Annotated in this window: 45 protein-coding genes (2 of these 45 only partly in view); 22 read left to right on the forward strand and 23 right to left on the reverse strand. The window is 62.0% G+C overall.

Annotated elements, in window-relative coordinates:
- Nucleotides 1–1,045, reverse strand: the 5' portion of a protein-coding gene (locus VLA65_RS04750; RefSeq protein WP_332601918.1) for a CpaF family protein. Its footprint begins 179 nt before the window's first position; only the first 1,045 of its 1,224 coding nucleotides appear in the window; the start codon lies at nt 1,043–1,045; the stop codon falls past the left edge of the window.
- Between the two features lie 561 nt (nt 1,046–1,606).
- Between VLA65_RS04750 and VLA65_RS04755 the strand changes: the two genes are divergently transcribed.
- Nucleotides 1,607–4,057 (forward strand): polysaccharide deacetylase family protein, encoded by a 2,451-nt coding sequence (locus tag VLA65_RS04755; RefSeq protein ID WP_332601919.1) that lies wholly within the window; start codon nt 1,607–1,609, stop codon nt 4,055–4,057.
- A 341-nt stretch (nt 4,058–4,398) separates the two neighbouring features.
- Here the strand turns inward: VLA65_RS04755 and VLA65_RS04760 are convergent, their stop codons facing one another.
- Complete coding sequence (locus VLA65_RS04760) at nt 4,399–4,647, reverse strand: hypothetical protein (RefSeq protein ID WP_059387573.1); 249 nt, start codon at nt 4,645–4,647, stop codon at nt 4,399–4,401.
- A 16-nt stretch (nt 4,648–4,663) separates the two neighbouring features.
- Between VLA65_RS04760 and VLA65_RS04765 the strand changes: the two genes are divergently transcribed.
- From VLA65_RS04765 to VLA65_RS04775, 3 genes are all read left to right on the forward strand, one after another.
- Nucleotides 4,664–6,793, forward strand: coding sequence for a lysozyme (locus tag VLA65_RS04765; protein WP_332601920.1), 2,130 nt, complete (start codon nt 4,664–4,666; stop codon nt 6,791–6,793).
- A 140-nt stretch (nt 6,794–6,933) separates the two neighbouring features.
- Nucleotides 6,934–7,998, forward strand: coding sequence for a substrate-binding domain-containing protein (locus VLA65_RS04770; protein WP_332601921.1), 1,065 nt, complete (start codon nt 6,934–6,936; stop codon nt 7,996–7,998).
- A gap of 92 nt (nt 7,999–8,090) precedes the next feature.
- Nucleotides 8,091–9,713 (forward strand): DUF2142 domain-containing protein, encoded by a 1,623-nt coding sequence (locus tag VLA65_RS04775; RefSeq protein WP_307053574.1) that lies wholly within the window; start codon nt 8,091–8,093, stop codon nt 9,711–9,713.
- A gap of 83 nt (nt 9,714–9,796) precedes the next feature.
- Here the strand turns inward: VLA65_RS04775 and VLA65_RS04780 are convergent, their stop codons facing one another.
- The 3 genes from VLA65_RS04780 to VLA65_RS04790 are packed head-to-tail and all read right to left on the reverse strand — an operon-like array spanning nt 9,797 to nt 12,999.
- Entirely contained in the window at nt 9,797–11,206 is a 1,410-nt protein-coding gene (locus VLA65_RS04780; RefSeq protein WP_284988461.1) for a bifunctional dTDP-4-dehydrorhamnose 3,5-epimerase family protein/NAD(P)-dependent oxidoreductase, read from the reverse strand.
- 4 nt (nt 11,207–11,210) lie between these two features.
- A complete protein-coding gene (gene rfbB / locus VLA65_RS04785) occupies nt 11,211–12,209 on the reverse strand; it encodes a dTDP-glucose 4,6-dehydratase (protein WP_332601922.1) in 999 nt (332 codons plus the stop codon).
- A gap of 34 nt (nt 12,210–12,243) precedes the next feature.
- Complete coding sequence (locus tag VLA65_RS04790; RefSeq protein ID WP_059387564.1) at nt 12,244–12,999, reverse strand: glycosyltransferase; 756 nt, start codon at nt 12,997–12,999, stop codon at nt 12,244–12,246.
- 96 nt (nt 13,000–13,095) lie between these two features.
- Here VLA65_RS04790 and VLA65_RS04795 point away from each other — a divergent pair, with 96 nt between their 5' ends.
- The 8 genes from VLA65_RS04795 to VLA65_RS04830 all read left to right on the forward strand — a co-directional run bounded on the left by VLA65_RS04795 (nt 13,096) and on the right by VLA65_RS04830 (nt 21,151).
- Nucleotides 13,096–14,334 carry a polysaccharide biosynthesis protein gene (locus VLA65_RS04795; protein WP_306961023.1) on the forward strand — a complete coding sequence of 413 codons (1,239 nt, stop codon included), beginning with the start codon at nt 13,096–13,098 and terminating at the stop codon, nt 14,332–14,334.
- A gap of 10 nt (nt 14,335–14,344) precedes the next feature.
- Nucleotides 14,345–15,277 carry a glycosyltransferase gene (locus VLA65_RS04800; RefSeq protein WP_284988464.1) on the forward strand — a complete coding sequence of 311 codons (933 nt, stop codon included), beginning with the start codon at nt 14,345–14,347 and terminating at the stop codon, nt 15,275–15,277.
- Between the two features lie 14 nt (nt 15,278–15,291).
- Nucleotides 15,292–16,047, forward strand: coding sequence for a glycosyltransferase family 2 protein (locus tag VLA65_RS04805; RefSeq protein WP_307053569.1), 756 nt, complete (start codon nt 15,292–15,294; stop codon nt 16,045–16,047).
- Entirely contained in the window at nt 16,047–16,430 is a 384-nt protein-coding gene (locus VLA65_RS04810) for a DUF2304 domain-containing protein (protein WP_059387560.1), read from the forward strand. The genes VLA65_RS04805 and VLA65_RS04810 overlap by 1 nt, the downstream gene beginning before the upstream one ends.
- Before the next feature lie 8 nt (nt 16,431–16,438).
- On the forward strand, nt 16,439–17,326 hold the full coding sequence (locus VLA65_RS04815; RefSeq protein WP_059387559.1) for a glycosyltransferase: 888 nt from the start codon (nt 16,439–16,441) through the stop codon (nt 17,324–17,326).
- Nucleotides 17,327–17,336: 10 nt separating this feature from the next.
- Entirely contained in the window at nt 17,337–18,251 is a 915-nt protein-coding gene (locus VLA65_RS04820) for a glycosyltransferase (RefSeq protein ID WP_306961026.1), read from the forward strand.
- A gap of 71 nt (nt 18,252–18,322) precedes the next feature.
- Nucleotides 18,323–19,186, forward strand: coding sequence for a glucose-1-phosphate thymidylyltransferase RfbA (rfbA, locus tag VLA65_RS04825; RefSeq protein ID WP_059387568.1), 864 nt, complete (start codon nt 18,323–18,325; stop codon nt 19,184–19,186).
- Nucleotides 19,187–19,195: 9 nt separating this feature from the next.
- On the forward strand, nt 19,196–21,151 hold the full coding sequence (locus VLA65_RS04830; RefSeq protein ID WP_332601923.1) for a DUF6541 family protein: 1,956 nt from the start codon (nt 19,196–19,198) through the stop codon (nt 21,149–21,151).
- Between the two features lie 108 nt (nt 21,152–21,259).
- Here the strand turns inward: VLA65_RS04830 and VLA65_RS04835 are convergent, their stop codons facing one another.
- From VLA65_RS04835 to glf, 4 genes are read right to left on the reverse strand one after another with little or no spacing between them, the layout of a single operon-like run.
- A complete protein-coding gene (locus VLA65_RS04835) occupies nt 21,260–22,021 on the reverse strand; it encodes an ABC transporter ATP-binding protein (protein WP_059387557.1) in 762 nt (253 codons plus the stop codon).
- Nucleotide 22,022: 1 nt separating this feature from the next.
- A complete protein-coding gene (locus tag VLA65_RS04840; protein ID WP_059387556.1) occupies nt 22,023–22,892 on the reverse strand; it encodes an ABC transporter permease in 870 nt (289 codons plus the stop codon).
- Complete coding sequence (locus VLA65_RS04845; RefSeq protein WP_059387567.1) at nt 22,893–24,857, reverse strand: glycosyltransferase; 1,965 nt, start codon at nt 24,855–24,857, stop codon at nt 22,893–22,895.
- 14 nt (nt 24,858–24,871) lie between these two features.
- Nucleotides 24,872–26,059, reverse strand: a complete 1,188-nt coding sequence (glf, locus tag VLA65_RS04850; protein ID WP_059387555.1) for a UDP-galactopyranose mutase — start codon at nt 26,057–26,059, stop codon at nt 24,872–24,874.
- 212 nt (nt 26,060–26,271) lie between these two features.
- Here glf and VLA65_RS04855 point away from each other — a divergent pair, with 212 nt between their 5' ends.
- Nucleotides 26,272–30,390, forward strand: a complete 4,119-nt coding sequence (locus VLA65_RS04855; protein WP_332601924.1) for an FtsK/SpoIIIE domain-containing protein — start codon at nt 26,272–26,274, stop codon at nt 30,388–30,390.
- Nucleotides 30,391–30,414: 24 nt separating this feature from the next.
- On the opposite strand, the gene VLA65_RS04860 is transcribed toward VLA65_RS04855, so the two are convergent.
- Nucleotides 30,415–30,822, reverse strand: a complete 408-nt coding sequence (locus VLA65_RS04860; protein ID WP_253257159.1) for a hypothetical protein — start codon at nt 30,820–30,822, stop codon at nt 30,415–30,417.
- 318 nt (nt 30,823–31,140) lie between these two features.
- On the opposite strand from VLA65_RS04860, the gene VLA65_RS04865 reads away from it, so the two are divergent.
- Nucleotides 31,141–31,389: a WhiB family transcriptional regulator gene (locus VLA65_RS04865; RefSeq protein WP_003804966.1), complete on the forward strand. Its 249-nt coding sequence runs from the start codon at nt 31,141–31,143 to the stop codon at nt 31,387–31,389.
- Between the two features lie 130 nt (nt 31,390–31,519).
- Here VLA65_RS04865 and VLA65_RS04870 read toward each other — a convergent pair whose 3' ends face one another.
- Genes VLA65_RS04870 through VLA65_RS04885 form a run of 4 tightly spaced genes read right to left on the reverse strand, consistent with a single transcriptional unit; the run spans nt 31,520 to nt 39,885 of the window.
- Complete coding sequence (locus VLA65_RS04870; RefSeq protein WP_332601925.1) at nt 31,520–32,989, reverse strand: sensor histidine kinase; 1,470 nt, start codon at nt 32,987–32,989, stop codon at nt 31,520–31,522.
- Nucleotides 32,990–33,019: 30 nt separating this feature from the next.
- Nucleotides 33,020–37,873 (reverse strand): NAD-glutamate dehydrogenase, encoded by a 4,854-nt coding sequence (locus VLA65_RS04875; RefSeq protein WP_332601926.1) that lies wholly within the window; start codon nt 37,871–37,873, stop codon nt 33,020–33,022.
- 57 nt (nt 37,874–37,930) lie between these two features.
- On the reverse strand, nt 37,931–39,244 hold the full coding sequence (locus VLA65_RS04880; protein ID WP_332601927.1) for an AAA family ATPase: 1,314 nt from the start codon (nt 39,242–39,244) through the stop codon (nt 37,931–37,933).
- Nucleotides 39,241–39,885, reverse strand: a complete 645-nt coding sequence (locus VLA65_RS04885) for an SAF domain-containing protein (RefSeq protein ID WP_059387547.1) — start codon at nt 39,883–39,885, stop codon at nt 39,241–39,243. The genes VLA65_RS04880 and VLA65_RS04885 overlap by 4 nt, the downstream gene beginning before the upstream one ends.
- A 152-nt stretch (nt 39,886–40,037) precedes the next feature.
- Here VLA65_RS04885 and VLA65_RS04890 point away from each other — a divergent pair, with 152 nt between their 5' ends.
- Nucleotides 40,038–40,253, forward strand: coding sequence for a helix-turn-helix domain-containing protein (locus VLA65_RS04890; RefSeq protein ID WP_059387549.1), 216 nt, complete (start codon nt 40,038–40,040; stop codon nt 40,251–40,253).
- A 46-nt stretch (nt 40,254–40,299) separates the two neighbouring features.
- Here the strand turns inward: VLA65_RS04890 and VLA65_RS04895 are convergent, their stop codons facing one another.
- On the reverse strand, nt 40,300–40,872 hold the full coding sequence (locus tag VLA65_RS04895) for a hypothetical protein (RefSeq protein ID WP_059387548.1): 573 nt from the start codon (nt 40,870–40,872) through the stop codon (nt 40,300–40,302).
- 154 nt (nt 40,873–41,026) lie between these two features.
- On the opposite strand from VLA65_RS04895, the gene VLA65_RS04900 reads away from it, so the two are divergent.
- Together VLA65_RS04900 and VLA65_RS04905 are read left to right on the forward strand one after the other, a co-directional pair.
- Nucleotides 41,027–41,815: a LysM peptidoglycan-binding domain-containing protein gene (locus VLA65_RS04900; protein WP_059387546.1), complete on the forward strand. Its 789-nt coding sequence runs from the start codon at nt 41,027–41,029 to the stop codon at nt 41,813–41,815.
- A gap of 46 nt (nt 41,816–41,861) precedes the next feature.
- Nucleotides 41,862–42,377, forward strand: coding sequence for an Rv3235 family protein (locus tag VLA65_RS04905; RefSeq protein WP_307053561.1), 516 nt, complete (start codon nt 41,862–41,864; stop codon nt 42,375–42,377).
- Between the two features lie 88 nt (nt 42,378–42,465).
- Here the strand turns inward: VLA65_RS04905 and VLA65_RS04910 are convergent, their stop codons facing one another.
- The 8 genes from VLA65_RS04910 to mtrA form a co-directional block, all read right to left on the reverse strand.
- Complete coding sequence (locus tag VLA65_RS04910) at nt 42,466–42,576, reverse strand: Rv3235 family protein (protein ID WP_332601928.1); 111 nt, start codon at nt 42,574–42,576, stop codon at nt 42,466–42,468.
- 91 nt (nt 42,577–42,667) lie between these two features.
- On the reverse strand, nt 42,668–45,412 hold the full coding sequence (gene secA / locus VLA65_RS04915) for a preprotein translocase subunit SecA (protein ID WP_059387545.1): 2,745 nt from the start codon (nt 45,410–45,412) through the stop codon (nt 42,668–42,670).
- Nucleotides 45,413–45,546: 134 nt separating this feature from the next.
- Nucleotides 45,547–46,788, reverse strand: a complete 1,242-nt coding sequence (locus VLA65_RS04920) for a winged helix-turn-helix domain-containing protein (RefSeq protein ID WP_306961046.1) — start codon at nt 46,786–46,788, stop codon at nt 45,547–45,549.
- Between the two features lie 32 nt (nt 46,789–46,820).
- Nucleotides 46,821–47,546, reverse strand: a complete 726-nt coding sequence (gene hpf / locus VLA65_RS04925) for a ribosome hibernation-promoting factor, HPF/YfiA family (RefSeq protein WP_234748144.1) — start codon at nt 47,544–47,546, stop codon at nt 46,821–46,823.
- 158 nt (nt 47,547–47,704) lie between these two features.
- Nucleotides 47,705–48,616: a ComF family protein gene (locus VLA65_RS04930; RefSeq protein ID WP_332601929.1), complete on the reverse strand. Its 912-nt coding sequence runs from the start codon at nt 48,614–48,616 to the stop codon at nt 47,705–47,707.
- Nucleotides 48,617–48,784: 168 nt separating this feature from the next.
- Nucleotides 48,785–50,521, reverse strand: a complete 1,737-nt coding sequence (locus VLA65_RS04935) for an LpqB family beta-propeller domain-containing protein (RefSeq protein WP_370872694.1) — start codon at nt 50,519–50,521, stop codon at nt 48,785–48,787.
- Nucleotides 50,518–52,530 carry an MtrAB system histidine kinase MtrB gene (gene mtrB / locus VLA65_RS04940; RefSeq protein ID WP_332601930.1) on the reverse strand — a complete coding sequence of 671 codons (2,013 nt, stop codon included), beginning with the start codon at nt 52,528–52,530 and terminating at the stop codon, nt 50,518–50,520. The genes VLA65_RS04935 and mtrB overlap by 4 nt, the downstream gene beginning before the upstream one ends.
- Entirely contained in the window at nt 52,502–53,176 is a 675-nt protein-coding gene (gene mtrA, locus VLA65_RS04945) for an MtrAB system response regulator MtrA (protein WP_059387541.1), read from the reverse strand. The genes mtrB and mtrA overlap by 29 nt, the downstream gene beginning before the upstream one ends.
- 176 nt (nt 53,177–53,352) lie before the next feature.
- Between mtrA and VLA65_RS04950 the strand changes: the two genes are divergently transcribed.
- The 5 genes in view from VLA65_RS04950 to VLA65_RS04970 are tightly spaced (at most 40 nt apart) and all read left to right on the forward strand, a layout consistent with a single transcriptional unit that may run on beyond the window.
- On the forward strand, nt 53,353–54,651 hold the full coding sequence (locus VLA65_RS04950; protein WP_306961054.1) for a hypothetical protein: 1,299 nt from the start codon (nt 53,353–53,355) through the stop codon (nt 54,649–54,651).
- Entirely contained in the window at nt 54,648–55,334 is a 687-nt protein-coding gene (locus tag VLA65_RS04955; protein WP_284991554.1) for a DUF4129 domain-containing protein, read from the forward strand. The genes VLA65_RS04950 and VLA65_RS04955 overlap by 4 nt, the downstream gene beginning before the upstream one ends.
- Nucleotides 55,331–56,500: a DUF4350 domain-containing protein gene (locus tag VLA65_RS04960; protein WP_306961057.1), complete on the forward strand. Its 1,170-nt coding sequence runs from the start codon at nt 55,331–55,333 to the stop codon at nt 56,498–56,500. The genes VLA65_RS04955 and VLA65_RS04960 overlap by 4 nt, the downstream gene beginning before the upstream one ends.
- 11 nt (nt 56,501–56,511) lie before the next feature.
- Nucleotides 56,512–57,555, forward strand: coding sequence for an AAA family ATPase (locus tag VLA65_RS04965; protein WP_332601931.1), 1,044 nt, complete (start codon nt 56,512–56,514; stop codon nt 57,553–57,555).
- 40 nt (nt 57,556–57,595) lie between these two features.
- Nucleotides 57,596–57,671: the beginning of a DUF58 domain-containing protein gene (locus VLA65_RS04970; protein WP_284991551.1), read on the forward strand. It continues 1,217 nt past the right edge of the window; only the first 76 of its 1,293 coding nucleotides appear in the window; the start codon lies at nt 57,596–57,598; its stop codon lies off the right edge, out of view.

Below are 57,671 nucleotides of genomic sequence, written 5' to 3' on the forward strand. Positions count from 1 at the left end.
GACCGTCCGCGTGGCGGCTGCAATGAACCACGAGATCGATGCATGAGGCCACGGTTGGAACGACGAACGCACTTGAGATGTTCCCGCCGGCCAGCAGCGGCAAGGTGCAAATCTTGGTCACGGCGTCATGGGCCGAGTTTGCATGGACGGTGCACATGCCCGGCAAGCCAGAATTCAACGCAATCAGCATGTCCAGGCTTTCGGCTTCCCGGACCTCGCCCACCACGAGACGATCCGGCCGCATACGAAGAGCCTCTTTGACGAGCCGGCGGAGGGGAATTTCGCCTTGCCCCTCAAGGTTTGGCTGGCGACACTGAAGGCCAACGACGTCGCGTAGCGGGAAGTGAAGTTCAAAGATCTCTTCGACGGTGATGACCCGCTCGCGGGAGCCGATATTGGCTGCCAAGCAGTTGAGCATTGTGGTCTTTCCGGCCTGGGTGGCTCCTGAGACGAGAATGTTCAATCCACTGGCGACCGCGGCTCCCAGGAACCGGGCTGACTCGGGCGTCAACGTCCCCAACTCCACGAGATGCTCGAGCCGGGTTGCCTTGACCACAAATTTGCGGATATTCACGGCCCAATGGCGGCGGGTGACGTCGGGAATGACGACGTGGAGCCGAGAGCCATCGGGCAGGGCCGCGTCCACAAAAGGTGAGGAGAGGTCGAGCCTCCGCCCGGAACTCTTGAGCATCCGCTCGACGAGGTCGCGAACCTGCTGCTCGGTGAGGCTGATCGAGGTAAGTTCTGATTCGCCGTTCCTGGCAACGTAAACCTCGTTGGGCGCGTTGAGCCAGACCTCTTCGATGGTGGGATCATCCAGAAGTGGCTGGATCGGCCCGAAGCCGGCAACGGCGTCGAACACGTACTTGCGCGCAGTGTCCAAGTGTCCCAAAGGAGGCAAGGGGCCCAGAAGAGCCCGCTCATCGTAATCATTCACGGCGGCCTCGACGAGCCGGTGAATTTCGACTGCTTGACTCGAAGGATCCAGTCCACGCCGACGAATCAGCTCTCGCACTTCATCCTCGACGATGCGCAATGCCTCCATGTTCCCCCCAATGCAGCATGCGCCCAGGCGCTGCGGAAACCTTCAACCAAGTTAAGGCTAGGGGAGGTTGCGACTCCCTGCCAAGTAAATTTGGGCCGTTGTGGATAACCACGAACAGCACGGCGATTGACTAGGAAGTCCCCGGATTCAACTGAACCTGCCGCGGCTGGATTTTGCGGGGACTATCCGCGGCACGGCATGCACGAAACCGGGATGGATTTGAGGCACTACTCGAGTGTTGACGGTGACTAAATACGAGTGTTGACACCCTGATTGGCCGCTCGTAGCGTCAAGTAATCAGGCGCGCGCCATTGGCCAAAAGGCCAAGCGCCTTTTGCTGTTAAGCCATCGACGCGCAACCGGGTTAATAATAATTGAATGCCCACGATGAGTACTGGCGACCCCGAATTGTGCTGAGGGTAAAACTGCACAGAAGGTCGCACCGGTCAGGTTGCAGGCGCGACGAACGGACTTGAGATGCAAGACGGGTGCATGGTGGCCTCCCGCATTGGGCGGAGGCCCTCCTTTGAAGCTCAAAAAAACCACCGAAAAGCGTTTGCCATGGCCGCAGCCGCGCTTCTTTTGGCGACGCTCTTCAATGCGGCGCTTTTGACCCGGCCGGCCCAGGCCGCGGGTCCTCTTGTCGTCACGTTGACATTTGACGACGCCAACGCTGATCAGGTGGCTGCGGCGAACTATTTGAATTCCAAAGGAATGTTTGGGACGTTCTTCCTTCCCTCCGGTTACCTGAACGCGACCGATCCTAATGGTGGCCCGCCTCCCTACATGACGACCGCCCAGGCACTCGCACTTCAATCGGCAGGCAACGAAATTGCCGGGCACACGGTCACGCACCCCGACCTTGCCCAGATGGACGCGAACGAGGTGGCACGCCAGATATGCAATGACCGCGTCAACCTGACCACTATGGGCTTCCGGGTCACGAATTTCGCCTACCCGTTCGCCTCCGCCACTCCGGCCGTCGAGCAACAAGTCGCCAACTGCGGCTACAACAGCGCACGTGGCCTGGGCGATCTGAAAAGCAAAGCCGCCCCAACGCTGACCGAAGTTGCTGAACCGCTGCCCGTTCCTACCGCGGACCTCTTTTTCACCAAGGCGCCCGATGAGGTAGACAACACGTGGGCAGTTGCCGACATGCAGGCCGTCGTGACCCAGGCGGAGGCCGGCGGCGGATGGGTTCAATTGACTTTCCACCACTTCGACTCGGCTACAGACCCTCTAACTGTCACAACCACCAATTTCCAGGCGTACGTGAATTGGCTGGTGACGGAGCAAACGGCAGGCAGGATCGTCGTCAAGACGGTGCGCCAGGTGATGGCCGCCCAATTCCCGGATCCCGCAAATCCGGCGCTCGACCTGGATAAGCCACTCGTCAATGGGCCGGCCGCCCCGCCACCCATCACGGTCGGAAACCTGATCCAGAACCCGAGTTTGGAAACAGCAGGCCCGGTGGCCACCGGACTCCCCTATTGCTGGGCAATCGGAGCATATGGCACCAACACCCACACCTTCACCAGCGTGTCCCCGGGCCACACGGGGTCCGTTGCAGAACAGATGGTCATTTCCGGCTACGTTGACGGCGATGCCAAGCTACTGCCGACTTTGGACCTGGGCCAATGTGCGCCGAGCGCTACGCCCGGCCATATCTATCAAATGTCCGATTGGTACACGGCGACGGCTCCGACGCAATTCGAGCTCTACTACCGAACGGGCCTTGGCACGTGGAATTACTGGACCGCAAGTCCGAACTTTGCCGCGGCAACAGCGTGGACCCAGGCCACCTGGACCTCCCCACCGGTTCCGGCAGGTGCGAGCGCAATCAGCATGGGCTTGAACCTGCTGAGCAATGGAACCCTGATAACTGATGACTACGCGCTGTACGACTCGGTTGCCGTGGCCAGCGTGTTCAAATCGATGACACCAAGCAGGCTGCTCGACACCCGTAACAGCACCCCGGTGGCGCCAGGGGGCACGGTGTCCTTCCAAGTCGGCGGCGTCAATGGCATCCCCGCGAATGTCTCGGCAGTGACCTTCAACCTCACGGTGGCCAATCCGACGTCGTTCGGCTTCGTCACGGCCTACCCATCGGGAACCGCACGGCCGAACGCCTCCAACCTGAACTACGCCACGGGGCAGATCGTCCCCAACTTGGTCACGGTCCCGGTGGGTTCGGACGGGAAGGTCACCCTGTACAACCAGTCCTCGGGAACCGCGCAACTGATCGCTGACGTCTCCGGGTACTACGTCCCGGCTGCCACATCGGCTCCTGGTGAGTTCCAAGCGCTGGCGCCCAGCCGGTTCCTGGACACCCGCAACAGCACCCCGGTGGCACCGAACGGAACGGTGTCCTTCCAAGTCGGCGGGGTCAGCGGCATCCCGGCAACAGTCTCGGCCGTCACTTTCAACCTCACGGTGGCCAATCCGACGTCGTTCGGCTTCGTCACGGCGTACGCGTCCGGAACCGCCCGGCCGAACGCTTCCAACCTGAACTACGCCACGGGACAGATCGTCCCCAATAGTGTCACCGTTCCAGTGGGCGCGGACGGAAAAGTCACGCTCTACAACCAGTCCTCGGGAACCACGCAACTCATCGCGGACGTTTCCGGTTACTACCTGGCCGGCACCGCAACGGCGTCGGGAACCTTCCAACCCATCGCGCCAAACAGGTTCCTCGATACGCGGAACAGCACTGCGGTGGCACCGAACGGCACGGTGTCCTTCCAGGTCGGCGGGATCAGCGGCATCCCGGCGACAGTCTCGGCCGTCACTTTCAACCTCACGGTGGCCAATCCGACGTCGTTCGGCTTCGTCACGGCGTACGCGTCCGGAACCGCCCGGCCGAATACCTCCAATTTGAACTACGCCACTAACCAAATTGTCCCCAACTTGGTCACGGTCCCCGTGGGTGCCGACGGAAAGGTCACGCTCTACAGCCAATCCTCGGGTACGGCGCAGCTCATCGCGGACGTCTCCGGGTATTTCCTGCCATGAACTACTGAATACACAACACCCAAGTAAAAAAACACCGCCGCTCCGGCCTGCACCGCGCAGGCCGGAGCGGCGGTGTTTGGCTGTTGGCGGCCGTGCAGACAGTATCCGAACTGCATTGAACCACTCACTCAAATCCCATTGGCCACATTAGCACCACCTTGCACATCAGTGTTATGGTTGCCTTCGAATTAGAAGTGCCAACAGCCATTTACCGTCGCGGGTTTGAAACGGCGGAATGAATCAAGTGCCGCCCCATCGGGAGCCGGCAATCTCGTGTGGAGCCAAGAGATGAAGACCATTCAATTTAAAGCCCCTGTCTCCACTTCCCGGGTGCGCCGCGTTCAAGACCTTGCGCTAACAGCGATGTGCGGCGCGGCGGTCTTGCTTCTCTCTGCAACGACGGCCGTTGCAGCACCGGCTCCTTCACCGACGCCCTCCCCGGCGAGCTCCCCGACGTCGTCTCCCGCTAACTCCCCACAAACGACGGCGACCCAGTTGCCGAGCGCAAGCTCAACGCCTTCACCGACGCAGCCGGCAGCAAAAAGCCAGACAGCAACGCCGTCACCAACCGCGACGGCCCAAAGCAGCACAGATCGCCAAGCCGCAATGCGCGCAGCTGCCGGACCAGGGGGCGCGCAGATGGGCCAACGCTCCCCACGAGTCCAGGGCGCGGTAACCGCCCAGGGCAGCTGGACACCCACCTTCGGCATCCAGGGTCTCGATGTCAGCTACTACCAGGCCGGCGTCGATTGGCAGCAGCAGTGGAACATGGGGGCGCGATTCGCCTACGTCAAGGCCAGCGAGGGAAACTACTACACCAGCCCCTCGTACAGTTCGCAGTACCAAGGCTCGCGGGCAGTCGGAATGATCCGCGGCGCCTACCACTTCGCGATTCCCAACTGGTCCTCAGGCGCCGATCAAGCCAACTACTTCGTGCAAAACGGTGGCGGATGGAGCTCGGACGGCGCAACGTTGCCGCCCGTCCTGGACATTGAGTTCAATCCGTATGCAGGGCAGACCATCAACGGCGTCTACATGGGCAACACCTGCTACGACATGTCGCCCGCCCAGCTCACGTCGTGGGTACAGAATTTCGGCAACACCATGCGTTCCCTGACGGGACGGCTCCCGATGATCTACACCAACACGAGTTGGTGGAAACAGTGCACCGGAGATCCTGCCGGATTCGGGGACTACCCCCTCTGGGTCGCCTCGTATCCAGGCGGGCCGTCGAACGACGCTGGAATTCTTCCTTCCAGTTGGGCCAACTACAGCATGTGGCAGTACAGCAGTACGGGTCCCTTCAGCGGCGACTCGGACGTCTGGAACGGGGACTACGCTTCCCTCCAAAGGTTTGCCGGCAATCCAGCCAGGGGTTCGTTCGATTCACTGTCGCTCGTCCGGGACACCACCTCGGCATACCTGAGGGTCACGGGCTGGTCTGTAGACCTTTCCAGACCTTGGGTATCGACTCCCGTCAATATTTCAGTTACCGATCCGGGCAACGCGACCACCGGGTACTCGTTCCTGGCGAACGCATATCGCCCGGACGTTGATCAAGCCTTCGGTTACGGCCCTGCACACGGCTTTGACAACAACATCCAGATCACCGCATCCGGCACGTACAAGGTTTGCGCCACCGCCGTCAGCGTCAACGGCACTGTAGACCTTGGCTGCAAGAGTTTTCAGGCAAACGGTGTTGAACCTCCCATCGGATCGTTCGACACGCTCGGACAGGTTCGTGCTCCCGACGACGTTTCCCTTCGCCTGACGGGCTGGGCCATTGACCGTGCCAACCCGCAAACGGCCTCGTTCGCCGACGCCTACGTCACCGACCCCAGCGGACAGACCACGGGCTACCGCATCACGGCCAACACTTCCAGGCCGGATGTGGGAAGCGCTACCGGCTACGGTTCGAACCATGGCTTCGACAAGTCGATCAGCCTGAGCAAAGCCGGTACATATCACGTGTGTACCTATGCCATCGGGCAGTACTACAACACCGCGCTTGGCTGCAAAGACATCACTGTCGGATCCAACCCGCCGCCGAAGGGATATTACGACTCCATTCGAATCTCGCAGGCGCCCGGCGCGGCCAACCTCGTTGCGACGGGCTGGGCATTCGACCCCACCAACACCGCGGCCAGCATTCCTGTCCATGTCTACGTCCAGGCACCGGATGGAAGCAACGTCGGCACGGCATTCACGGCAAATCAATCCCGTCCCGATCTGAACAACGCCTTCGGCATTACCGGTAATCACGGCTTCAGCGCCTCATTGCCAACCAAGGGCACCGGCACCTACACCGCCTGTGCCTATGCCATCCCGGTTGCCCCGCTCGCTTCGGGGAACACGGCGCTTGGATGCATGTCCATTCAGGTAAGCAATACGCCAGTCCCGGCCGGCTACCTCGACTCCGTCGGAGTTGCATCGGTGTCAGGACAAGCCAATATCAGGGCGACGGGGTGGACATACGACCCAGCCGTTCCGGGCTCGTCCAATCCAGTGCATGTCTACATTACGTATCCGGACGGGAGCCGTCAGGGGTATGCCTTCGCGGCGAACGTTTCGAGGGCTGATGTGAACAACGCTTTCGGCATTACCGGAAATCACGGCTACTCGACGCTGGTCCCCGTCACTCAACGGGGCAGATATACGGTTTGCACTTATGGGATCGGGATAGCGCAGTACAGCTCAGGCAACGCGCTTGCAGGATGTCAATCCCTGAATTACTAAGTCTCCTGCACGGAGCGGGACCTGTGTACCGCGCCTCAACCAGAGGGCATCGAGCCGAAACGGGCTACGACGCTCAGGTTGAACGGTTAGGGTTATCAAGACGCAAGTCTCAGCTATACCCGTAATCGAAAGGACCCCCGGTGCATCATCGGTCGATTCACCGAGCGGCAGGATGCCTCCTGCTTGTCGGTATCAGCTTGGCCGCCTGTGCCAGTCCCCCAGCCAAAGAGCAAAACATCCGCGGCGCGCTCACTGCGATTGGAAGTCCCATTCAGAGCGATCCGATCGGAGCATGGTCCAGCGCTTGGAAAAAGACCTTCACGGCCACGTCATTGAGCTATTCTCCGGACGGCTCTGACGTTGGGCTGACAGCCTTGGCCACGGGCCAGGCCTATTATGCAGCCCTCGACGCCCCCTTGACCGCTCAGCAACAAGACGCAACCAAGGCGGAATGCGGTCCGAACGGGGCGTTCAGCGTTCCGACCTCAGTGACCTCTATCGGCGTCGTCCTTAATATGCCAAGCATCCGGAGCCTCAAGCTCACGCCTGACCTGCTCGCCAGGATCTTCACCGGAGATATCAATCGCTGGGATGACAAGGCAATCGCAGCGATCAATCCGGGAACCACGCTCCCGGACGCGCCGATCGTCCCGGTGACCGCGAGCACAGCTTCAGCGCTGACCTCGGCCAGCACGGGCTATCTGGCGGCCTCCCCCAGTTGGTCGTCCGGGGTAAGCAACAAGTGGGCCAAGGTACCCGGCGGCCAAGAGGTCAAGAACTTCAGCGACATCGCCAAGAAAGTCGACGGCACCGCCGGCGCAATAGCCTTCATGGACTCGGCGTCCATCGGGTCCCGGTTTGACACGGCGTTGCTCTCGTTTGGCGGCAGCTTCGTCAGAATGTCCAAGGACTCGGTGGCTGCGGCCGTCCAGGACGGCACCACCAGAACGGTGGCCACGGGAGTCGAGTTTCGCCTTCCGGACAAGACCGACCACGGCTACGCATTGGGGAACGTGAACTACCAGGCATTTTGTACCAGCTATAAGAACGGGGAGGTTGCGTCCCTCGTGAAATCCTGGGCAGACTTCGTGGTCGGCCCCGACGGACAGGTCGCTTCGACCTATTTCGCAGGGGTGGCCTCCCCGAGTGAAGAGTCCTTGCGGGATGCGTCACGCCTGATTGAGAAGATCGGGAGCGACCAATGATCGACCAACCAGCTGCCCAAGGCCCCGCTCGTCCCGACGTTCGACAGGAGTCGCTCCCCCGGGCAGGCGGATTGCGGTCCCGGACTCGCAACGTGTCCCCCGCCACCAAGGCCGGATTCGGTTTCTTCATCCGCGTTTTTGCCTTGCTCTCAGCCCTGATCACACTCTGGATCCTGGCCACGCCGCTGATGGCGTATCCCGACGAACCCGCCCACACCATCAAGGCAGCAGCCGTGGCGAGGGGGCAGTTCTTCCCGGGTCCCGGCGAGTCCTATGGCAACGGGATCCACGTACAGGTCCCCTCCTACATCGCCAACGTCGATTCCCAGCGGTGTTTTGCCTTCCTCAAGGAGATGCCCGCGGGCTGTGCGCCTGCCATTCCCGTTGGCGACACCTACACCACCATCGGCGTGACCTCGGCCGGCTTGTACAACCCCTTCTACTACTGGTTCGTCGGGCTCCCTAGCCTGTTCATGTCCGGAGCCCCCGCGATCTTTGCCATGCGGATTGTCAGTGGACTCATGTCGGCCGCCTTCTATGCGGCCGGGTTCACCGCGCTGTCGAGGCTGCGGCATCCCAAGTGGCCCATGGTTGCGGCCGCGGTTGCGACAACGCCCATGGTTTTCTTCCTGGCCACGGGAATCAATCCGAACTCCTTGGAGGTCGCGGCGTCGATGGCAGCCTTCTGCGGTTTGGTCTCCGTGCTTGAGAACTCAAGGCAGCTTCACCTGGCCCGCCCGGGAATCCTGGCAGTCGGAGTATCGGCAGCGACCTTGGCCAACACCAGGAACGTGTCCTTGTTGTGGCTCCTTTGCGGGGCGATTGTGGCCTGCCTCTTCTTCCGGGGCGCCGACATCGTTGCAATCTTCCGCAATCGGCTATTGCTCATAGTTGCCGGATTGTCCGCCATCGGGGTTGCACTGGGTGTCATCTGGAACTTCATCATGTTGACCGCGCCTCCGTCGGCAGGCGAGGCGCCCGCCGGAATCTCCAATGCGGTTGAAGGCCTTCGGCCCTCCAATGCCTTCGCCACCATGCTGGACAGGTCGTTCGACTTCGTCAATCAGTACATCGGAGTCGCAGGCTGGCTTGATGCTCCGGTGCCGCAAGCTGTCCTGATGTTCTGGAACATGCTGCTCATTGCCCTGTTGCTGCTGGTCTTCCTGATGCGTCCGGCTAGATTGCAGCTGGGCTTCTGGGCCGCGATCGGAATGCTTGCGGTAGTTCCCGCCCTGGTCCAGGCCGCGCTTGTCACGAGCAGCGGATTCATCTGGCAAGGAAGGTACAGCCTCCCGTTGTTCGCGATCGCGGTCATCTCGGCCGGGTTGGCGCTTCGGTTCCGCAAGTTCCACGCAAATCTCATCAGCCGCAGGGTCGCCAAGATTCTTCTCTGGGCAACCTGCGCTGCCCATGTCTACGGCTTCGTGTACATCCTGCGACGGTACGTAGTGGGAATACCGGACTTCGCGAACTGGCTGGTGATGTTCACCAAGCCGGATTGGCAGCCGCCCCTTTCCTGGGAAGTCCTCACCCTGCTCTTCGCCGTTGCATTGGTCGTTGCGGCAGCCCAGCTGTACCGTTTCCTCTACCCCGGCCTGCCGTTCTTCCCGGTCCCGGTGATCCGGGCGCTGCGTTGGGCGGCGCGCCGTCCGGCGACTGCCGCCGTCGGGAACCAAGCAAGCAAGGAACCCGCGGAACGCCAGCGCGTCGAGTAAAGATCGCAAAACCCAACGCAAAAGGTCTGGCCAGGCACTGCCTGGCCAGACCTTTTGCATTGACGCAGTCGTTCTCCGGAGTGTTAGCCCCGAAGGTAGGCCGTCAGTCTCTCGGCACTGCTCGCCGGAACAAACCCTGCGCCCTTGATCTTGCTCAAGTCGAGGATGCTCTTCAGCGGCCGCGGGGCTGCGGATTTGCCCGCAAAATATTCTTCGGTGCTCACGCCGGTGACGTCGTCTCCCGAGGCACCGCGGAGCTCGTAGACGTCTCCTGCGATGTCCGCCCACGACTGCGGCTCACCGTCGTTGCTGAGGTTGTACGCGCCGTACGGCGCGCGGGACTCCAACAGGTGCCTGATTCCAGCAGCGATGTCTTCCGTGAAGCTGAGCCGCCCGATCTGGTCGTTGACGACACTCGGCTTGATCCCGCGATCGGCGAGCGAGGCCATGGTCCGGACAAAGTTGCTGCCTTCGCCGATCACCCAACTGGTCCGCACGATGTAGTGGCGCGGAACCACGCTGACGACGGCGTCCCCGGCGGCTTTGGTTTGACCGTACACGCCAAGCGGGGTGTACGGCTCGTTTTCGTCGTGCGATTCCCGCGACCCGTCGAAGACATAGTCCGAGGAGACATGAACGAGCGTGAGATCGTATTCGATCGCGGTCCTGGCGAGGCGCGCGACGGCCGAGACGTTGACTTGCCAGGCGGCTTCCCTGCCTTCGGGACTCTCGGCGGCGTCAACCGCGGTGTAGGCGGCCGCATTGATGATCGCGGAGTAGTTCTTCCAGTTCCGTCCATCGAACGACTCTTCCTTTGATAGGTCGAAGTCGGCTCGTGCCGCGAACTCAACCGAAGGGTCGCCGTCGTACAGTCCACGCAATGCCTTGCCAAGCTGGCCGTCTGCACCCACCACAAGGATCTTCCGGGACGGCATCGGCTCGACCTCGGCGAGGCGCGGATGCGCTTTGTCCTTGTCGGACAGCTCAGCCTGGTCCAACGGCACGGGCCAGTCGATGGCAGCGGTCTCGTCGGCGAGGTTGAGGAATGTGTACTGGCTCTGTGCGTCCGCAGACCAGTGATCGTTGACGAGGTACGTGTAGGCCGTATTGTCCTCGAGGGTCTGGAATGCGTTGCCCACCCCACGCGGAATGAAGATGGCCTGGCTCGGATCAAGCTCCGCGGTGAAGACCGCGCCGAAAGAAGGACCTTCACGCAGGTCGACCCACGCACCGAATATCCGGCCCGTCGCTACCGAAATGAACTTATCCCAGGGCTCGGCGTGAATGCCGCGCGTTGTGCCGGCCTTCTCGTTGAACGAGATGTTGTTCTGGACAGGACGGAAGTCCGGCAGCCCAAGCGCGACCATTTTCTCCCGCTGCCAGTTCTCCTTGAACCAGCCGCGGTTGTCGCCGTGAACCGGCAGCTCATAGAGAACGACGCCGGGAATCGGCGTTTCGCGGGCCGCAAGCGGCTTCGAAAACTCGATCGTCATTGGTCTACTGGCCCTGTTCCTTGTATTTGGCTTCAGTGGCTGCCTTCTGCGGACGCCACCAGGACTCGTTGTCCCGGTACCAATCGATGGTGGCTTCGATTCCTGCGTCGAAGTTGGAGTATTGCGGCTGCCAGCCGAGCTCATCGCGGAGCTTGCTCGAATCGATCGCATACCGCAGGTCGTGGCCAGGCCGGTCAACGACGTGGTCGTAAGCATCGGGCGACTGACCCATGTGCTTGAGGATGAGCTCAACAACGTCTTTGTTGTTCTTCTCGCCATCGGCACCGATCAGGTAGGTTTCACCGATCCGGCCTTTTTCGATGATTGCAAGCACGGCGGAGGAGTGGTCGTTCGCGTGGATCCAGTCGCGGACGTTTTCACCCTTGCCGTAGAGCTTGGGGCGTATGCCGTCGATCACGTTGGTGATCTGGCGTGGAATGAACTTCTCCACATGCTGGTACGGCCCATAGTTGTTTGAGCAGTTGCTGATGGTCGCCTGCAGTCCGAACGATCGCACCCATGCGCGCACCAGAAGGTCGGATCCGGCTTTGGTCGAAGAGTAGGGGCTGGACGGGTTGTACGGCGTCGCTTCGGTGAACCGCTCGGGGTCGTCCAACTCCAAGTCGCCGTACACCTCATCGGTGGAGATGTGGTGGAACCGCTTGCCGTGCTTCCGGGCAGCCTCGATGAGCGTGTACGTCCCGATGATGTTTGTATCCAGGAACGGGCGCGGGTCATGCAGCGAGTTGTCATTGTGTGATTCGGCGGCATAGTGGACCACTACGTCGCAGTCTTCAACGAGCCGATCCACAAGTTCCGCGTCCGAAATGTCACCCAGGACGAACTGGAACCGTTCCTCCGGAAGCCCCTTCAAGGAGTCCACGTTGCCGGCGTAGGTTAGTTTGTCGAGAACGGTGACACTGTCCTCAGTGCGCTCCAGGACGTAGTGGACAAAATTCGAACCGATGAAGCCGGCACCGCCGGTAACCAGAAGTTTCTGCATGGGAACAGCCTACCGAACCCCAAGGTGAAGGCCGTCAAGAACCCAGGCGTACCCGGCGTAGCGCTTCGAACATCAGGCGGGCGATCATCATCCGCGCTTTGATGATTTTGACGAGCGAACGCCACCCGGCGGGTGTCTGGTTGTCGTCGTGCAGACGTCGGAGCACGGTCGATTCGTCAAGGTGGCGGATGGACCTTGCGACGTTTCCGCAAATGGCGAGCCAGAGGTCATGCGATTCGTTCACATAAGACGGGATCGGCACGAAGTAATTGAGCGCATCCCGGCGGATGCCCATGGCGCATCCGTAGTAGGCCCGGTACCCGATCAGGATCGCGAACAGATTGGCCAGGTGCCTCGCCGAGTCGGAAGAACGAAGCCTTGGAATCCAAGGTCTCGGTCCACCGCCGAGGACGTCGAAGTTTCCTGCGACAACCTTGTGGTCGGCCAGCGCATCGAGCATGATTTCCACTCGCCCGGGAATCCATACGTCATCCTGGTCGGAAAGCATGATGAATTCGCCACGGCTCATTTCCACGGCCTGTTCAAACGTCCTGACATAGCCCTTGTTCACAGATGCACCGACAAAACGGATCCGCGGGTCCCGAATGCCCTTGACGATCTCGGCGGTGTCATCGGGCGACGCATCGTCCACGACCACCAGTTCATCGTCGGGACCAAGATCCCGAAGAATCGAGGCGATCTGCTCCTCGATGAATCGGGATCCCTTGTAGGCCGCAAGGCAGACACTCACCCGGATCGCCTGGCCGTCCGGCGTCGTCGAATCGTTCATGACCTCCACTCTAGGCGAGTTACCAGGGCGTTAGCGGGCAGGCATCATCGCGTATCATCGTAAGGTCACGCCGTCGAGCAATAGGACCTACCAGTAATGAAACCCGTGTTGCTTCGACTCGCTGGATTCACGCTGCTTCCGCTTCTCGCACTGGTACTGCCTTTCCTCCTGCTGCCCGTCATTGCCCGTGTCGCAGGGCCGGCCGGCTGGTCAAGCATCACGTCCGGCCAGGCCATCGGAGTATTTGCCGCCACGATCATTCTGTGGAGCTGGAACATTTCCGGTCCCGTGGCCATTGCCCGGAGTCCCTCACCGCAGGCTCGCGCATCACTTTATTCAAGAAGCATCCGAACGCGCATCATCATTGCGCTCGTCGTCTTTCCGCTCATGAGCATCATCGTTGCCCTCGTAGCGCACGACGGTTACCGCCTTGACGCGATTACCATGGCGTGGGCCACTGCCCTCACCGGCTTCTCCCCGGCCTGGTTTGGTATCGGCACAGGACAACCGCGGATTCTGGCCGTCTATGACACCCTTCCCCGGTTCTGCGCAGCACTGCTCAGCGTGCCATTCATTCTTGCGACCGGCCAGATTTGGATCTATGGCGTCCTTGCACTCCTTGCCACCATTGTGGCGTCGATAGCATTCCAGCTTCGATTCGGGGAAAGCGGGACGTGGTTCCCCCGGCGCCCGGGGAATGCCATCCGCGAGATCGTTCCCGAAAGTGGGACCGCGGCAATCAATTTTGCCGGAAGCGCTTACGCCTCATCCCCCGTCCCGATAGCCACGGCGACGGTGCCGTTGGCAACGGCCACTGCCGGATTCGCCTCCGCGGACAGCATCTACCGCTTTGGCCTTTTCAGCGTGGTGGCCGTCGGGAACACTTTTCAAAGCTGGACGCTTGAGGGAAACCCCGAGGACTCCCGACGGCGCCACACAGTTGCGCTGATGACGCACCTCGCGCTCGGAGCCGCCGGAGCGCTCGGCCTGGGCCTGCTGGGTCCATGGGCTTCTGCCATCCTGTTCAGCGACGCGAATAAGGCCGATACCGCGACGTCCGTCTTCTATGGGATTTCCTTCTTCTTCCTCTCGGCTTCAACGCCCCTCATCAGGAACCTCCTCATTCCCGCCGGACGCCAAAGGACTGTCCTCTTGTGGACCGGGCTGTCGGCAGCTGCGGGAGTCGCGTTCATGGTAGTGGCCGGCTTGGCGTCAAATGTTCCGGGTGTAGCACTGGGAATGGCCATCAGCGAAGCGTTGCTCTTCTTCGGCCTCCTCCTCCCCGCGTCAAGGCTGCTGCCCGCCAAGGCGCTCCCCGTAAGTGTGGACGGGTAGGATCATCTCCGTGATTGAAAGTCCACAAAGACGAACCGCAGCGGTGATCGCCGCTTTCAACCCAGACGACGAACTGCTCACCAACGCTGAATCCATCGCGACGCAAGTAGACGAACTCATAGTCGTCGATGACTGCAGTACGTCTCCGGCGTCGGAGCAGATCTTTGACCACCTTGCCGGTAACGGAACCAAGGTACTGCGCCTGGACAACAACTCCGGAATCGCAGCCGCACTGAACCGCGGACTCGAAGAGCTGGAATCGACCAGCCGCCCGGATTTCGTGCTGACTTTCGACCAAGACTCGCTGCCGGTCCCGGATTACGTCTCAAGCGCCCTCGCCACCTATGACAGGGCCACGGCCGAAGGACAAAAAGTGGGCTTCGTGAGCGCTGAGACGTTCAGCGGGCACCAGGTGCCGGTCCTCGGAGCATCCCACGGATTTCCGGAAGCCTTCGATCCCATGCAGTCCGGTTTCTTCATCCCGATGACTACCTTGGCCGACGTCGGCAACTTCGAGTCGGGCTTTTTCATCGACTGCGTGGATTCCGAGTTCACCGCGCGAGTCCGGGCAGCCGGCTACAGCATCCTCATCGGGGCAGGTTGCGAAGTCGGGCACAGGCTCGGGGCGCGCCTCCCGGCGAAGGTGCTTGGGCGGCCCTTACGGCTCCGTGGCAACGATTTGTCCTTCAACTACTACTCGCCTTTCCGGATGTACTACATCATGCGAAACGGCACCACACTCGCCCGCAGGTACTGGCGCCGCAACCCGGCCTGGGTGATTCGGCGCATGCTGGAAGACGCGAAAGCACAGCTTCTCCGCTTCGCATTCAGCCCGGATCGACGGTACTTGGCGATCGCCGCTTGGGAGGGGCTCATCGATTCATGTCGCGGACGGCAGGGTCGCATCAGCCAGGACCTCCTCAACCGCATCCAGCCACGATGACATATAGGAGAACGATGGAAAATCATGACTCAACGCGGGTCTTGGTCATCATGCCGGCGTGGAATGAAGCCGAGTCGGTGGGCGACACCGTGCGCGAAGTCCTCGGCGTCGGATGCCCTTACGACGTACTGGTCGTCAATGATGGCTCCTCCGACGCCACCGCGGAAGTTGCCGCCGAAGCCGGAGCGACAGTCTTGAACCTTCCCTTCAACCTCGGCGTCGGTGGTGCCATGCGCGCCGGCTTCAAATACGCGAAGCGCCTCGGCTACAGCCGCGTGATCCAGGTCGACGCCGACGGGCAGCATGATCCCCGGAACATCGGCGAGGTGCTCGCCGGACTGGAGCACGCCGACATCTCAATCGGCGCCCGATTCGCGGACAAAGGTGAATACAAGGTGAGCGGCCCCCGGAAATGGGCAATGCAGTTCCTCGCAAAAGTCATCTCCGGCCTTGCAAAGACGCGCCTCACTGATGTGACGTCAGGATTTCGTGCCGCCAACGACCGCGCCATCAGCCAGTATCTTGACCACTATCCCGCGGAGTACCTCGGCGACACGATTGACTCCCTGGTCGTGGCAATACGTTCCGGGTGCAAAGTGACCCAGATCCCCGTGGCCATGCGCCCGCGCCAGGGCGGAACTCCAAGCCACAATCCTGCCAAGGCAGCGGTTTATCTCGGCCGTTCCACTTTCGCACTCCTTTTCGCGCTTACACGTAAGAGATCCGCTATTCCATCCGCATCAACAACATGGGCCCAGGAGGCATCCTAATGGGAAATCTGGCGGCCTTCCTCCTCTCGTTGGCGATCGTGGGGATCGTTTTCGAAATGCTCCGGCGCAAGAAGCTCCGCGAGAAATATGCGGCACTATGGCTCGTGGTGGGCATTGGAACTTTGGTGCTTGCCGCGTTCCCGAGTTTGCTGACAATCGTTGCCGAACTCGTTGGCGTGCAGCTTCCGTCGAACTTGCTGTTCATCATCAGCATCCTGCTGCTGCTGGGCGTCTGTTTGCACCTTTCCTGGGAGATCTCGGTCGTCGAAGATGAGACCAGGACGCTGGCTGAGGAAGTTGCGATCATGCGCACCCTCCTTGAGCGCCTCCAGGCCGCCGAGACCCAGGAGGACGACACCTCCGCTCCTTCCGGACCAAAGTAAGGAACCGAATGGCCCTTGATATCTTCATCCCCTACTGGGGGGATCCTGACTACATGCGGCAGGCAGTCGACAGCGTACTGGCACAGAATTCGGACGATTGGCTCCTGACCGTTGTGGACGACGCCTATCCGGGCGATGAGGTCCGCCGATACTTGGAAGAAATCAACGATCCACGCATCACCTATGTCCGCAAGGAAACCAACGAAGGAATTACGGCAAACTTCCGCACGTGTGTCTCCCGGGCAACGCAGGACACGCTTGTGGTCATGGGTTGCGACGACATCCTGCTCCCTAACTTCGTTGATGTCGCACTTCGCGCGCACCGGGATTTCCCGGAAGCCTGGATCATCCAGCCAGGCGTGGAAGTGATCAACGAGGCCGGGGAGAACGCCCGGCCGATTGCCGATCTTGTGAAGCAGCACCTCGTCAAGCCACACGGGTCCCGGCCCAGGGTGGTCAGCGGCGAGAAACTGGCAGTCAGCCTTCTCCATGGTGACTGGCTCTACTGGCCGTCCCTGATTTTCCGCCGGGACAAAATCGGGAACTTCGATTTCAGGGATGGTCTCCACGTCATCCAGGACCTTGGCTTGATCATCGACATGGTCTTGGCTGGAGCTGAGTTACTCATCGAGCCGGAGGTATGTTTCGCATACCGCAGGCACACCGCCAGCGCTTCCTCAAGCAAATTGCTGGACGGCTCCCGTTTTGCCGGCGAACGCGGCTACTTCGAACTTGCTGCAGAGCTCTGCAGGAAGAAGGGGTGGAGAAAGGCATCACGGGCGGCTGCATTGCGCCTGACGTCCCGGGCCCATGCTTTCTTGCTCCTGCCCAATGCCGCCTTGCACGGCAGCCCCGCAGCTGTCGGGTCCCTCCTGAGGCATACCCTTGGAAACTAGGAAGTTCGACTTGCCACCCGAAATTGATCCGTCGAAGCGGCTAAACAACGTAGCCGCGGTGGTCACCGCCTATCGTCCGACGTCGCACCTGGTCCGTAACGTCTCGTCCTTGCTGGGCCAACTCACCACCGTTGTAGTAGTCGACGACGGCGGCGGGCCCGGTTTCGATCGGATCTTCGAGGACGCGGCGGACGCCGGCGCTATGGTGCTGCGGCTCGAAGAAAACTCCGGAATCGCATCCGCGTTGAACGCGGGGATCGACTTGGCGCGCAAAGCGCCGATCGACTACATCATCACCGTCGACCAGGATTCGCTCCTGACCGCCGAATATGTCCACCGGCTAGTGGAGGCCGCCCAGTCGGCCGAGGCCGCAGGCATAACCCCGGGCCTTGTTTCCCCGGCCCGCATCCATGGCAATCCCGTGAAGAAAGCCGGTTCGAAATCCGGGATCCAGCTGGGACGGGAACCGATTCAATCCGGACTGCTGATTCCGGTTTCCACCCTGGACGCTATCGGTAACTTCTGGGATGGCCTTTTCATCGACCTCGTGGACACGGAATACTACTTCCGCGCCCTCGATGCCGGGCTTCCGACTGTACTTGCGGACGCAGAATTCGACCATTCGCTAGGAACCTTGGTAGATGCGAATATTCTGGGCAGGGACATCAAACTTCAAGATCGTCCGTTGAAAGTCCGCATTGCTGCTTCCTGGCGTTATTACTACATCTTCCGAAACAGGATTCTGGTTGGCCGGCGATACGTTAAGGCACATCCAGGATGGGTTGCCTCTGGCTTGTTTCTCGACATGAGGCACCTCGTTTTCGTGTCAGTGTTGGCGCCCGGCCGCGCTGCCCGGCTCCAGTCAGCATTGAGGGGAACCATCGACGGCCTCCGCGGCCGGAGCGGAAGAGCGCACCTCGGCTAGGAGTTGAGTCGGTGGCCATTGGCCAGTCGCTGGTTTTGCCGCGGACTCGAAGGTAAGGGATGATGGGGACCATGCGTGGAATCATTCTTGCCGGTGGCACCGGCTCTCGTCTCCATCCGATTACTCACGGCATCAGCAAGCAGCTGGTCCCGGTTTACGACAAGCCGATGATCTACTACCCCCTCTCCACGCTCATTCTGGCGGGCATTCGAGACATTCTCGTCATCACCACTCCCCACGACGCAGAGCAGTTTCAACGGCTCCTTGGCGACGGTTCCCAATTCGGCGTGAACATTTCCTACGTCCAGCAGCCGTCGCCCGACGGTCTCGCCCAAGCATTTATCCTGGGTGAGGAACATATCGGAAATGAAACCGTTGCCCTCGTCCTGGGAGACAATATCTTCTACGGACAGGGCATGGGAACGCAGCTTCGGAAGCATGCGAACATCGACGGCGGTGCGGTCTTTGGTTATTGGGTGAAGGATCCCAAGGCCTACGGCGTGGTCGAATTCAATGAAGATGGCAAAGCCATTTCCTTGGAGGAAAAGCCGGAACACCCCAAATCGCACTACGCCGTTCCGGGCCTGTATTTCTATGACAACGATGTTGTGGAGATCGCCAAGAACCTCAAGCCTTCACCCCGTGGCGAGCTCGAAATCACGGACATCAACAGGACATATCTTCAGAACGAAAAGCTTCATGTCGAGATCCTTCCGCGGGGCACGGCCTGGCTCGACACCGGTACCTTCAACGACCTCAACGACGCGTCGAATTTCATTCGCACGGTAGAGAACCGCCAAGGCCTCAAGATCGGAGCTCCCGAGGAAATCGCCTGGCGCCAGGGTTTTCTTTCCGACGACGAGTTGCGGGCACGTGCCGAGCCGTTGGTCAAGAGCGGTTACGGAGCGTACCTCCACGGCCTGCTGGAAGACTAGTCCCCGCCCGTGTGGTGGTCTGTCCTTCCGCAGTTAGTCGGTGCTGCCTTATTGCTGGTTGCTCCCGGACTGCTTGTGGCACTCGGATTGCGCTATCGAGGATTTGATGCGCTAGGGCTGTCCCCTGCCCTCTCGGTAGGCGTGATTGTCCTGACTTCGACGCTGAGCCCCTTTTTGCATGTCCGGTTCACCGTGCTTCCGGTCGCTATCGTGGCGGTCGCGCTCGGCGTCATCGCGTGGTTCGTTTCCCGGTTCCGTCCTCGCGCCGGGGAAATGCCGAGGCCGGGTCTTTGGCGGCGGTCAGCACCATTTGTGGCCTGTGCGCTCGCACTCGCGGTGGTCGGCGCCAGGGTTATGCAGGCTATCGGCGGCCCCGAGCATTTTTCGCAGACCTACGATGCGGTGTTTCACCTCAACTCCGTCAAGTACGCCCTTGATACCGGGAATGCCTCGTCCCTGACGATAGGCGACATGACCGGCGGTGGTTTCTATCCCGCAGGCTGGAACGCGGTGGCGACCTTGGTCGCCTCGACCTTCGCGCTGGACGTTCCGGTCGCCGTGAACCTCACGAGCATAGTCCTCGCGGCAGTGTTTTGGCCTCTAGGCTGCGTCTTGGCGGCCAGGTGGACCATCGGCCGTTCCTCCGCGGTTGCACTGGCGGCCGGCATAGCGTCCGCCTCGCTTGGCGCATTCCCGCTCCTGATGATGGACTTCGGTGTCCTGTACCCCAATCTGCTGTCGATCAGCATCCTGCCGGGTTCCATAGCCCTGGCTGCGGCAATTTCCAGGGTTTCCCCGGCCTGGGTGCCCCGGGACCTGTCGGCGGTCCTCGCGCTCTTGTTGAGCCTTGCGGGGCTCCTTGTGGCGCATCCGACCACCTTCATGGCCTGGCTCACATGGACGGCCCCGATGGTCGGTGTCCTTGCGTGGAAGGCCTTCAAGCTCCGGAGACGGGGTTTGCTGCGTCTTGGGAGGGCCAGGTTCATGGTCCCCTTGATCGGCTATTGCGTTGTATTCCTCATCCTCTGGATCGTCCTCAGGCCACCGTCGGACGCTTCATTCTGGGGCCCGTACCATACGGTCCCGCAAGCTCTCGGCGAAGCCATTGTTTTCTCTCCGTTGGATTTGCCTGCCGCCTGGCTGGTGGCACCGGTGGCGCTCCTGGGCCTTTGGGCGGCGCTGGGGCGGATTCGGTACAAATGGCTCGCAGGAGTTTTCCTGATTTTCACGGTGCTGTTTGTGGTTGTGTCCGGCTTCCCCATTTCCAGGGTCCGTAGTATTTTGACGGGCGTCTGGTACAACGACAGCTACCGTATTGCAGCACTGTTGCCCCTTGTCGCTGTCTTGCTTGCTGCCGTGGGCGTCGAGTGGATCTGCCACAACCCATACCTTTCGCAACTGTTCAAGCGGGTTTTCCGTCGAAGCGGCCCAGGGATCCGCCGGTCCGGTCTCCGGAATGCACTTCAATACGCCTTGGCTGCCGTTCTCGTCGCCGTTGCCGTCGTCGTCGGACAAGTGGGCGGAGTGAACAAGGAAGTGGAGCAAGCGGCGTCAAAGTACGCCTTGTCGGCGGACTCCCCTTTGGTTTCGAGCGACGAGCTGGCAATCTTCCAAAGACTGCACAATGACGTCCCGCAAGACGCGATCTTGATCGGGAATCCCTACACCGGAGCGGCTCTTTCGTATGCCCTCGGTAATCGCAAGTCTGCTCAGCTCCATATCCTTAGCTATGTTTCGCCTGATCTCCAAGAGATCTACGACCACTTGGATGCAGTCTCAAAGGACCCCGCGGTGTGCAGGGCTGTTCGGAGCGAGCATTCCTATTACGTCCTTGACTTCGGATTGCTGGAAGTCCATGGAGGCAACCACACTCCGGCTGGTCTGGCCCGCTTGGACCAAAACCCCGGAGTTCAGCTCGTAGACAGCCAGGGAAATGCGAAGCTCTACAAGATAACCGCCTGCTGAGCCAGCTGAGAAGGCGCACTGTCCAGTTGGTGTCCTCAGGTGTCGGAAGCGGTATCCAGGCCGGCCTTGGCGGGTTGGCCGGCCCTTCGCTAGTCCCGCGCCCCTGGGCTAGTCCGCCGAGCGGCGCCGGAGTTCCCGGACGACGTCATGCACTTCGCCGTCCATGATGATCTCGCCGTGCTCCAGGAGCACACCACGCTTGCACACCGAGGCGACCAGATCCAAGTCGTGGCTCACTACGAACAGCGTCTTGCCGGCCGCTGCCAATTCGTTGATCTTGGTGATGCATTTGCGTTGGAACGGTTCGTCGCCCACGGCAAGGATCTCGTCGATGAGGAAGACCTCCGGGTCCGTGTGAACCGCGATCGAGAAAGCCAACTTCAGGTACATGCCCGATGAATAGAACTTGACCTCGGTGTCGATGAACTCTCCGATTTCGGAGAACTCCACAATCGAGTCGAACATTTCATCGATCTGGTTTTGGCTCATCCCAAGGATGGCCCCGTTGAGGTACACGTTGTCGCGCCCGCTGAGGTCGTGGTGGAAACCGGCTCCGACTTCGATCAGTCCAGCGACTCTTCCCCTTGTATGCACGGTACCCTCGTCCGGCTGGAGCACGCCCGAAATGAGCTTCAAGAGAGTTGACTTGCCTGAGCCATTAAGCCCGAGCAACGCCACGGTTTCGCCTTGTTCGACATCCAGCGAAACGTCCTTCAGCGCATCGAACTTCTTCGAAAGGTCCCCTTTACGCCCCGTCAGCAACCAGACAATTGCTTCTTTCATGCTGCGGGTGTGCCGGAGCACGAACTTCTTCCGCAAATTCCGGCAGGTGATCGCCACCCTGTCGGAAACTTCCGCGGGTACAGTCATTTCAGAGCTCCTGGGCAAAGTGGACAGACAACTTCATGAAGACGAGCTGGCCGATCACGAGGACGAGTGCAGCGACGCCAAAGGCAGAGGGGAACCAGACGGTGAGCAGGTCCGGCGGCATGGAAATCGACCCGGATTGCGCAGCGCTCAGCGTCGGGGACCAAAATGCCCAGTGGAAGATTTCGACGGCGACTGTGACCGGATTCAGCTGGTACAAAAAGAACCAGGGACCCATGACGCGCTGCACCATCGGCCACACGTAAAGGACCGGTGAGGCCCACGTGACGATCATGAGGATCATATCCACGATGTTCTCGGAGTCGCGGAAGTAGACGTTGGCGGCACCGAAAAGGAGGCCAAGGCCGGTGGAAAGAATCGCTGTCAGCACAAACGCCCCGACGACTGCCAGCAATTGCCAGACCGAGGGACTCCAACCGGTCAAGAGGCAGGCTCCGAGCAAGACCACTACCTGGGGAAGCAAATGGGCTGCGGAAACCCACACGGTCGAGACGGGGAACAGCTCCCGGGGCAGGTAGATCTTACGGATAAGGTCTCGGTTGTCCACAATCGAACGGGTCGCGTTGCCCAGCGACTCCGTGAAGAAATTGACCAGCACAATTCCAGCAAACAGATAGATCGCGTAGTTGGGGGTTCCGCGCTGCATGTCGAGGAAGACGCCGAGAGCGACGAAGTAGATCAAGAACTGCATCAGCGGCTTCACGTAGGACCACAGGAGTCCCAAGACGGAGCCGCGATAGCGGATCTTGATCTCCTTGCGCACCAGTAATTGCAGCAGGAACTTGTGTTTGTAGACGTCGACGATGCCGCGGCCGCGGCCCGGTTGGACCAAGTCGGTCACGGGCTGTGCCATCTAGTGGCCTTCCTCGTCGGCCAAGCCAAACGTCTTCTTCCAAGCTTCCATGGAGGTGATCTCCGGGAGGGCCTTGCGGTACTGCTCCGAGAGCTCCTCCCACTGGCGGTAGAGATTGGCGTGGAGCTTTCCTGCTTCCGCCAGCATGGACTTGAGCTTGTCAGGATCGCGTTTGTACCAGGAAGCCGCGGTGCCATCGGCGTTCGAAACCACAACGCTGTCATAGTGCGCCAAGCGGAACCATCTGTTGTCCCGGTGTGCCAGGAAGCCCTGCGGCCGCTCTGCCGATTCCGCGGCCGGCTTCTTCACCAACTGGCGGGCAACCGTGGTGACACCCCATTTAACGAGGTCCTTCTTGTTGGGAAGTCCAATGGGATTGAGACCGGAGGGACCGCGGCCCAATGCCGGGGCTGGAAAATCATCGACGTTCTCGCGCATCTCCGCGTCGGGATAGTCGGACTTCAACGCATTGATCTCGCCGAGCTTCGTGGCGAGATTGCCGTGCAGATGCGCGGGCCCGAGGAAGAGATCCTTGAGGGCATCGAGGCGTGAATGTTCGGTGAAGTACTGCATCGAAACCAAGTGCTTTACATCGGCTTGGAACGACTCCCGGATAACGCGGCCACCCTTCTTATAGGGGCTGTAGATGAGCGTGGTGATCAGGCGGTTCCGGCCATGGAAATAGGCTTGCCATCCGACCAGGTCGTCCTTGTCGATCCAGGAGACATGCCAGACGGCCGCGCCGGGCAAGGAAACCGTGGCAAAACCGGCTTCACGGGCGCGAAGTCCGTATTCGGCGTCGTCCCACTTGATAAAGACGGGAAGCGACAGCCCGATCTCGCGGATGATTTCCGTCGGGATCATGCACAGCCACCAGCCGTTGTAGTCGACGTCGACGCGCCGGTGCAGCCACGGCGTCTGCCGAAGGTTCGCAACGCTGAAGTCGTGCCTCATCTCCATGTCCGCATGGGGCATGGCCGGCACGAATCGATAGGGGTCCACCACTTCACCAAAGGTGTGGAGAACGCTGCGGCTGTAGAGGTCGAACATGTGGCCGCCGACGATAGTCGGCTTCCGGCAATGGTCCGAGAACGTCAGCAGGCGCGCGATACTCTCCGGTTCGATCACGACGTCGTCGTCCAACAGGAGCGCGTAGTCGCTGCCGTTCTCCACGGCCTCGTACATGCCGCGGGAGAAGCCACCCGAGCCGCCGAGATTGGCTTGGTTGATGATCCGCAGCTTGTCACCGAGGGCGGACTTCACTTCGGCAAAGCCTGGCTGCTCGGCAACCTTTTGGGTTCCTTGGTCCACGATGAGGATTTCCTGGACGTGTTCCAGCACCTCGGGATGCTCCGAGAGGATCCTGGCGTTGTTCAGGCAGAAGTCCGGCTTGTTCATGGTGGTGATCTCGAGGGTCACCTTGCCGGGGTTGCCCTCGCGCTCCGCGCCTTGCCATTCCGCTGAATCGAGCGTCAGTTCCTCACGGCTGGAGGCCAGATCGAACCAGTACCACCCGCCGTCGCCGAAGGGCTTGAGGGAGAGTTCGAATTCGGTGACAGCGGCGCCCTCGACCCTCGCACCATCAACACGCTGGAGAGTGCCCCGCGCGTTCGACTTGTAGACCGTGACTGTACCGTGGCCCGTTGTACGGACAACAAGGCGGACCATTTGAAGGTCCGTCCAGCGGCGCCAGTAGCTCGCGGGAAACGCGTTGAAGTACGTTCCGAAGGAAAGCTGCTCTCCCGCGCGGAGCCTTACGGAACTCCTGGAGAGGACGTCTTCAAAATGGACCTCTTCGCCGCCCGAACTGACGAAGTGAAGTTTCTCCTCGGTCGACTTGGGGTTCCTGGCGAATTCGTCGTTCTCGCGGAGGCGGATACCGTTCGCTGGTCCGGCGTCGACGTACAACGCTGTGGTGTCCAGCTGGTCATCAGCGGGCAGGATAACCCGCTGCAATACTTGCATCTTGATTTCGCTGCTCACGCGTCTACTCCTCCACTTTCAATTGCCGCGCCGCTTTCGAAGTGCGGACGAATCCTGTTTTCAAACATCGACAGCGCCGAACCGATGGCCATGTGCATATCGAGGTACTTGTAGGTGCCAAGACGCCCGCCGAAGAGTACATTCTCTTCCGCCGCCGCCAAATCCCGGTACTTGAGCAGCTTCTCCCTGTCGAGTGCCGTGTTGACCGGGTAGTACGGTTCGTCGCCCTTTTCCGCGAATCGAGAGAACTCACGCATGATCACGGTCTTCTCCGTCTGGTATTCGCGCTCGGGGTGGAAATGCCGCGGCTCGATGATCCTGGTGAACGGGACGTCGTCGTCGTTGTAGTTCACAACGGAGGTCCCCTGGAAGTCGCCCATGTCCAGGACTTCCTCTTCGAAATCGATGGTGCGCCAGGACAGGTCTCCGGCGACGAAGTCGAAGTAGCGGTCCACCGGGCCCGTGTAGACGACGGGAATCTTGCCGACAACCTTGTCCTTCGAATACTCATGGGAGTTGTCGAAGAAGTCCGTGTTCAGCCGCACTTCGATGTTCGGATGCTCGGCCATCTTCTCGACCCACGCGGTGTATCCGTTGGTCGGAAGGCCCTCGTACTTGTCGTTGAAGTAGCGGTTGTCGTAGTTGTAGCGGACGGGAAGCCGGGAAATGATCCCTGCCGGCAGGTCCTTGGGGTCCGTCTGCCACTGCTTGCCGGTGTAGTGCTTGATGAAGGCCTCGTAGAGTGGACGGCCGATCAGCTGGATGCCCTTGTCGTTGAGGTTCTGCGGATCGGTTCCCGCAAGTTCGCCAGCCTGCTCCTGAATGAGTGCCCGCGCCTCGCCGGGCTTCAGGTTGGCCCTGAAGAACTGGTTGATCGTTGCCAGGTTGATGGGCAGGGAGTAGACCTCGCCCTTGTGGACGCCGTACACCTTGTGCACGTAATTGGTGAAGGTAGTGAACCGGTTGACGTATTCCCAAACCCGTTCATTCGAGGTGTGGAACAGATGCGCACCATACCGGTGCACCTCGATGCCCGTTTGCTCTTCCATTTCGCTGTATGCGTTGCCTCCGACGTGGTGCCGGCGGTCGATGACAACAACCTTCAAGCCCAGCTCGGTGGCTGCCTGTTCTGCGATTGTCAGGCCAAAAAAGCCCGACCCGACAATGACGAGGTCAGCGGTCACAAAATCTCCTGGTTCGAATATGGGCAGCCCAATGGTGTGCATTGGCTGCAGGTCAAGCCTACCCGAGATGGCGCGCCCGGTTTTCGAGCCGGCCCCTCCCCGGGCGAACGAGTGCCACGTTTTCCACATAGGCCAACTGCCCAAGAACACCCGGTGCTCAGCACAAATATCGTGGGAGAACAGCAGACGCGCGAACCGAAGGAGCGGACACAATGACATTCCATTGCACCCTTGTCCGGGCCCCGGGGGCGTTACGGCAAAGTGAGCCCATCGAACTGACCATGGCCGCGGGAAACGGCACACCCGGCGCCGTCGTCGAGGCCGCAGTCGCGGCTGAGTTCGGAACCGGAAAACTCGCGGTCGATGGACTGCCCCTCGGCGGCCTCACCGTTGGTTCGGCGCCGCTCATCTCGGGAGCTGTGTTGGTGGACGGGGCCGGTCAGGAGGCGCGGGACACCCGTGACGGCAATCGGAGTCCGGCAGCGTTGTCCTTGCTGGTGCATGCCGGACCAGCCGCGGGCCTGGTCATACCGTTGGAACGGGGCGCTTACACGATTGGCCGGAGCAACGCTGATATCTGCCTCCCGGATCCCGATGTTTCCCGGGTTCACGCCGTCCTCACGATCTCCGAAACAGCCGTCACCATAAGCGACACGGGGAGCGCGAACGGAACAGTGGTGGATGGACGCAAAGTCCGCTCCGCCCACCTCTCAACCGCTTCCAGGATTCGATGTGGTGGCTCGGTCATGTCAATAGTCTTCGGCGACGATGAGCACGGAGCGGAGTCGCTGGGGACCGCAGGCCTGGGCGTCGCCGAGCCGATCCTGGTTCCCCGGCGCCATGATGCCGGCAACCGAACGCAACTTCTCCTCACGGCCGGGCTCCCAGTCCTGCTGGGAGTCGGAATGGCACTTGCCACCGGCATGTGGATGTTCCTCGGATTCACCGCAATTTCGGCCATTGCGATTCTTGTCCCGGCAATTTCGGGAAAACGCGAGCGCCGCCTTCTGGCTGCCGCGATCGCGGCGGCCGTCGAACAGGATCGGGCCAGACGACGGCGGTGTTCACCATCCGCCGCTGAGCTCGCCTTTGCCGTCAGCTCAGCAGCCTGCCTCCCCACGGAACACGGACGAAGGCAGTTGACACCGCCAAGAACCAGCACAACGCAAGGAACCGGCACGGTTAAGGGAGCCCGTACGAAGCAAGCCTCGGGCGCAACGCAAGGAACGGCGGGCTGCCGCGATGTCTGGCTCCGGCTCGGCACCAGTCCGCAGAATGCCCGCGTTGCGCTCGATCCCGCGGACCCGGGCTTTCAGCCACCGCATTTAGGCCCGGTTCCGGTAGTTCTGGATCCCTCCCTGCAAACCGTTTCCCTCTCGGGACCCGAAGCCAAGGTGCAAGGAATGTTCAGATTCCTACTCATGCAACTGGCCGCCTTTCCGGGCGCAAGCAACGTCCCCGTCCTCATACACGGAGCGATGACCCACTTGCCGTCAAGTGCCCGGTTCCTCCCCCGCGTCACCTTGACCACGGACTCCTCTTCAGCCGCAACTGTTCTTTCCGCGCCCACGGACAGACCGGGAGCACTGTTTCTGGTGGGGCCGGAACGTGATCCCACCCTCGGCGCACTCCGGGCGGCGGCGATCGAGTCCGGATGGAGAGTCTTCCAACGTTCCGCAGGCGGGGACGAAAGCAGTTGCGCGGTCGAACTGTGGAGCAATGGCGCAATCCTCCGCTCGTGTCTATCGGAAACGGAATTTGACCCTGACCTTGTACCGCACCTTGTCTTCGACCGCTACTGTCGGTCATTGGCGAGATTGCCCGGCTCGGCGGCAGAAGGGGCGCCGCTTGTCCCCTCTTGTTGCCAACTTGCCGAATTGCTTCCGCCAGAGCCTTCAAGCATCGCGGACCGCTGGAGCGCTTCTTCAGTACGCGGAGGGCTGTCTGCGGTCATCGGGCAAGGAACCGACGGACCCCGGTCGTTGGACCTGGTTTCAGACGGCCCGCATCTCCTCGTTGCTGGAACTACGGGATCGGGAAAGTCAGAGCTTCTGCGCACGATAGTGTCCGCAATCTCGCTGGCCCACAGCCCGGACAGGGTCAACTTCCTGTTTGTTGATTTCAAGGGAGGTTCGGGCCTCGGGCCGTTGCTCGACCTTCCGCAATGCGTCGGAATGCTGACGGACCTCAGCGAACACGAGCTCGAACGTACCCTCTCCTCCCTCCGGGCCGAGGTTCGGATGCGGGAAGCGACCCTTTCGAAGGCCGGGGTCCCTGATTTGCCAGCATATTGGGCCAAAGCCGGCGGAACCGGGGGCGGGGGCGAGTCGGGACGAAGGAGCCGGTTTCCAATACTGCCCCGTCTTGTACTTGTAATCGACGAATTCAGGATGCTCATTGAAGACGCCCCCGATGCCTTGGCCGAATTGATGCGGATCGCCACGGTAGGACGGTCTCTGGGCATTCACTTGATCATGGCTACACAACGTCCACAGGGTGCCCTGAGTGCGGACATCCGGGCCAACGTGACTACCAGCATTGCCCTTCGCGTCCAATCAGAAATGGAATCCCGGGACATCATCAACTCACCGGCGGCGGCATCGATTCCGGTGTCTCGACCTGGCCGGGCATATATGGTTCGCGGAGGGGAGGATGCCGAGCCCTTTCAGTCGGCAACTCTTGCGGGCAGCGAAAAGGCCCCGGCGCTCACAAAGGCCGTTGCATTGCCGACAACGGGGTCGCTCCGCTTCGGCGGTTGGTCTGAAACAGCCGACGCAGCGACTCAGGGGGCGATCGCGACGCCAGCAGAAGCCGCCCGTTCCATTATTAAGGCGATCAACCAGGTTTGGGACGTCCGCGGGCGTTCAGCACCCCGGAGACCCGTTGCACATCCGCTTCCCGAATCCGTTCCGTTTCACGATTCCCCCGGCATAGCGGCAATCACGGGAAAGCGCGCGGCAAGCGGATCGCCGGCAGGGCCGACAGCCTACCTTGGCTTGGCAGACTTGCCGGCGCAACAACGAGTTGCCGGCTTGTATTGGACTCCGCTCGTCCACGGGAATCTTGGACTCGTTGGTCCTCCTGGGAGTGGAGTCGACGATACCTGTAAGGCGGCAGCGGCGCAGCTTGTTGGAAGTGCCGAGGAACTCCATCTCTATATCCTCGACGGGGACGGTTCGTACACCGACGTGGCAGCCCAGGGACGAGTGGCGTCCGTCGCCTCCTCCACCGACAGCAGGAGGGGAGTCCGCATCCTGGAGAGGCTCGCGGCTGAGATGTCGTCGCGGCAATCCCCGGGAACCGCCGGGCAGGTCCCGCTTCTGCTGGTTATCTCGAACTGGGGTTCGTGGGTCTCCGAGTTGCGCGCCGGAGCGCTGGCCTGGGCAGAAGACGTTGTTCATGCGATCGTCCGCGATGGACCAAAGGCAGGAGTGGCTGTTCTTGTCACCGGCGATCGCGAACTGACAGCGTCACGCATGTTCGCGTCAATCCCCAACCGCGCCTACTTTCCCACCGGGACAACGGAAGAAGGGCGCTTGGCGTGGCCGCGTTTCGTGGCTATGAAGCCTCTGACAGGCCGGGCGGTCGTGAGTGGCAACCTGCTTGACGTCGACACGGCAGTCGCGCAGCTCGTGGCGCCCCCTCCAGGCGTGGCCTGGCCATACGGCGTGCCCCCGGAGCCCGCACGGCGCCCATTCCGGGTGGATCCCCTGCCGCAGTTCATCCGGGCTTCGGATCTCGCTGCCCATAGCCGAACCGAAACCGCTTCCCTCTCCCGCGCTCGTGCGCAGGGGTCGGTACTCCTCGGGATTGGAGGGGACGAACACGAACCTGCTTGGATCACACTGCCGCGCCCAGGCATCCTCCTCGCCCTTGGCACTCCCGGTTCCGGCAAGTCCTCGTTGCTCACCGCGTTGGCCATGCTCAATCCAGGCCATCATTGGTGGGCGCCACCCGAAGGGACCGATCCTGATGCCTCTTGGGCTGCATTCCACCGGGATGCGCGCCGCAGGCTCGTGGGAGCAGAAGTCATCCCCCTCGTGGACGACGTCGATCGCCTCAGCAGCGAAACCGCCGTCCTCCTGGCTGAACTTCCCGGCATGGGCTTCTCAGTCGTGGCGACTGCGGGAAGCCCAGCCCTCATGCAGCGGACGCCGCTTGCTTCCCTGGCCGGAAACCACGGAACCGGACTTCTCCTTGGCAATGCGCCGCCTGCCGCTGCGGATTTCTTCGGCGTGCGCATCGCCGCCGAACAAGCGCCGCCACCGGGTCGTGCTGTCCTCATTGAGAATGGACGAACACGCTCCCTCCAGATCGCCGCTCCGGGTTAGGAAGCCGTACCAAAGCGAAAACAGCTAGAGGGCGGCGCGGGATCCGCCCGCCCGGGAAGCAAAGGCAACCACCCGCTTGTCGAACAAAAAGACGATCGCGGCCAAAGCCGGCACCACCATGGCCAGGCCGGCGAGAACCAGGCCTCCGGTCATGGTGGGAAACCCGATGGTCAGGGCGAACAGCTGGGCAACCAACGCCGGTGCCCGGGTCCAACGGTAGCCACGGAACAGGAAGTGTCCCACGGCAAACAACAATGCAGAAAAGGCCAGCAGAAGGCCCAAAGTAAATACGGCTCCCCAGAATGAGGCCACCGGAGCCCCTGTCACGAGCTCGTATATATACAGCGCCCCGGCGATCAATAGTGCGAGGGCTTCCAGCACAACCACAATCGAAATAACAACGATTCCTGCAGGACGCGGTCCTCCGCCGATTGCCCGGCCTAAGTTATCGCGGCTGGTCCCCTGGCCGTCGTCGCCGGGCGCTGCTGGGTGATGGTGGGGGTTCAGAGGGGGTCTTGACACACTGGCACACTACCGGACATAGTCGAATACCTGTGAGTAGGCCGGTATCCAATGTGATGCATCGCTCACGGTTTCAAACGCTTGAACCCCTTGTTTACATGGCGTTAACATGACACGCTTGACTCAGACGACCAAGGGGGCCCAATGGGTCCCCTTTCCTATGAAGCCTCTCGTGAATATTTTCACAAAAGGCTTAACTAGTACTCACGAATGGAGTGACTGATCAGCATGGATTGGCGTAACCGCGCAGCCTGCCTTGACAAGGACCCGGAGCTTTTCTTCCCCGTAGGCAACACCGGCCCTGCGCTTCTCCAGATCGAGGAAGCGAAGAGTGTCTGCCGTCGCTGTCCCGTCGTGGACACATGCCTTCAGTGGGCCCTTGAGTCGGGTCAGGACGCTGGCGTCTGGGGCGGAATGAGCGAGGACGAGCGACGTGCACTCAAGCGCCGCGCCGCCCGCGCCCGCCGCGCTTCCTAAGCGACTCGGCCCGCAAAACACAACGCCTGAGGCAAAGAGAACACACGAAGATGGCCCGGACTGATAAGTCCGGGCCATCTTCGCATTTCTGACCGCGGTCAGAGACAGAGCGCGTCGCCAGCGGACGGCGTCAGCTCCGGACGAGGTTCACGACGATCTCGACGGCGGTGCCGCCGCCGTCGCGCGGCCGCCACTGGATGCTGCCACCCAATTCGCTCGTGACGAGCGTCCGCACAATCTGAAGGCCTAGACCTTCCGTGTATGACCCCTCGGGCAGCCCGACACCATCATCGGCGATCGTCACCGTGAGGAGTTCATCGCCGCGCTCCCCCGTGGACCGATCGGCCATGAGCCAAACCGTTCCGGCCCGTCCTTCAAGGCCGTGCTCCACCGCATTCGTCACGAGCTCATTGATGACAAGAGCAAGGGGCGTGGCAAAGTCGCTCGGCAACTCGCCGAACAGGCCCGCGCGCTCGGTCCGGACGTGCTGCGAAGGGGACGCTACTTCTGCAGAGAGCCGGAACTGGCGTCCAATGAGTTCATCGAAATCAACGCTCTGCGTGAGGCCTTGCGAAAGTGTCTCGTGAACCAAGGCAATCGTCGCCACTCGCCGCATTGCCTGCTCCAGGCCTTGCTTCGCCTCATCGCTGACCATCCGTCGCGACTGCATGCGCAGCAAAGCCGCCACCGTCTGCAGGTTATTTTTGACGCGGTGGTGGATTTCACGAATTGTCGCGTCCTTGGTCACCAGCTCGAGCTCACGGCGTCGCAGTTCGGACACGTCGCGGCACAGCACCAAGGCTCCGAAGCGATGCTTCTCGTCACGCAACGGAATCGCGCGCAACGACAAGCTGACACCGCGGGACTCGATCTCGCTCCTCCAGGGCATCCGACCCGTGACGACCAGCGGCAATGTCTCGTCCACCATCCGCCGGTCCTTGAGGAGTCCTGCGGTTACTTCCGCAAGGGACCGTCCTTCCAAGGTTTCCACCTCGCCGAGGCGACGGAAGGCGGAGACACCGTTTGGACTCGCATACTGGACGATCCCGTCGGCGTCGAGCCTTATCAGGCCGTCACCCACGCGGGGAGCGCCACGGCGGGAACCCGTCGGTGAAGCGAAATCCGGCCAGAGTCCCAGCGTTCCCATCCGGAGCAGATCGTAGGCGCATTGCCGATAGGTGAGCTCCAGGCGGGAAGGCATCCGCGAACTGGAAAGGTCCATATGCGACGTGACGACGGCAAGGGTCCGTCCGTTCCTGACCATGGGAACCGCCTCGACGCGCAGGGCCATCTCGCTGCTCCAGCTCGTTTCGCTGGAGCGTTCGATGGAACGGCTGGACCACGCTTTGTCGACTATCGGTCGCAGATCCGAGCGGATGCCTTCCCCGACGAAGTCCGCATGAAACACCGTGTGGCTCGTCGACGGCCTCACGTGAGCAAGCGCGATGTAACCGAATTCAGGATGCGGAAACCATAGGGCCAAGTCCGCGAACGCCAGGTCGGCGACCATCTGCCAGTCGCCGACCAGGAGGTGCAGCCATTCGGCATCTCCAGGCCCGAAATCAGCGTGCTCCCTGATGGGGTCTGTAAAGATTGCCACTGCACCTCCATATAACGCCCGGGCTTGTCCCTAGCGTCGAACGATTGACCTCAAGAGCCTCAATGCTACCGACAGAGAAGCCATGTCGTCGGCCTCCAGCGCGTTGACCTCGTCGAACATGCTCTTCGCGCGGCCCAATTGCTCGGCATTGATGCCTTCCCAGGCCCGCAAACGGGCCTCGGCGTCGAGGTCGGCGTCGGTCGATTCGAGCACCGATGTCGTCATGTCCGCTACGGTCGAGTAGAGGTCGTCGCGCAGGGCTGCACGGGCAAGAGCCTGCCAGCGGTCATCGCGCGGGAGCGCGGTAATTCGCTCCAGCAATGAATCGACGTGGAAGCGGTCGAATACTGTGTAGTAGACGTGGCTGACCTCTTCCACACGGGCGTCGCGGCTGTGCGTGATCTTGGCGATGTCCAGGAGCACGAAGCTCTCGAACAGCTCGGCCCAGCGATGGGCGAGCGTGTCGGGAAGTCCCCACGAGCGCGCCTTTTCGAGCCAGCCGGTAACGCGCTCTTTGTCGCTGCCGCGCAAGTAGTCGAGCACCCGGGCCCGCATCGGATCCATCATCGGCTTGAATTCCGCGACGATCTCCGAGATCGGCTTCGAGGCGTTGCCCTGGCTCAGCAACCAGCGAACGGCACGGTCCAGGAGCCTCCGGATGTCGAGGTGGACGGTGCTCCAGTGTTCCGTGGGGAACGAGGCAGGCAGGGCATTGAGCTCCCGCACCATCGACTCGAGTTCGTAGATCTCACGGAGGGCTACGAACGCCTTGGCGACGGCGACCTCGGTAGCCGAGGTCTCCTCCATGGTGCGGAAGGCGAAGGTGATCCCGCCCAGGTTGATCATATCGTTGGCCACCACGGTGGCGATGATTTCACGGCGCAAGGGATGGGTGTCCAGTTCCGCGTCGAACCGCTCTCGGAGCTGCTTCGGGAAGTAGGAGCGGATCGTCTTACGGAACCAGGGGTCGTCCGCCAGATCACTGTCCCGCAATGCCGAGCCCAATTCGATCTTGGCGTAGGCGGCGAGCACGGACAGTTCCGGGGACGTCAGGCCCTGGCCCTGTTCCAACCGTTCGCGAAGCGTCTCGGTGGTCGGCAGCGCTTCGAGGTCCCGTTTGAGGTCGGCGGACTTCTCGAGCCAGTCCATCAGGCGCTCGTAGCTCGGGCTCCATTCGGCGACGCGAGTGCGGTCGTTGAGCAAGAGGATGTTCTGATCGATATTGTCTTCGAGCACAAGGCGCCCGACCTCGTCGGTCATGTCGGCGAGGAACGAAGTGCGCTCGGAAGCATCCAGTTTTCCTGCGGCAACCATCCGGTCGACGAAGATCTTGATGTTGACTTCATGGTCGGAGCAATCGACGCCGGCAGAGTTGTCGATTGCGTCGGTGTTGAGGATGACACCCTGCAGAGCGGCCTCGATACGTCCGCGCTGCGTCATTCCGAGGTTGCCGCCTTCGCCCACGACTTTGACGCGGAGTTCGCGCCCGTTCACGCGGATGACGTCGTTTGCCTTGTCTCCCACCTCGGCGTGGGACTCGGTGCTGGCCTTGATGTACGTTCCGATTCCGCCGTTGTAGAGGAGATCGGCCGGAGCGAGGAGGATTGCACGCAGAAGTTCAGGCGGACTCAGCTGAACCGTTCCGTCCGGCAGGCCAAGGGCACGGCGGACTTCCGGCGAGATCGGGATGACCTTGGCCTGGCGGGGGTAGACCCCGCCGCCTGCGCTGATGAGCGAGCGGTCGTAGTCGTCCCAGGAGGAGCGGGGAAGCTCGAAGAGACGCTGCCGCTCGCCGAAGGACGAAGCCGCATCCGGCGTCGGGTCCAGGAAGATGTGGCGGTGGTCGAAGGCGGCCAGCAGGCGGATGTGCTTGGAAAGCAGCATTCCGTTGCCGAACACGTCGCCGGACATGTCGCCGACGCCAACCACGGTGAATTCCTCGCTCTGGGTGTCTAGGTCCAGCTCGCTGAAGTGGCGTTTGACCGACTCCCATGCGCCGCGGGCCGTAATGGCCATGGCCTTGTGGTCGTACCCCACGGAACCACCGGAAGCGAATGCGTCCCCCAGCCAGAATCCATACTCGGCGGCCAGGCCGTTCGCGGTGTCCGAGAAGGTAGCGGTGCCCTTGTCAGCTGCCACCACCAGGTACGAATCGTCGTCATCCTGACGGACAACGTCCGACGGCGGCACAATCTTCTCGCCGTCGGCTGTGGTCACGAGGTTGTCGGTGAGGTCGAGCAGGCCGCGGATGAAGGTCTTGTAGCTTTCGATGCCCTCGGCCATCCATGCGGCACGGTCAAGTGCCGGATCCGGAAGTTGCTTCGCGAAGAATCCGCCCTTGGCACCGGTCGGCACAATCACGGCGTTCTTGACGGTCTGTGCCTTGACCAGCCCGAGGATCTCGGTCCGGAAGTCTTCACGGCGGTCCGACCACCGCAAACCGCCACGGGCCACCTTGCCGAAGCGCAAGTGCACGCCTTCAACGCGAGGCGAGTACACCCAGATCTCGTACTTTGGCCGCGGGAACGGCAGTCCGTCGATCGTGGTCGGATCCAGCTTGAAGCTGACGTACGACTTGCCTTGGAAGTAGTTCGTGCGCAGCGTCGACTCGATGAGGTTGACGAAAGTCCGCAGGACCCGGTCGGCGTCGAGCGTTGCCACCTGGTCAATTGCTTCGGCCAGTGCGGCGCGGGCGCCCTCCTGGCGGGCCGGACGCGCGGCGTCAGGCGACGACGGATCGAAGCGCGCCCCAAAGAGGTCAATAAGGCCGCGGGCAACCTCCGGGTTGGCGAGGAGGGTATCCGCTATGAACTCGAAGGAGTTGGTGTTCCCCATCTGGCGCATGTACTTCGCATAGGCGCGGAGCATGACAACCTGCCGCCAGTGGATACCTTCCCGGAGGACGAGCCGGTCGAAACTGTCGGACTCCACCGCACCGGTCACGGCGGCGCTGAAGGAGTCCGCCAAGAGCTGGCCGGTAGCCACGGGATCGACACCGGCGGGGTACTTCAGGCCAAGGTCGTAGAGGAAGAAGTCCCGGTGGTCGGCAGTCTCAATCTCGAAAGGCCGCTCATCGAGAACCTCAAGGCCAAGATTGTGGAAGTAGGGCAGGATCTGGCTCAGGCTCTTCGGTTCCAAAAGGTAGAGCTTGACGCGGGCATCCTCTTCGAGCAGTTCGCCGGCGCCGTTGGGCAGGTAGACATGCACGCCGGGGACCGCCTGGACAGCGACGGCGTCGCGGTCGGTTGTGGCGGCATACTTCTCGAAACGCTCAATGTCCTTGAGGGCGTCTTCGACTTCGTAGTCGACCCGGTAGCCGGCGGGGAACGCATCTGCCCACAGGGCGGACAACCGCTCGGCATCCAAACCGCTGGTGTTCTCGCGGAGCACCTCCGCAATTCCTTCGGCCCAGGACCGCGAAGCCCGGACAAGCCGCTTTTCGAGTTCACCGGCGTCGACATCGCGAAGCTCAGCCTCCCGCGGGAGCCGGATACGGAAGAACACCCTTGAGAGTGCGGACTCCGTGATCCGGGCCTCGTAGTCGATGCTCTCGGCTTCGAAAGTCTCGCGGAGTTCCTGTTCAATTCGCTGCCGGACGTTGGTGGTGTAGCGGTCACGGGGCAGGTAGACCAATGCCGACATGAATCGCCCATAGATGTCCGGGCGCAGGAAGAGCTTCGTACGACGCCGCTCCTGCAGACGCTGAATGCCCAAAGCCGTTGCTGCCAGGTCCTCGGTCTCTATCTGGAAGAGTTCGTCACGGGGGTAGGTCTCGAGGATACCGACAAGGTCTTTGCCAGAGTGTGAGTCCTGGGGGAAACCGGCCGAGCGGAGCACGGCGTCGACCTTTTCCCGAACGATCGGGATGTTCCTTACGGAACCGGTGTACGCGCTCGTTGCGAAGAGGCCGATGAAGCGGCGCTCACCGTTGACGTTGCCGGCAACATCGAAGCTTTTGACACCGATGTAGTCCAGGTACGCAGGGCGGTGAACGGTGGACCGCGAGTTGGCTTTGGTGATGACCAAGGCACGCTTCTCGCGCGCCTTCCGGCGTCCGGCATCGGTGAGGTGCTGGATTTGGTGCGGGTGGTCCCCCGCCCTCAAGAGTCCCAAACCGCTTGCTTCACGCAACTCGAGTACGTCTTCACCGTTCTCGGTGATGAGGTCGTATTCCCGGTAACCAAGGAACGTGAAGTTGCCGTTGTCCAACCAACGCAGCAGGTCCTGCGCTTGCCTGAGTTCCGCGATGTCTTCCGGGTGGGCCACTTTGTCCAGGGACGATGCCAGCTCGAGCGCCTTTGTGCGCATTTTGGGCCAGTCTTCGACGGCGGCCCGGACGTCGTTCAGGACGCGGTGGATTCCGTCCACGAGTTCCTTCTGGAAGTCGTCGGCCACCCTGTCAACCTCGACGGCGATCCACGACTCCATGTGGGAGACATTGTCACCTTGGGCGATCAGATGGGCGATGTTCGGCATCGCCGCGGTGTCACCGCTCGAGATGCCGATGTTCGACGGCACCCGGGCAATGTCGGACAGGTCGCCGGTGAGGTGGTCACGCGAAACCACGAAGAGCGGGTGCATGACGAGCCGGATAGCGCAGTTCTGGCGAACGAGTTCGGCGTTCACCGAGTCCACGAGAAACGGCATGTCATCCGTGACGATGTACAGAATGCTGCGGTCACCCTCATTGGCGATCCTGACGTTGGCAGTGCCCGGCTTGCGGCTCTGCCCCGCTTCCCGGTGTGCCGCCGCCCTGGAGGTCAACTGCTCGGCAGCGTACCGGCGCGCGTCCTCCTCTGCGAGATGCTCGTAGTAGTCCCCGAAGAATCCCTCCCGGACTACTGCAGGTTTAGAACGATCCTCCACGCTGGATCCTGACGACATCGACAAACGCCTCCATCACATCTCAATTGCTGCGTCCTTGCAGCCCACATGGCGAGCCTAACGCTTTAGACGACGCCTTGCTCTGGAATAAATGACAGAGGATTTGCGATTTTGCTGGACAGGTGCACATACCATATTTGCGATGGCGAGCCGCAATGGAGATTCGGGCGCAGCCTCGAAGAGGACAGAGCCGGACAACAGGGCCACGTCGCAGGCTTCAGGATCGGATGGCAGCAACGCTTCGATGCCTTGATTGGGTCCGTACCGCTCCCATGCTTCACGGAGTTCACGTTCGGGTGAGCGGCCAGCGGATGCGGCCCGGACCTTGTTCAAAACCACTCGGGGAGCCGCGTGCGGGACAGCCTGTTCGAGCTCCGCGAGGCCACGCACGAGTCGCGGAACGCCAACGGCATCGGCCGCGCCGACGGCGTAAACGGTGTCCGCCAGTTCGATACTGCGGAGGGTCGCGGCATTGCGTCGAGGGGCCATGGTGTCGAAGCTGAGTTCTTCGTCCGCTTCAAGGCAGAAACCTGCGTCGACTACGACGACGTCCGCGATCTCCTTGGAGAGCTCAAGCACCGAAGAGAGCGCGGCGGCCCGGAGCTCCGTCCACCGGTCCGCGCGCGTAATGCCGGTAAGAACCCGGAAGCTGGTGGTTTTGGCGAAGACCGGCGCGGCGATCCGCTTGAGCGATTCGGTATCCAGCAATCCTTGGTCCGCCAGTCGACAAGACTGCGCCAGTCCGGCGGATTCGTCCAGCAAGCCCAGCGAAGCCGCGACGCTGGCCCCGTAGCTGTCTGCATCGAGGAGGATCACTGACTTGCCTTCCGCCGCCAACTCTGCAGCAATGTTGACCGCCACAAGAGTCCTGCCAGGCGCCCCGGTAGGCCCCCAGACCGCGATGATCCGGCCAGCCCCGGCCGGCACGTGTTCCGGTTCTTCCGGCGCATCGGTGGGACGGAGTTCTGCCGCAGTATCCGCAAACCCGGAATCCCGAGGCTCCGCGCGTCGTCTTCCTTGTCCGGGCGACTGGCCTACGGCATCGGAGATCCTCGACGCCAGCGTTGCCGAATCGACATCGAGCGACGCCGTCACGACGCCGATGCTGCGCAGGCGACCCTCCTCTCCCGGATCGTCGCTCAGGGCGACGATGGAGACTCCGACAGCCGCCAGCCGGTCGACCAGCGACGCCGTCAATTCCCCAGCGCCTTCGGCGATGACTGCGGCGCGGGCGAGACCGCTTTGGCATGCGGCCAGGAGTTCGGCGAGTTCACCACACCGACGCACCACCGTCACCGGCCCGTGGAGCCGTTCGAGTCCGCCGACCAAATCTTCCCGGGATTGCCCGACTGTGACAACCGGGATACTCACTTGCCGGCACCGCCCGGATTCCACACCACGGCAATCTTCGCTTTGTTTGCCTGCGCACCAAGAAGGTTCGGCATCTGCTCATCGGTCACCAGGACCAGAACCACCTTCTCCTTGGACGCTCCAAGGGTGGAGGCACCCTCCGTGACCTGGGCGATCTCCGCCCCGGGCAACAGCAACTGCGGCGTGCCGAAACCGTTGCGCACATCGGGGTGGGCCACCCAGACGTCGACGCGGGATCCTGCCACAGCCTGGGAAGGCAGCGATTCCTGGATCGCGATCGCCACCGGCTTGCGGTCCAAGGAGTCGGCGGCGCCCAGGCTTTCCTGCGGGACGAGTTGGTTCTTGGCAATTCGCTGGATGGCAACTCTTCCCTCCGGCAGACCGCCAGCCAGAGTGACATAGCTGGACTCAACGTCGTCGAGCCGGACCTTGACAACCGCAAGATCGTCCTTGCTGACTTTCTGGCCCACGGCAATCGACTCGCGCGCCGCATAGACCTGAATGGTGCGGTCCGCGGTTCCAACGAGGGCGATGACGCCGGCCAGCGATGCCAAGACCAGGAGAATCCCCACCAAAAGCCGCGGATCCCTCCATGACGGTTTCCTGAGCCGCGCTGCAGCGGCCGCGGTAGTTACACCCATCCTGCTCCCCCGTTTGTTTTGTTAGTCGGCGTCGACCTTCAGTGGCCTTTATTCTGACCGCATCTGGGTCCCTTCCGAAAGCCACATGCCTCAAATTACGTCAACCTGTAGATAACCGCGGCAAGTGGATCGAACAGTGGCAAAATGGATGCATGCCCCGATTCCTCACCCTCGCTGATGTCGCCGAACAACTTCAGATCAACTCGCCGCAGGCATACGCTCTGGTGCGAAGCGGTGAGCTCAAGGCCATCCAAGTGGGCGGCAGGGGCCAGTGGCGCGTCGAAGAAAAGATGCTGGAGCAGTACATCGAGGAACGCTACGCCGAGGCCAGCAGGATCATCCAAGAAGCCAAATCCAAGTCGTCCTGATCTCCGTCCAGCGCCCCAGGACAACGACGGCGGGGAGCCGGCCGGGCTAGAAGTCCTGGCCCCGCAATGAACGCAGCGCGGCAAGTGACTGGAACGGAATTGTTGCCACAGATACGACGTTCCCGGACCGGCGGACCTCGCCCGGCAACATCACCGCGAGATCAAAGTGGTCCTTGCCCACGCGGTCAATGACGCCCCGCATCGTCCGCTCCTCCTGCGCCAACTCAAGCAGATGAACCGCCAGTTCCGCCCTGTCACGGGCCAGCATTCGCAGTGCGCTGGCCAGGCCAAGCCGCTGTGATGCCTTCGATTGGCCAGCCCGGACCTGCCGGCCCAGGCCCTGATACGCCAAAGCCGCTGCGACGGGGACCAACCACTGGTGGCGACCTTCGTCCAAAACCACCGATTCGCTCCCGACATGACTAAGCGTCCCTGACACCTGCGTTCCGGATCGGAGCTTCACATCAATCTTCCGGCCGATCGCGCCACGCAGCCTGTCGGAGACGTCGATTCCGGCGATCTCCACACGTGCCCGCTCTGAAATTTCCGATTCAAGTCCCAGCAATCGCTCAGAGGCCAACTGTGCCTCCATGTCTTCAAACAGAGCATCCCAACGCATTGCGTCAGCGTAAGCGGGCATCCCTCGACGGTCAATCTTTCTTCATCGACAATCCATTCCTAGACAAATGCCACTCGTTGTGACCAAAATAATTCAAACATCATTAAATAGCATCAAATTGCACATACTTGCATCAACTGGGTAAGGGGAACCCATGGAACAGACGAACAGGCCCGTTCGGAACGATGTTGCAATGGCGGTGACCATCCTGGTGCTCGCCCTTTTGCTCGCTGTCACTGGACTGATCTTGGTTGACCGATGGAACTCCGCGGCAGGACGACTCCAGACACCCATGTTCGAAGACCTCCTGGGATTTGTCGCAACTGCCTCCGGTCTGGGGATCGGCGCCTGGTGGATCGCCACGTTCATCCTGGCAATGGCCGCCGCGCTCCTCCAGCAAATGGGAAAGAACCGCTGCGCGAGCGCCACTGCCAAACTCAGCCCTGCGTTCATGCGCAGACTGGCCGTTGCAATTCTGGGCCTGAATCTCGCGGGAATCCCCGTGGCGAATGCGGCACCGGCACAGTTTGAACCAGCGTGGAGCCCGGCGAACGGCTCAAACTCGTCGAGCGGCATCTCTGCCCAATGGAAACCCTCCCCTAGTCCTTCTCCCCATCGCCCGGCCATTCCCTCGTTTGAGTCCGGCTCGTTGGAGATCAACCCGCATTGGCAACCCCGCGCACCTGCCACTGCGCCCGGGCTCCTGGGTAACGGGCCGCAGCGTGGCGCCGAACAGCCTGCTTCGCCAAATCAACGCGAAGTGGTGGTGAAACAGGGCGATTCACTGTGGTCGATTGCCGCCCGGCAGCTGGGCCCCATGGCCAGCGACGTCGACATTGCCCACCACTGGCCGAGGTGGTACTCCACCAACCGGCATGTCATTGGAGACGACCCTGGGCTCCTCCTACCGGGTCAGGTCCTCCAACCACCGCCGAACCAGTGACCCAGCCCAACCACCACCAACCAGCGATCCGTAACCGAGGAAGTCCATGAGCGCATCACCAGCCGTCCGCAGCGTGCCGAATGAAGTCCTTCAGGCGGCTTCGCCACCCATTGCCTCCCGTTCGATCATGGCTTCCCCTCGTGCGAAAGCCCGAACGGACGGGCCGTCGGGCGGGGGGCCATCTCCTGCCCGCAAAGCGGCCCAGATCCGCAGTCTCGACGGCGAAATCCGCGCACTGGCCCGCAGCATCGCCCAAGCCGCGCTCGAGGTCCTTGCAGGCACCCGGCCGGCGCAACAGCTCTCACGGACCCTGGATCCCGGATGCCTCAGCGCCCTTCAACACCGTGCCGCATTGACGCGAGCCCATGCTGCCAACGCCCCGGGTGGGCAGTCGCGCCTTCACCGAAGTCCAATGGTCCGTTCCGTGCGTGTCTGCGCGGTGAACGACGGAGTGTACGAGGCCAGCTTGGTTGTCTCGGAAGAACTCCGCTCCCGCGCCGTAGCCATGAGGCTTGAAGGGATCAACGGCGCATGGCGGGTTACCGCCCTCGAAATCGGCTGACGGCCCGGTTCAAAGCACGCGAAAACGGAGAGGGACCAGAACGCGCGTTCTGGTCCCTCTCCGTTTTCGCGTGCTTTGAACCGGGCCGTCAGCCGATTTCGAGGGCGGTAACCCGCCATGCGCCGTTGATCCCTTCAAGCCTCATGGCTACGGCGCGGGAGCGGAGTTCTTCCGAGACAACCAAGCTGGCCTCGTACACTCNTCCCTCTCCGTTTTCGCTGCAGGCATCGGCTTATTGGAAACGTCCGGAGGCTGCGGGCGTCAGCTACATGCGTCAGGCAGTCGCAGTGTCAGCGGCGCTTCTTCCTGTTGGATCCGCGTTGCTTGTCATCAGCGGCAGCCTTGGCGGGGTTGCCTGAGCGGCCCGAGGCCCTCCCCTCGACGCGGGTCTGGCTCGCGCCGTCTTCACCAGGCGCCGTGTACTGCAGCTGAACAGGCTTTTCCGGGGCTTCGAGGCCGGCCGCGCGGATCTGCGGATCGTGATGTTCCACGTGACCGCCTTCAGGGCTGCCATCCACTACCACCACGTCTTCGGCGGGCGTTACTTCCACTTCCAGGTTGTAGAGGAAGCCCACGCTCTCTTCGCGGATGGCTTCCATCATGCTCTGGAACATCGTGAATCCTTCACGCTGGTACTCGACCAGGGGATCCCTTTGGGCCATCGCGCGCAGGCCAATGCCTTCTTTGAGGTAGTCCATCTCATAGAGGTGTTCCTGCCACTTGCGGCCAAGGACCGAGAGGACAACCCTGCGCTCAAGCTCGCGCATGTTCTCGGCGCCAATGGCTTCTTCCCGCTCCTTGTAAACGAGCTGGGCGTCCGAAAGGATCTCGTTTTTAAGGAATTCAACGGACACCCGCGCCTTCCCGCCGGCTTCGTCGATGATGTCCTGGGCCGTAACAGTTACCGGGTACAGGGTCTTGAGGTTGGTCCACAGCTGGTGGAAGTCCCAGTCATCGCCGGTTCCCTCTGCCGTCGCGGCATCGATCAAGGCATTGATGGTGTCTTCCAGGAAGAACTGGACCTTTTCGTGCAGGTCGTCGCCTTCAAGGATCCTCCGGCGGTCGCCATAGATGGCTTCACGCTGGCGGTTCAGGACGTCGTCGTACTTGAGGACGTTCTTGCGCTGCTCGGCGTTCCGCCCTTCAACCTGGCCCTGGGCCGAAGCGATCGCGCGGGACACGAGCTTGGATTCGAGTGCAACATCGTCCGGTACCGAGCTGTTCATGAGGCGCTCGGCAGCGCCGGAGTTGAAGAGCCTCATGAGGTCATCGGTCAGCGAGAGGTAGAAGCGGGACTCCCCCGGGTCGCCCTGGCGGCCCGAGCGGCCACGCAGCTGGTTGTCGATTCGACGGGATTCGTGGCGTTCCGTGCCCAGCACATACAACCCGCCAAGTTCAAGCACTTCCTCATGCTCGTCCTTGACTGCCTGCTTGGCCGCTTCGAGCGCTTCGGGCCATGCGGCCTCGTACTCCTCGGAGTTTTCCTCAGGGTCCAGGCCCCGCTTTGCCAGTTCGGCGATGGCCGTGAACTCGGCGTTTCCGCCCAGCATGATGTCAGTACCGCGGCCAGCCATGTTGGTGGCGACCGTGACGGCGCCCTTGCGTCCCGCTTGCGCGACAATCGCGGCCTCGCGTGCGTGGTTCTTTGCGTTCAGGACCTCGTGCCGGATGCCCTCTTTGGCCAGCAGCTTGGCAAGGTATTCGCTCTTCTCAACGCTGGTAGTGCCGACGAGCACGGGTTGGCCCTTCTCGTGCCGTTCCGCGATGTCCTTCACGACGGCTTCGAACTTCACGATTTCGTTCTTGTACACGAGGTCCGACTGGTCGATGCGCTGCATGTCCCGGTTGGTGGGAATGGGTACCACGCCAAGCTTGTAGGTGCTCATGAACTCGGCGGCTTCGGTTTCAGCCGTGCCGGTCATGCCCGAGAGCTTGGAGTACATGCGGAAGTAGTTCTGCAAGGTCACAGTGGCGAGAGTCTGGTTCTCAGCCTTGATCTCGACGTTTTCCTTGGCCTCGATCGCCTGGTGCATGCCTTCGTTGTAACGCCGTCCGGCGAGGATACGGCCGGTGTGTTCGTCAACAATGAGGACTTCGCCGTCGAGGATGACGTAGTCCTTGTCCCGCTTAAAGAGCTCTTTGGCTTTGATGGCGTTGTTCAGGAAGCCGATAAGCGGGGTGTTGGCGGATTCGTACAGGTTCTGGATGCCGAGGTAGTCTTCGACCTTCTCGATGCCGGCTTCGAGAACACCGACCGTCCGCTTCTTTTCGTCGACCTCGTAGTCGACTTCAGCCTGGAGGCGCTGCACGACCTTGGCGAATTCGCTGTACCAGCGGTTGGTGTCACCCTGGGCAGGACCGGAAATAATGAGCGGAGTACGGGCTTCGTCGATGAGGATGGAGTCCACTTCGTCGACAATCGCGTAGTTGTGGCCGCGCTGCACAAGCTCGGATTTGTCCCACGCCATGTTGTCGCGCAAGTAGTCGAAGCCGAATTCGTTGTTGGTGCCGTAGGTGATGTCTGCCGCGTACATCTGACGGCGCACTTCGGGATCCTGGTTCGACAGGATGCAACCGCTGCTGAGGCCAAGGAAGCGATAGACACGGCCCATGAGTTCGGACTGGTATTCGGCGAGGTAGTCGTTGACTGTAACGACGTGCACGCCCTTGCCTGTCAGGGCATTGAGGAAGGCCGGAGCGGTGGCCACAAGGGTCTTTCCTTCACCGGTCTTCATTTCGGCGATATTGCCCAGGTGGAGGGCGGCCCCACCCATGAGCTGGACATCGAAGTGGCGCATCCCCAAGGTGCGGGAGGAAGCTTCACGCACCGCTGCGAAAGCCTCCGGCAAGAGATCGTCCAGCTTCTCGCCGTCCTCGTGGCGGGCGCGCAGCCTGTCCGTCTCCTCGCGCAATTCGGCATCGGAGAAGGTCTTGAAGGAGTCTTCGAGGGCGTTGATGGAATCGGCGTAGGTCCGCAGTTGCCTCAGGGTTTTTTTGTCACCCGTGCGGAGAAGTTTTTCGATAAGTGATGCCACGTAAAGTTGCTCCCAGTCTCAAGCTGCCGAATTCTGGCGGTTTCAGTCTACGGGAGAGACCAACGCCACGCGGCCCCGTTTCCCTGAGAGCGGAGCGCAAGGCGCCCGCAGGCCACCGCCGGAGACCCATGACCTCAGCCGCGGGCCACTGCCGAGGCAAGCGGCGACGAGAGATCGCCCATCGGTGACACGACGACGTCGTCGAGCCCCAACCACTGCGCCATAAGCCGCAGCTCGGCGGCAAGCTCGACTGCGGTGTCCGCCGGAGCGTCCGGCTCGCCGTGGGCGGCACGCACCAGAAGCTGCTTGGCTGCGCGGTCGGCCTTGAGGTCTACGCGCGCGACCACTGCGTCCCGAAGGAGGAAGGGCAGCACGTAATACCCGAACTTGCGTTTCTCCGCAGGCGTGTAGATCTCGATCCGGTAATGGAAGCCGAACAACTCCTCGAGCCTTCTACGCTCAAAGACCAGTGAATCAAACGGGCTGAGCAAGGCACGGCCCGTGGCGGCCCTGGGAAGACGGGCCTCCGCGTGCCGGTACAAGGCCCGGTCCCAACCACGCACCGTGACGGGCTCCAGGCGGCCGGCGGCAACGAGCCTGTCGATCGATGCTGCAGCTGCCTTCACCGGAGTCCGGAAGTAATCGGCGAAGCAGCGGATTGATCCGATTCCATGGGCCTGGGCTGCCGCGTCGATCAGTCGGTCCATTGCCGCCGTCGACAGCTCGGAGCCGCCGTCCGGGAGGGCTCCTGCTCGGGGGATGACCGCAGGCAATCCCGGTGGCAGGACCCGCGATGTCAGCGTGTACCGGCGTTCGAACTGCTCCGTCCTCGACGCGGCCGTCACGAGCCCCTCTTCAAACAAGTGCTCCAAAACCCTCTTGACCAGGTTCCAGTTCCACCCCCAGTTATCGTGCTGCCGGTCTTCCTGGTGCCCTAGGTGGGCCGTCAATTGTGCGGCAGTCATGGGGCGCCCGGTCGCGAGCGTATCGAGGATCCGGTTGGCCATGTCCTCCCGGAGTCCATGTTCCAAGTGGGCTGCGCCCACCCATGCGCGGTTTTGCCAGAGCAGCAGATCCTGGAAGTGTTCCGGGCGGATGAAGCTCGCCTCGTGCGCCCAGTATTCCATCATGCGCCGCGGACTTCGCCCGGCCATCGCATGAAGGATGCTCCGGTCGTAGTTGCCAAGCCTTGAGAAGAAAGGAAGGTAGTGGCTGCGCGAGAGGACATTGACGGAGTCGATCTGCACCACGTGGAGGCGGGCAAAGGTGCGGCCCACCGCCCGCGAAGTCACGGGGCCGGTGGGCCGTTCCTTGTCCAGTCCTTGGGCTGCCAATGCAATCCGCCGTGCCTGCAACAGGCTCAGCGAAGCGGCCATGCCAGTCCTTTCATGGGAATTACGAATGCAAGCTAGGCTGTGGCGGCTTGGTCATTCGAACGGTAAGCGTGGATCTTTTCCTCCACGGGTTCGTCTCCTGGTTCGCATGTGGAGTCCAGAGTGATTACTCCATATGTCCAGCCACGGCGGCGGTAGACGACCGACGGCGTGTTGGTTTCCTTGTCCACGAACAGGTAGAAATTGTGGCCCACCAATTCCATGTTGTCCACCGCGTCATCAAGGGTGAGCGAAGCGGCGGGGAAAACCTTGCGACGAATCAGGACCGGGGAATCACCGGCCGGAATGTCGTTGTCGACGTCGTAGGGCGAGGTCTCCACCGGTGGCGTCGTTGGCTCCTGGTGGTTGCTTGCCTCTACGTAAATGGGTTCGCTCGCGCTGGCCGGCTCGAGCGTCGCAGTAGCCTCACGGACGGCTTTGGGGGTGTGGCGGCCGTGGTGGACCTTCTTGCGGTCCTTGGCCCTGCGGAGCCTCTCCAGCAGCTTGCTATAGGCGAGATCAAAGGCGGCAAACTTGTCAGCGGCGCTCGCTTCGGCCCGGATCACAGGGCCCCGGCCCAGAACTGTCACTTCGACCGTGAGCTGGCCCGGTGTCTGGCGCGGGTTGGTTTCCTTTGAAACCTTCGCGTCGACCCTCTGGACCTTGTCCCCAAGCGATTCAATCTTTGATATCTTCTCGCCGGCATACTCGCGGAAGCGATCCGAAACGGTCAGATTACGGCCGCTGATCATGAACTCCATGGTGCCCTCCAAACAACTCAGGTGACACGATAAGGGCGCTTCTAGGGGCTGATCTGACGGACAGTCGAGCCCCTTTCCGAGCCGCTATCGACAGGTACATCTGTTCTTGGTACCCATAACCGACGTTAGTTCATCGCCACTGGTAATTCATCCTTTCGTCACTTATTTTTTGTTTGAGTCGGCGCGGGCTGGGTGTCCAGCCCGTCCGCAGGTTGGTCGCTGCCGGCCGGCGGCCGGGTGGCGGCAAGGACCACCGCTCCACACACCACGCCTCCCGCCGACGACACGGCCCGGGCGGCTTCGGCGAGGGTCGCACCCGTAGTGAGGACGTCGTCGACGATGACGCATGCCCTGCCCTCCAATGACCTTTTGCGGGACAGGCGAACGGTCATGGAACCACGGACACGGCGCGCACGCTCTCCGCGGCCCAAGCCCTTTTGCCCGCTTCCCGGTCCGGGCGCCTTCTTCAAGGCATCCGTCATGTGCAGACCCGGCAAAGCGCCACGTTGTCCCAAGCGGCCAAGCAAGAGATGGACCGGACTGAATCCGCGGCGCCGGAAAGCCGCGTTACTGCTGGGAACAGGTATAAGGCAGACGCCTGCCGCGTCTCCAACGGCAGACCGGATGGCCTTGCCCAGTGCAGGCGCGAGCACGGAGGCGAGCCGTCCCTGGCCCAGATGCTTGAAAGAAAGCAGGGCTTGGGCCAGTTCGTCCCGGTAGTGTCCGCCCGCGATGACGGGCAGGATCACGGCCCCTTCCGCCGTGAGCAAAGCCGGTGCCTGTCCTTCGGCGCGGAACGGACGGGCGCATAGCAGCCGCAGTCGCCGTGCACAGGTGCCGCAGAGCGCCGAATCTTCGAAACCACAGCACACACATTCCACCGGGGCCAGAACAGCCAGCAGCTCGACGAAGGCCTCGCCGACGCCCTGCGCGAGCCTCGCCAATCGTGCAGGATGGACTCCCCGATGGCGTGCGTCGTGACTCGGGACCACAGTGCGGTCAGGGTCACGCACCCGGCAACGGCCCACAGTACCCATGCCCCAAGCATCCGGCTCCTCGACGGCTGACAACACTCCCCAACCGCGCTATGTGGAGAACAAGCGGCGACGTTGTCGGAACGTGGGCCCACGCCGCCAGGGTTCCCTGGCCGAGCGAAGCGAGGTTAGGGAGGCGGTGGGTGGGCCCACGCCGCCCGGGTTCCCTGGCCGAGCGAAGCGAGGTTAGGGAGGCGGTGGGGACTAGCCCGGGAAGGAGGGGTCTACCGGACCCTTGAGTTGCAATTCCCACCCATTGCCGACCCGTTGGAAGACGCCTGCGCCCGACTGTCCAAAAATCTGCTCGGGTCCGTTGCCCGCGCTGATAGTCGTCAGGTTCGGCCATGCCGGCAACAGCTGCGGCTGGCTCGATGTCAAGGACAACAGCTCGGGAACCACGTTCTCCGTTGACGAAGCTTTCATCACCGCGACCGTCGTGGAATTGACCCAGACCCCTTGATCAACAGGGGCGGAAGAGAACAAGGTTATGGGTGCAGTCAGGTCTTTGGGGGTGCCGTCAGGATTGCGGACAATTCCGGTCACCTGCACCGATGATTTCCCGTTCATCTCGGAGATCACCAGTGCGCGCGTCCCTTCGCGGGATATCCGGAAGTCCCTCACGACGCGCCCTGCCAACCAGGCCGGCGCCATCGTCACCGTGGGGACGGGCTGTCCAAGAGGAACGTTGGACGGTTTGAACGCCACCACCTCGGTGGCCCCGTTGGCTCCTGGACCTGCCGTCCAGACCCAGTCCTGCGGGCTGAAGGACGGATGGCTCAGGGTTGTCCTGGTTGTCAGTTGACGGGCGGGTAGGCCGGGAATCATCGAATACAGGCTGGTTCCGGCACTGTTGAGGAAGGCCACGGCCTGGGACGTCGGGGACTCGGCGGGAGCGCTAGGGTTCAGTCCGGCCACCGGCTGCATGTCCGGGAGGGCCGAGACCCTGTTGTTCTCGTAGCGGACGAGTTCGTTGTTACTGACGGCGATTTGGCGCGCGGGAGCATTCTTCTCAAGCACGGGCGGCAGGACCGAGCCGTTGTCCTCCACGCGGACCAGATCCTGGTCGGCACGCAACTGAACATTGACCACGTCCGGCTGGCTACGGAAAGTCAGGGTCAGCTGGTTTTGCATCCGCTGCCGGTCCTCGGCAGACGCATCCACGAGTTCCTTGGCGGAAAGGTCCACTTGGGCGGCTCCCGACACCACCGGGACCGACTCCCTGGCCAGCTTCATGCCGGAGGGAAAGGCACTGACAACCGCACCCTGGAGGTAGGGCGCAGGACCGTCGAGCAAGGCGCTGGTCATTGCCTTGACGGTGTTCTTCTTGATGAACCACCGGACGTCCGGAACCGCATAGGTGAAGGTCGGGTCGTAGAAATAGATGGGCTGGGCCGCGTAGATGACTTTGAACGTCTCTTCGGGTATCGCGGTGCCGTCGGGGACCGCCGAGATCCGCCATTCGCCGTCGACCTGTTCCAGGGTCACCGGAATTGTCTCGGTGGTTCCTTCGGGGAACTGCGTCGCAACGCCGTCGGCGTCGACCGCGTAGGCGAGGTCCAGCTGGTACTTGAATTCGTTTTCCACACCGGTCTTGACGACGGTCGCCTTCCGGAAAACGAGCGTGCGCTTGTCGGACTTCCAGCTGACGGACAGCGCCTGCGTGAGGTACTGCCTGGCCACGGCGTAGTCGCCTTCGTAACCGCTGCCTGCACCATAGAAGTCTTCGATGATGGACTCCGGAGTGGCACCGGGGTGGGGCGGCGGCGGGAAGAAAACAGGAGCGTTCGGGTTGCCCGCGCTTTCGTCCTTGCTCTTTCCCACCGGACCAGACCGTGGGATCTGGGCGCAGGAACTAAGGACCACCATGAGGACAGCAAGAACGGCGATCACGGCCCTTAACACGTACGGGCGTCGGGAGAGGTACGGGCGTCGGGAACTCAAGGTGCCGTTCCCCCTTCGGCTTGGTCGTCGTCGTCGTGTCCTGCCGGAGGCAGTACGGCGGGCAGTTCGGCGGGCAGTACGGGAGGCAGTAGTGGCGGCGCCGGCGTGTCTTCCAGCCCCGGGTCCGCGGCGGAACCGCGCTCGAGTGGCGGATCGCCGGCATCCAATACGAGCATCTGGCGCTCAGGAGCGGCGCCCGGCAAATGGATGTCTGCCGGTTCAAGCTGCAACGGTGATTTCACGATGGTGCCACCCTTCTTGAGAGGCAGCGTCAGCCGGAAGTTGGAACCGGATCCCTTGCGCCCCCAAGCTTGCAACCAACCGTTGTGGAGCTTGGTGTCCTCTGCGGCGATGGAGAGTCCCAGTCCGCTGCCACCCGTGGTCCGCGCACGCGCGGGATCGGCGCGCCAGAAACGATCAAAGACCCGCGCGGCTTCTGCCGGGGTCATCCCTATGCCGAAGTCACGCACAGAGATGGCGACTGCCTCTTGGTTGGCGGCAACGGAAACGTGGACCGGTTTCCCCTCGCCGTGTTCGACGGCGTTGAGCAGCAGGTTCCGCAGGATGCGATCGATCCTGCGGGCGTCCATCTCCACGATGATCCGCTTGTGGCGCGAGGTAAGGCGAACTTCGGAGCCATATTCGGCGGCAACGGGAGAGGCACCGTCGATGACATGGGAAACGACTTGGAAGATGTCCGTCGGCTCGGAGTCCAACACGGCGGCCCCTGCGTCGAAGCGGGAAATCTCCAGCAGATCCGAAAGCAGCGACTGGAAGCGCTCCACCTGGTTGTAAAGCAGCTCGGCGGAACGCTTGTTGATGGGGTCGAAGTCATCGCGGGCATCGAACAACACTTCGGCAGCCATCCGAACGGTCGTGAGCGGTGTCCGCAGTTCATGGGACACATCGGAAACGAACCGCTGCTGCATCTGGGACAACGTGGCCAGCTGCGTAATCTGCTCCTGCAGGCTCGCGGCCATGTGGTTGAAGGAGGCGCCCAGCCTGGCCACCTCGTCTTCGCCCTTGACCACCATCCGCTCCTGCAACTGGCCTGCGGCCAGCTTCTCGGAGACGACCGCGGCATGGCTCACCGGACTCACGACGTTCCTGGTCACGTACCAGGCAATACCGCCGATCATGAGGATGAGTGCGGCTCCGCCCGCCCACAGCACGTTCTGGATTTCGTCCAGGGTTTGTTGGGCGGTATCCAGGTCGTAGAGGAGATAGAGCTCGTAGACCGTGCCATTGAAGGTGACTTTGTTCCCGACCGCGATCCCGGGGTGGTCCTGGTTGCCGACGGGGAACTCGGTGGAAGCCCAGTACTGGTCCTTGCCCGATTCCTGCACAGACTTGCGAAGGGCCGGAGGAATGACGCGGACCGTCAACTGATCCGAGGCCCGCGATTCCACCCAGCGGTTGCGCGGCTTGGTTTGTTCGGGCATCGCTTCGAAGACGTATCTCCTCTGGATGACCGAGCCGTTGCCTTCCACCGCTTTGAGCGTGTCATAGACAAGTGTGATGACGCTTGATTGGTCGTTGGCCTGTGACCCGTCAAAGGTGTCCTGGACTTGCTTGACGTAGTAGCGGCTTTCGGACTCGGCTTGCTTCAAACGCTCCTGGAAAAGGTTGTTCGCTATTTGGTTCGAGAGATATGCGCCGACCACCGCAAACGACACCATCGACAGCACGATTGTCACCGCGACGGTCCTGAATTCGAGGGAGCGGCGCCAACGGCGCAGCAAGGCGCGCCACAAGTACCGGATTCCTGGCCGGATGTGGCGAAGTCCGGTCACCACGAGGCGGGAGACACGCAGTGCCAGGATCAGGGCGCGGCGCGTCCAAATGCGGGTGCGCTCCAGGATCCACGGGAGATTCAATGCCCGGGCGTCCGTGTGTTCCGGGACAGGATGTCCTGAAACGGGGTGTTTGACCTTGGCCTCCGGGGCCTCCTGGTCGGTGCCGGGCTCGCCGGTGGAAGACTCAGGCGCCTGCTTTATATCCGACACCACGAACCGTCAATACAACTTCGGGAGCTTCCGGGTCACGCTCGATCTTGGACCGCAGGCGCTGGACATGGACGTTGACCAGGCGGGTGTCGGCAGCGTGGCGGTAGCCCCACACCTGCTCAAGGAGCAGTTCGCGGGTGAAGACCTGCCAGGGCTTGCGCGCCAACGCGACCAACAGATCGAATTCCAGGGGTGTCAGCGAAATCCGCTCGCCGCCGCGCGTCACCAAGTGGCCCGCGACGTCGATGGTGACGTCGGCAATCCGCAGGGTCTCGGGCGCTTTCTGGTCGCCCGGACGCAACCGGGCGCGGACCCGGGCCACGAGCTCGGCTGGCTTGAAAGGCTTGGGCACGTAGTCGTCAGCACCGGATTCAAGGCCGCGGACGACGTCGGAGGTATCCGATTTGGCGGTGAGCATGACGATGGGAACGTCCGACTCCCCGCGGATCTGGCGGCACACTTCGATGCCGTCCGATCCGGGCAGCATCAGGTCAAGCAGTACCAGATCCGGTTTGGAGGAACGAAACACCTCCAGCGCTTGTCCGCCGTCCGCGCAAAAAACCGGGTCGAAGCCGTCGTTCCGCAGCACGATGCCGATCATTTCGGCCAGCGCTTCGTCGTCGTCTACTACCAGGATGCGTGCCTTCATAGTTATATATTCCCTTATGACCAAGCCTTTGTCCCGTTGAGCCCGATCACGGCATGGCGCGCTGCAGCCCGCAAGCAAATGGGCTATGAGGCGCGACGGCGGAACTATAGGCTGGTGCGAACGGCCCCTTTCGGGGTCCGTGCATTGCCGCGGACGCATCTTTTGGGGAGGAAAACGTGTCACAACCCGATCCGGGTTACCGGCCTGAACAGGGACCGCGGCCACCGTGGGGCGCCCAGCCACAATGGGGTGCGCCGCAACCGGGCGCCCAGCCACAATGGGGCGCGCCGCAACCGGGCGCCCAGCCACAATGGGGCACCCCACCGCAATGGGGCGTGCCGCAGTATCCGGGGCAATCGTGGGGCCCGCCGGTCGATCCGCGCTGGCCGGCAGGCGGTCCGCCGCCGTACGGCCAGCCCCGCTATGTGGCTCCCCCGAAACCCGGAATCGTGCCCCTCCGGCCGCTCTTCTTCGGTGAAATCATGGACGGTGCCTTCCAGACCGTCCGCCGGAACGCCAAAACCATGTTCGGCTCCGCCCTCATTGTCCAGGCCGTTGCCGGCGCATTGAACGAGGTGGCCGCGCTGGGCATGCTCGGGATGGTCGAACCTCCCGTAGGAGGATTCACGAGCCAGGACGAGGCGATGCGGTATCTTGGCCCGGCCGTTGGCGCCACTGCCGGGATCATGGGAATTTCCTTGCTCACTATGGTGCTCACAGCCGTCCTTCAAGGGGTCATGGCCATTCCCGTCGCCAGGTCCGCGTTGAACCGGCCCACGGGGTTCAAGCAAATGTGGTCCTTGGCCCGCTCGCGCATCTGGCCCTTGGTAGGACTTGCCGCCCTCCTCCTTGCTGGATCGTTGTTGTTCTTCCTGGTCCTGTTCTTGCTGGCCGTCCTCGTCCTGGCCGGATTGGGTCCGGCCGGGGTGCTCTTGCTTTTCCCGTTGGTCTTCGGCGCGGCCGTCGTATTTTTCTGGATCTATACGAAACTGTTGGTGGCCCCGGCCGCCATCACCGTAGAAGAACTCGGCGTCTTCGCCGGTCTTCGGCGCTCGTGGACGCTGACGCGCCGGAATTGGTGGCGGATCTTCGGAATCACGCTGCTGGTGGCCTTCATGGTATTTATCATCGGGTCGGTCATCCAGATTCCCCTGGGCTTGGCTTCCGGTGGAATAAACTCCGTGTTCGCCCCCCATGCCGGCGCCGCACAAGTGACCACGACGGCGATTGTCCTCGCCGTGGCCTCGCTGGTCGTAGGGGTCCTCGTAAGCGCAGTTGGCTTCGCTTTCCAAACCTCCGTAGCAGCCCTGATCTACATGGACCTGAGGATGCGACGCGACGGGCTGGACGTGGAACTCCTGCGGCTTCTGGAGACCGGGGAAGATCCCGACGGCGTTCCCGGCCGGCGCAGGGCACGTCAAGTCGGTGCGCATCCATGGCCGCCGAACACCGCCCAGGGTACCCCACAAGGATGATCCCGGTCTCCGCGTCCCTTGCTCTTCTTCTCCCTGCCATCGAGCCTCCCGTTGATCCGGACCGCGGCGAGGCCCAGCGGTGGGCGACCGAAGAACTGTCCAGGCAGCAGTACGCATCGGCCAAGCCAAGTTGGATCGGCGAGGTATGGAATCAGTTCGTCGACTGGCTCCGTTCCTTGAACGGCGATTCCATGGGTGGGGCAAATATCGGCGTGCCGCTGATCGGCGTCCTGGCCGTGGTCCTCATTGTGGTTGCCGTGATGGTCGTCAGGCCGAGGCTCAACGCGCGGAAGAAGGCGTCGGCGAAGGTTTTCGACGGCGAGCCGACGGTTGATGCCGATACGTTCCGCGCCCGCGCATCTGCAGCGGCAAGCCGTGAAGACTGGCAAACGGCCGTCGTCGAACAGTTCCGCGCCGTGGTTCGCTCTGCGGAGGACCGGGCAGTCATTGATGTCCAGGCTGGCCGGACCGCGGACGAGGCGGCTGCCCAATTGGGGCGCGCGTTCGGGGACGCCAGTTCGCGGCTTGAGGAAGCCGCCAGGATTTTCGATGGCGTGAAATACGGAAAGGCGACCGCCACCGCTTCCGACCATGCAGCCGTCCTCTCACTGGACACCGGACTATCGGCCATGAAACCTGATTTCGCCGGGCAGTCCGCCAACGGTTTGGCGGTGCCGCGATGACATCGGACACTCAAACAGTCCGGTGGTCCGCGCAACTGCGGGGTTGGTTGCGCCGCCATATGGCCTGGATCATCATCGGGGCCATCGTGGCGGTACTCGGATCTGTCACTGTGTTCCAGTCCCCGACGAACACGGACACGGCACCCCTCTCCGCCCGCAATGCCGCTCCTGATGGCGCCATGGCTGCGGCCGAAATCCTCCGGCGGCACGGAGTCACGGTCACGGAATCCGATTCATTCGCGACGACAACCTCGCTGCTGGCCGGGAAACCACGCGCCACCGTCTTGTTGTATGACCGCAACGGCTATCTCGATTCCGCCCAGTTGCACAGCCTGCTGCAATCGGCCGACCGCGTGGTGGTCATCGCTCCCGGCTTCCGAACCCTGACGGGGCTGAGCCGCGAGATCCGTCATGCCGGAGTGGTTCCCAACGGGACGTCAACGTTGGAAGCAGGGTGCGGGCAAACGGATCCACTTGTTGCGGGGCGTGTCTCCGGCAAGGGCGCGTTCCTTTACACGGGAGCCGATGTGACGTGCTACCGGCCTGGCAGCACCGACGGAGGCATGTACGCGGCCAGTGCGGACGGTCGGCTGGTGGTTCTCGGCAGCACGGCCGTTCTCAGCAACGATCTCCTGCAGGTAGAGGGCAATGCCGCACTGACTCTTCGGACCCTCGGGCCAACGCCGGATCTCGTCTGGTATCTGCCAGGCCTTGGAGACGTACCGAATAATGGCACACCGCCCACGCTGGAGGAATTGGCGCCGCCGTGGGTTGGCTTCCTGGGATTGTGGCTGGCGGTGGTCGCGTTGCTCGCTGTGCTGTGGCGGGGCAGGCGGCTTGGTCCGCTCGTGTTTGAGCCGCTGCCGGTGGTGGTCAAGGCTGTTGAGACCGCCGAAGGCCGTGCCCGTCTCTATCAGGATTCCCGCGCTGTCGGCCAGGCCGCCGACAATCTCCGGGCCGGCACTTTGACCAGGCTTGCCAAGCACTTCCGGCTCGGCCCCGAAGCCCGCGCGGAGGCCGTCCTCGATGCCGTGTCCCGAAAGGTCAACCAGCCTGCACAGGAGTTGCGCATGCTCCTGCTGGACCACCGGCCACGCACCGAATCAGAACTCGTCCACTGGGCACAAAGCATCGAAACACTCGAGCAGGAGGCAACAGCCCCATGAGTAATCACGCAATGAGCAATCAAGCAAACAGCTACACCGACGGCAGCTATGGCTACCCGGGCGGCCCGGCGTCGCAGGCGCAGCCAACGCAGGCGGCTAGGCGGTCCGACCCTGCCCGCAAAGCCCTGCTGGACGTCCGTCACGAAGTAGGCAAGGCCGTGGTCGGGCAGGATGCAACGGTGACGGGCATGCTCATCGCGCTGCTGTGCGGTGGCCACGTACTGCTTGAGGGTGTTCCGGGCGTCGCCAAAACCCTCCTGGTACGGGCCTTGTCCGCCGCGTTGAGCCTGGATACGAAGCGCGTCCAGTTCACTCCGGACCTCATGCCGGGCGACGTCACCGGCTCACTCGTCTACGACTCGCACACCTCGGAATTCACCTTCCGCGAAGGACCAGTGTTCACCAACATCATGCTGGCCGACGAAATCAACCGAACGCCGCCCAAGACCCAGGCGTCGCTGCTGGAAGCCATGGAGGAGCGCCAGGTATCCGTGGACGGACTCTCCCGGCCTTTGCCGTCGCCGTTCATTGTTGCCGCCACCCAAAACCCTGTCGAGTACGAGGGCACCTATCCCCTGCCCGAGGCGCAACTGGACCGCTTCCTGCTCAAGCTCTCCATGCCGCTGCCCGGACGTGCCGAAGAGATCGAAGTGGTCCGCAGGCACTCGGAAGGATTTGATCCGCGCAATTTGCTGGCTGCGGGAGTCAGGCCAGTAGCGGGCGTCGCCGAACTCCAGAATGCCCGCGACGCGGTGGCCGAAGTGACCGTGGCCCCCGAGATCCTCGGCTACATCGTGGACGTCGTGCGGGCGACGCGGGCAGCGCCGTCGTTCCAGCTGGGAGTCTCCCCGCGCGGCGCGACGGCGCTTCTGAACACCTCGCGTGCCTGGGCATGGTTGTCCGGGCGCAACTTCGTCACCCCCGACGACGTCAAAGCGCTCTCGTTGCCGTGTTTGAGGCACCGTGTCGGACTACGACCCGAAGCCCAAATGGACGGTGTGCATGTAGATGATGTCCTTGGCAGCATCCTGGCGTCCGTCCACGTGCCGCGCTGATTGGCCTCGCCTCATGACTCTCTACTTCGGGCAGTACTGAATGGCGATCACAGGCCGCTTTGTGCTGCTCGTTTTCGCCGCGTTGGCCCCCTTGCTGCTGTTTCCCGCGTGGAGTA

This window comes from Arthrobacter sp. S2(2024) (genome assembly GCF_036662515.1).
Taxonomy (GTDB): Bacteria; Actinomycetota; Actinomycetes; order Actinomycetales; family Micrococcaceae; genus Arthrobacter.

Excerpts from the sequence above, each read along its gene's own strand:
- VLA65_RS04955 (WP_284991554.1), top strand. The coding sequence starts at position 54,648 with ATGATCCCGGTCTCCGCGTCCCTTGCTCTTCTTCTCCCTGCCATCGAG.
- VLA65_RS04855 (WP_332601924.1), top strand. The coding sequence starts at position 26,272 with ATGACATTCCATTGCACCCTTGTCCGGGCCCCGGGGGCGTTACGGCAA.
- hpf (WP_234748144.1), bottom strand. The coding sequence starts at position 47,546 with ATGGAGTTCATGATCAGCGGCCGTAATCTGACCGTTTCGGATCGCTTC.
- VLA65_RS04885 (WP_059387547.1), bottom strand. The coding sequence starts at position 39,885 with ATGGGTGTAACTACCGCGGCCGCTGCAGCGCGGCTCAGGAAACCGTCA.
- rfbA (WP_059387568.1), top strand. The coding sequence starts at position 18,323 with ATGCGTGGAATCATTCTTGCCGGTGGCACCGGCTCTCGTCTCCATCCG.
- VLA65_RS04795 (WP_306961023.1), top strand. The coding sequence starts at position 13,096 with ATGAAACCCGTGTTGCTTCGACTCGCTGGATTCACGCTGCTTCCGCTT.
- VLA65_RS04920 (WP_306961046.1), bottom strand. The coding sequence starts at position 46,788 with ATGGCCGCTTCGCTGAGCCTGTTGCAGGCACGGCGGATTGCATTGGCA.
- VLA65_RS04900 (WP_059387546.1), top strand. The coding sequence starts at position 41,027 with ATGGAACAGACGAACAGGCCCGTTCGGAACGATGTTGCAATGGCGGTG.
- VLA65_RS04845 (WP_059387567.1), bottom strand. The coding sequence starts at position 24,857 with ATGCAAGTATTGCAGCGGGTTATCCTGCCCGCTGATGACCAGCTGGAC.
- VLA65_RS04805 (WP_307053569.1), top strand. The coding sequence starts at position 15,292 with ATGGAAAATCATGACTCAACGCGGGTCTTGGTCATCATGCCGGCGTGG.
- VLA65_RS04765 (WP_332601920.1), top strand. The coding sequence starts at position 4,664 with ATGCGCGCAGCTGCCGGACCAGGGGGCGCGCAGATGGGCCAACGCTCC.
- VLA65_RS04815 (WP_059387559.1), top strand. The coding sequence starts at position 16,439 with ATGGCCCTTGATATCTTCATCCCCTACTGGGGGGATCCTGACTACATG.
- VLA65_RS04840 (WP_059387556.1), bottom strand. The coding sequence starts at position 22,892 with ATGGCACAGCCCGTGACCGACTTGGTCCAACCGGGCCGCGGCCGCGGC.
- VLA65_RS04810 (WP_059387560.1), top strand. The coding sequence starts at position 16,047 with ATGGGAAATCTGGCGGCCTTCCTCCTCTCGTTGGCGATCGTGGGGATC.
- VLA65_RS04755 (WP_332601919.1), top strand. The coding sequence starts at position 1,607 with ATGGCCGCAGCCGCGCTTCTTTTGGCGACGCTCTTCAATGCGGCGCTT.
- VLA65_RS04790 (WP_059387564.1), bottom strand. The coding sequence starts at position 12,999 with ATGAACGATTCGACGACGCCGGACGGCCAGGCGATCCGGGTGAGTGTC.
- rfbB (WP_332601922.1), bottom strand. The coding sequence starts at position 12,209 with ATGCAGAAACTTCTGGTTACCGGCGGTGCCGGCTTCATCGGTTCGAAT.
- VLA65_RS04835 (WP_059387557.1), bottom strand. The coding sequence starts at position 22,021 with ATGACTGTACCCGCGGAAGTTTCCGACAGGGTGGCGATCACCTGCCGG.
- mtrA (WP_059387541.1), bottom strand. The coding sequence starts at position 53,176 with ATGAAGGCACGCATCCTGGTAGTAGACGACGACGAAGCGCTGGCCGAA.
- VLA65_RS04905 (WP_307053561.1), top strand. The coding sequence starts at position 41,862 with ATGAGCGCATCACCAGCCGTCCGCAGCGTGCCGAATGAAGTCCTTCAG.
- VLA65_RS04960 (WP_306961057.1), top strand. The coding sequence starts at position 55,331 with ATGACATCGGACACTCAAACAGTCCGGTGGTCCGCGCAACTGCGGGGT.
- VLA65_RS04865 (WP_003804966.1), top strand. The coding sequence starts at position 31,141 with ATGGATTGGCGTAACCGCGCAGCCTGCCTTGACAAGGACCCGGAGCTT.
- VLA65_RS04890 (WP_059387549.1), top strand. The coding sequence starts at position 40,038 with ATGCCCCGATTCCTCACCCTCGCTGATGTCGCCGAACAACTTCAGATC.
- VLA65_RS04895 (WP_059387548.1), bottom strand. The coding sequence starts at position 40,872 with ATGCGTTGGGATGCTCTGTTTGAAGACATGGAGGCACAGTTGGCCTCT.
- VLA65_RS04875 (WP_332601926.1), bottom strand. The coding sequence starts at position 37,873 with ATGTCGTCAGGATCCAGCGTGGAGGATCGTTCTAAACCTGCAGTAGTC.
- VLA65_RS04780 (WP_284988461.1), bottom strand. The coding sequence starts at position 11,206 with ATGACGATCGAGTTTTCGAAGCCGCTTGCGGCCCGCGAAACGCCGATT.
- VLA65_RS04965 (WP_332601931.1), top strand. The coding sequence starts at position 56,512 with ATGAGCAATCAAGCAAACAGCTACACCGACGGCAGCTATGGCTACCCG.